Source organism: Cohnella pontilimi, assembly GCF_005049045.1.
GTDB lineage: Bacteria > Bacillota > Bacilli > Paenibacillales > Paenibacillaceae > Cohnella > Cohnella pontilimi.
The window spans coordinates 1-57,546 of the sequence record NZ_SUPK01000013.1 but is presented as its reverse complement, the minus strand read 5'-3'; the positions used below and the strand labels follow the sequence as shown (position 1 = coordinate 57,546).

Here is a 57,546-nt window from a genome sequence, read left to right as displayed (position 1 = left end):
AGACTGGAAAGGAACGGCCGGGAAGTCGTCGTCACGCGCGAGCCTGGGGGAAGTCCGATCGCCGAAGCGATCCGGGAAGTGATTTTACATGTCGACAACACGGCGATGGATCCGTTGACCGAAGCGCTCTTGTACGCCGCTTCCCGCAGACAGCATTTAGCCGAGAAAGTGCTGCCGGCGCTCGCGAGAGGAGCCGTCGTTGTCTGCGATCGGTTTGTCGACAGCAGCCTGGTCTATCAAGGCTACGCGCGCGGACTCGGAATCGACTCGGTATGGGAGATCAACCGTTTTGCCACGGAAGGAAGGATGCCGGACCTTACCTTGTATCTCGATTTGGATCCCCAAATCGGTTTGTCCCGCATCGAAGCGAGCGGCAGGCGGCAGCCGGACCGGCTGGATCTCGAAGGACTGGACTTTCACACACGTGTACGGGAAGGCTATCGCCAAGTAGCCGCCATGTTTCCGGAAAGGATCGTCATGCTGGATGCCTCCGGGGACCCCGGGCCGTTGAAAGAACAAGTCTGGAAGCTCGTGTCGGCAAGGCTGGAAAGCAGATAAAAAAAGGATTTTCGGATAGGCGTGTCCAATTTTAATTAGAGTGAGAGATACCGACCCTGACTTTATTTCAAGGAGGGCCATTGCGATGAAAATGCTCATTGCGGTTATACAGGACAAAGACAGCAGCCGGTTGTCGAACGCGCTGATCAAGGAAGGATTTCGCGCGACGAAACTCGCCAGCACCGGCGGCTTCCTGCGTGCCGGCAACACCACGTTCCTGATCGGGATCGAGGACGACCGGGTCCAACATGCTCTTGATGTTATTCGAGCCAACTGTAAAGTAAGGGATCAGCTCGTGACACCGGTGTCTCCGGTGAGCGGCGCAGCCGATTCGTACATTCCTTTTCCGGTCGAAGTGCAGGTCGGCGGTGCCGCCGTATTCGTGCTTCCCGTGGAACGCTTCGAACATTTCTAACAGAGACCGGGCGGTGAACGGCCTTGAAAATTCAGCCGGGGTTTTACCCGATCAACAAGACCTTGCAGAGAGGCGATACGACCGCCCGGCCTGCATCGTCGCAAAGCTTCTCGGATATGATGCAGCAGCAGGAAGAAGAGAGAACGCAGGAAGAACTTCAGCGCAAGCTGGAGGATATCCGCCAGCAGGGGGACCGGCTGAGCCGGTCCATGACCGTCCGCGAGTTAAAGCTGTACCGTCATATGGTCAAAGGCTTTCTCGAAGATACCGTCCGCCGCGGAATCGGCCTGAAGGAAACGAAGGGCTGGGACCGCCGCGGACGCGGCAAGCGGTACAAGCTTCTCGAAGAAGTGGACGAGCTGCTGCTCGGCATGGGCGAGGAGCTGCTACAAACCGAGGCCGGACGCCTGGATCTTCTGCAGAAGGTCGGAGAGATCCGGGGCCTGCTCATTAATTTCGTATTTTAACTTCGACTGATACCGGGGCGTTAATGTCAGTCGTGGACCTATAGAGGAGTGCGCAACATGCGGATAAGCGAGATTCCCGGCCAGGAAAGGGCCAAGTCGCTGCTGCGGCAGGCGCTTCGTTCCGGCAGAATCGCCCACGCCTATTTGTTTGCAGGTCCGGGAGGCTCCGGCCGGCACGAGATGGCGATGGCATTCGGCCAAGCGCTGCTGTGCGAACGCGGAGGAGACGACGCTTGCGGTGAATGTTTGGCTTGCCGCAAAGTCAGCCACGGGAATCATCCCGATTTGCACGTGGTATCGCCGGACGGGACCAGCGTCAAAATCGAACAAATCCGGGAGCTGCAGCGAGAGCTTTCCTATCGCAGCGCCGGATCCGGCTATAAAGTTTATATTATTGAAGCGGTAGAGTCGATGACCGTGCAAGCCGGCAACAGTTTGCTGAAATTTTTGGAGGAACCGCCTTCTCCCGTCGTGGCGATCTTAATCGCGCCAGGGGCACAGTCGGTTCTTCCAACCATTTTATCGAGAACGCAGCTTGTCCCTTTCGTACCGGGAGACCGGACGGCGATGGAAGAAGCGTTAATCGCGGAAGGAAAGCCTCCTCTACTCGCCAGAGCGGCGGTAAATCTGGCATCGGGCTTGGCTGCCGCACGGGCTCTGACAGAGGAGAATTGGTTTGCAGAAATCCGAAACGTAGTGATACAATTAGGCAGAGAGAATCCGACCCGGTTTCCTGGAAGTTTGCTTACGGCACAACAGCAGATTTTCAAGACGGACCTCTCGGAGCATGTCGATACGCTGCTGCAATTGTTGGCATTATGGTATAGAGATATGATTTACTCCGTGACCGGGCGTCACAAGCAGATGGTATTTTCCGATCAAGCGGACTGGATCTCACAGCACGCTTGGACCCGGACGACAGAGGCTTGGACCTCGGCTATGGAATCGGCGCTCTCGGCGGCGAGACGCGTCAAAGCACACGTTGCTCCACAGTTAGCGCTGGAGCAATTTCTGGTGAACGTGCGGGAGGGGTAGCTTTGTACGAGGTTGTCGGCGTCCGCTTTAAGAAAGCGGGCAAGATCTATTATTTCGACCCCGCCGAGCATCCGGTCACCCAGGATCAGCATGTCATCGTGGAAACGGCTCGCGGCGTGGAATACGGCAAAATCGTCATCGGCCCGAAGACGGTCGGCGAATCGGATGTCGTACTTCCGCTCAAGAAAGTGATCCGTGTCGCGGGTGACATAGATGCCCGGGCGGTGGAAGAAAACCGCAGTGCGGCGAAGAACGCTTTTGAAGTCGGACTGCAGAAAATTAAGGACCACGGACTGAAAATGAAGCTCGTGGACGTCGAATACACGTTTGACCGCAACAAGATCATTTTTTACTTCACGGCGGAAGGACGCGTAGATTTTCGAGAGTTGGTCAAGGACCTGGCCGGCGTGTTTCGGACAAGAATCGAACTGCGCCAGATCGGCGTCCGGGACGAGGCGAAGATGCTCGGAGGAATCGGACCTTGCGGCCGCGTGCTGTGCTGTTCCACCTGGCTGGGAGACTTCGAGCCGGTATCGATCAAGATGGCCAAAGACCAGAACCTTTCGCTCAACCCTACGAAGATTTCAGGTCTTTGCGGCCGCTTGATGTGCTGCTTGAAGTTTGAGCATGACAACTACGAAAGCACGAAGGAAGAACTGCCGGCGGTGGGCCGCCATGTGGTGACTTCGATGGGAGACGGCAAAGTGGTCGGCCTGAATACCGCCAGCCGAACCGTTCATGTCCAACTGTTCGACCTCGGCAAAGTGAAAGAACTGCCGTTTGACGACGTCGTCCTCAAATGACCGGTAACCTACAACTTGAGGCTTGAGGTGGAAGGTTGTTCATGAAAGATATTTTCCTGCGTGTGAGCGAACTGGAATCCAATATCGGCACCATGCATTCCGACCTCGGTGATTTAAAGCTGAAGATCAAGGAATTGCTGGAAGAGAATCAGCGTCTTCGGATCGAGAATCAACAGCTTCGCAAAATATTGAAGCGGGAGACCGATCCCGGCAGCAACGGCGAATTGGCGGAAGAACCGGCCGCCCTGCGCAAAGAAAAGCCGCCGTCCGTACCGGGCATCGGGGAGGGTTACGATAACCTGGCCCGCCTGTATCACGAAGGGTTTCATATTTGTAATGTGTATTACGGTCATCTGCGTATGGAAGGCGATTGCTTGTTCTGTTTGTCTTTCCTGAGCAAATAATGCACAGATTCGCGACGCTTGAAGAACATGCCGTCTATTCCTTCGGGAATGGCGGCTTTTTTGTTGGAGAGAGCCGTCGGGTGGCGGTTTAATCCGAAATCGAGTAAGCTAATGGGCATGAAGGTTAAAGGACGAACGGTCGGAAAAAAAGGAGCGGGCATAGGTGGCGGACAGCAAGGCGACTAACACGGAGGAGCAGGCAAAAGACGTCCTCCTATCCGGCGAGCGGCTGGATCATCTGCTGACGCGGGATTTACAAATCATTCAGAGTCCGGAAGTGTTCAGCTTCTCGCTGGATGCGGTGCTGCTCGCCCGGTTTGCGGGAGTGCCGCCCAAAGGGCGGATCCTCGACTTGTGCACGGGCAACGGTGTGATTCCACTGCTGCTGTCCACTCGAACCGAGGCACGCATCGAAGCGGTTGAAATCCAGCCGCGGCTTGCGGATATGGCAAGGAGAAGTGTGGCGCTTAATGGCTTATCGGATAAAATCACGATCCATGAAGATGATCTGCGCAGCTGGGTGCCGCAGCATAGCGGCACGGAGGGGATATTCGACGCGGTGACGGTGAATCCGCCCTATTTGCCCATGCATAGCGGAGAGCATAAAGGGAACCCGCATTTGGCGATGGCCAGACACGAGTTGGGCTGTACGCTGGAGGATGTGGTCGCGGCCTGTTCCAAAGCGGTACGCGCCGGCGGACGGGTGTCGATGGTTCACCGGCCTACACGGCTGGCGGATATTATCGTGGGGATGAGGCGTTACCGGCTCGAGCCGAAGCGCATTCGATTCGTGCACCCGAAGCCTGCGGCGGAGGCCAACATGGTGTTGATTGAAGGGACGAAGTATGGCAAGCCGGAAGTGCGGATGCTCCCTCCCCTCATCGTATATGAGGACAGCGGTTCTTATACGCAGGAGCTGTTGGATGTATTCTATGGAAGGAAAGCCGAGCTTACGGATACCAAACTTCAGTCGGATGAGGAGGGCCGGGCATGATCGAAGAAGAGAACATCCGCGATGAGGCGCAGGTTCAACGCAGCTTCGCTTCCCGGGAACGGCCGGGGACTTTATACTTGGTGGCGACACCGATCGGCAATCTCGAGGACATGACCTTCCGGGCCATTCGGACGCTGAAGGAAGCGGATTTAATCGCGGCGGAAGATACCCGGCAAACGCGCAAGCTGCTCACGCATTTTGAAATCCAGAACCGGCTCGTCAGCTATCACGAGCACAACCGGGAGGCAAGCGGAGCGGAGCTGATCCGTTTGCTCGAGGAAGGAAAGCACATTGCGCTGGTGAGCGATGCAGGCATGCCCGCGATTTCCGACCCCGGAGCGGAGTTAGCTGCTGAAGCCGCCTCCCGCGGGATACCGGTGGTGCCGATTCCGGGCGCCAACGCAGCACTCTCCGCTTTGATCATCTCCGGATTGCCGACGGACCGGTTTCTGTTCGCGGGTTTTCCGCCGCGGGACCGCAAAGGACTCGCTGATTTTTTCGACCGGCTGGAGAGCGAGCCGGGTACTTTAATCTTATACGAGTCTCCGCACCGGATCCGTAAGACGCTTGCGTATTTAGCGGAGCGATGGAGCGGCAGGAGAATGGCGCTAGTCCGCGAATTGACCAAACGTTACGAAGAAGTGTGGCGCGGGACGATTCGTGCGTGTCTGGCGTATGCGGAGGAACAGCCGCCGATCGGGGAATGCTGCCTGATTATAGAAGGCAAGGGGGCGGGAGGACAACCCTCTGTCGAATCCGGCGAACAATCGGGCGCTTGGTGGGCGCCGCTTACGATCACCCAGCATGTCGGGCATTATGCCGAACAATCCGGGGGCAACCGCAAGGAGGCAATGAAACTCGCCGCCAAAGACCGAGGGATCTCCAGACGCGATGTTTATCAAGCGATATTGGAGCAAGGAGAGGCTGATAATCCTGAGTCATGATCGTCCCGCCAGATAAAAAAAGTTCCTCCCGCGTGAATCGCTCGGGAGGATGCAAGGAGTTATAAAAAGGTTAGAATTAACAATTAGTAAGTGTTGTTTCTATTATAACTGATTTCTTTTAATTTGTCACAGGTGAAGGCAAATCCTTCAAACATTCTCTGCAAACAATTTTTCCTTTGAAATACGTCACGTTCTCTGCATTGCCGCAAAAAATGCAAGCCGGTTCGTATTTTTTGAGCATGATGCGCTCTCCGTCCACATAGATCTCAAGCGCGTCTTTCTCTCCGATGCCGAGCGTCCGGCGCAGTTCGATCGGAATGACCACCCGGCCCAATTCGTCAACTTTACGTACGATGCCTGTAGATTTCATCATTTGGAAATACCCCTCTCAGAAGGTTAAAATAATACCGAACATTGGTTTCACCTGGTTTAGGCTTGTCCAGTGTCGTCAGCATTCGACAAAGTTCTTGTTTTTCCACGCCACTTATCGTACCAACGTTTCCCAAAAAAGTCAACCAAAAAAGAGTCCGAGACAAAGCGAAAGAACTCGTCTATCCCCATGAATAGAGGAGAAGTCACGGAATGGACACATCCTCGCAGGGCGGACTTTACTAGGAGACAGCTTAACGACAATTTTCGACACATAAAATAGAAGTTTGTCGAATGAAAGCGAATGAGAGGTGATGACACATGCTGCGCGGATTGTCGGAAGAAAAAGTGTTTAAAGATCCGGTGCATCATTCTGTATTCATTCAAGACCCGACGATTTGGAAATTGATCGATACGCCGGAGTTTCAAAGGCTTCGCCGGATCCGCCAACTTGGTACTTCGTACATGACTTTCCATGGCGCGGAGCATAGCCGGTTTTCTCATTCGCTGGGTGTATACGAGATTACGCGCAAAATCATTTCGCAGTTCGAACGCAACGGGTATCCCGACTGGCCGCAGGAAGAAAGGCTGGTCAGCTTGTGCGCGGCTTTGCTGCACGATGTCGGCCATGGGCCGTTTTCGCATTCCTTGGAGCAAGTGTTCGGCACCCATCACGAAAAATGGACATGCGAAATCCTTCTCGGCGATACCGGCATTAACCGAGTGCTGCGCGAAGCCGATCCGTCCTTGCCGGAGCGGGTTTCTTCCGTCATCTGCAAAACCTACGGGCAGCCCATCGTCGTCAGTCTCGTGTCCAGCCAAATGGACGCGGACCGGATGGATTACCTGCTCCGGGATTCTTATTTTACGGGGGTACATTACGGTACCTTCGACTTGGACCGGATTCTGCGCGTTCTTCGCCCCTATAAGGGAAAAATCGTGGTGAAAGAAACGGGCATGCACGCCGTCGAGGCCTATTTGATGTCCCGGTATCAAATGTACTGGCAGGTCTACTTCCATCCCGTGACGAGAAGCTCCGAAATCGTGCTTCGGTCCATTTTCAAAAGAGCCCGTATCTTGTACCGATCGGATTACCGTTTCGAATTTTTGCTGCCGCCGCTTCGCAGGCTGTTCGATGGCGAGTTGACGGTCGGGGATTATTTGGAGCTGGATGAAGCGATGGTCCAAACGAGTTTTGGCCGCTGGACGGGGGAGAAAGATCCGATTTTGTCGGATTTATGTAAAAGATTCCTGAACCGGCAGCTCTATAAATATATCCCCATGGAGCATCGTGACGAAACAACGCTGTCGGAATTCAGGCGGCAATGGCGCGAAATCGGCCTGGATCCGGATTATTATCTGGAAGTGGACACCCCCACCGATTTACCTTATGACGTGTATGATACGGACAGCGATCAAGGCGGACCGGAAAAGCCGCCCATCCTGCTTCTCGATGACAAAGAGCGATTGACCGAGATTTCTGAGAAGTCCGAAATTATCCGCTCGATCGCCAAAGTGCAAAGAGGCAAATATCACATCTATTATCCCGAGGAGCTTGTGCAGGAGCACGCGGACAGGCTTTCTCCGGACATTCGAAAACTACTGTATTTATAATAGAAGGGAGACAACTTACGACATGCTGATCGACACCCATGCACACCTGGACTCGCCCAAATTCGACAGCGATCGCGAAGACGTCATTGACCGCGCTCAAGCGTCAGGAGTGGACACGATCGTAAACATAGGATTTAACCGGGAGACGATTCCGACGACGATGGCGCTCGCCGAGAAGTACCCGTTTATTTACGCAGCCGTCGGATGGCATCCTACGGATGCGGTCGATATGAAGATGGAGGAAGACTTGGCCTGGATCGAGGAGCTGTGCAGCCATCCGAAAGTCGTGGCCATCGGAGAAATCGGATTGGACTATTATTGGGATACCGCGCCGAAAGAAGTGCAGCATGCGGTGTTCCGGGAACAAATTCGTCTCGCCCGCAAAGTACGCAAACCGATCGTCATTCACAACCGGGATGCCCACGAAGACGTCGTTCGACTGCTTCGCGAGGAGGATGCAAGGGATGTAGGCGGCATTATGCACTGCTTCTCCGGCAGTTGGGAAACGGCGAAAATGTGTCTGGATATGGGGTTTTACATTTCGTTCGGAGGTCCGGTTACTTTCAAAAACGCCCGCGTGCCCAAAGAGGTGCTTTCACGTGTTCCGGATGACCGTTTGCTGCTGGAAACGGATTGCCCTTATTTGGCTCCTCATCCGCATCGTGGAAAACGAAACGAGTCGGCCTACGTGAATTTGGTCGCAGAATCGGCTGCCGAAATCAAAAATATTTCCGTGGAAGAAATTTGCGAGTTGACCAGCCGAAATGCACGCCGCTGTTTATCTTTACGTTAACCGGACGTAAAAAAAAGGACATCTTTGGATGCCGAATTTCCCGTTTAGGCTGAAAAAACGGATATAACGGCGATTTCGTTCAAAAGTAGCGGGGTTTTCGGCCGAAAATGGGCATTTACACCTGTTGACCCTTCTTTACACGTTCGGCGCGTTATGGGTATTATCTAACACAGAGTTTCATATGTCATTCCTTTTCCAGAAACGCTGAATCTTCCGTTAGGAAGAGCGGGGGACCCAACGCAAGGGGCGTCGATGACGTCAGCAGCGGTCCGAGCAATCTTGGGGTGAATTTCGCGCAGGCGGCACAATGAAGCCGTACGGCGAATAGGGCAACTCTCTTTGCCCGAATCCGACAGCTAACCTCGCAAGCGTATGAGAGAGAGGTCAACCTGGTGTTTTCTATTGCCTTTTGCGCTCAAAAGGTAAGCCACGAACAGGCCCTCTGTCGGTGGCTTTTTTTAATGTGCAAAAATGGGGTAATAGTGACATTAAGGCCTGTTTTCTGGTCTGGGCGGTACCGCGTTCGCGCCGAATTTGCCGCTAACGCCGAGCGCTGGTGTCGTTATCAAAAAAGATTAGTCGCGTCAGACTCATCATGCATCACAGTCGACGGCGGGGCTATGAAGGAGGAGCGAGAAAATGGGGATTTTTCCTGCAGGGGAAACCCATGATCCACGACCGACCGGCAAGCTTATCGCAGCGAAATGGAAGCATGAGCATTTGCGTGTGATCCTGATCGGCGCAATTCTCTCTTTTGCTGTCATCACTATGTATACTTCGCTGCTGAACGGTGCGTCAGCGAAAAGCGTCACCGTTGTGGACGACGGAAAATTCGCCGTCTACCAAACCCGGAGTTCCGACGTATCCGGATTTTTGGAAGAGCAGAACATTAATGTCGGACCCTATGACCGTTTGTCTTTATCGCTGGCTGACCCTCTACATAAAAGAGGACACATCGTGATCGAACGGGCCAAGCAAATTTCCATCCAGGCGGACGGCACACAACAAGTGAAATATACAACGGAGCAAACCGTGGGCAGCGCCCTCAAGGCGTTCGGCGTTCAGGTAGGCGCTCAGGACCGTGTCGTACCGGCGCTCGACTCGCCACTGCTGGAAGGTATCAAAGTGAGCGTAATTCGGGTGCGCACCGAGAACACGGAGACCAAGGAGCCGATCCGGTTCGCGGTTGTCGAGCGGAAAGACGCCGACCTTGCGGTCGGAAAGAAGAAAGTGATCACCGCGGGCAAACCCGGTGTCCTTGTCAAAAAAGTCGTCAAAGTGTATGAAAACGGTAAACTGGTTCGGCAGCAAGTGTTGAATCAGGCCGTCGCTCAGCCGGCTGTGCAGCAAGTCGTTGCGGTCGGTACCAAGAAGAAGCCGAAAGTGACGACGTTGGCCTATAACGCTTCGACGGAAGGCAATGTGCTGAAATTAAACGGCAATACCGTCAAAGTGAAGCATGTGCTGAATAATGTGACGCTTACCGCTTATTCGGCCGGTGTTGCCTCTACAGGCAAATCCAAGGGGCATCCGGAATACGGGATCACCCGATCCGGCACAAGAGTCCAGGAAGGCCGCACGATCGCGGTCGATCCGAAGGTCATTCCGCTGGGCTGGTGGGTGTATATCGAAGGAATAGGCCTTCGCCGTGCGGAAGATACCGGCAGTGCCATCAAAGGCAAAAAGATCGATGTGTATTACGACAGTGAGGCGTACGCCGACCGCTTCGGCTTGAAGCGGGGTTATACGGTATATGTGATTGGTCCTGTTAAACCGACGGCCAGCTGAGCCGAAAGGTTGCAGAACTACGTACCAATGCGGCAATGGTACTCATACTTTACCACAGGTTCGCTTTTCCAATCGGGGAGGCGAACCTGTTTTTTTGGTAAATTTTTCTTGACTTGCTGCGGCAGCCAAAGTTGTTTACGCTGAAACAAAGTAAGCAAAGGCGGAATGGACAGGCATGATCCGAGAAATGATTGTGGTGGAAGGCAAAGAGGATACGGCTGCCGTACGGAGAGCGGTGGGCGCCGACACGATCGAAACCGGGGGATCGGCGGTCGACGAAAATGTACTGAGACGAATCGAGCTGGCGCAGGACAGGCGGGGCGTCATTATTTTCACGGATCCGGATTCGCCGGGCGAACGGATACGCAAAATTGTGGCGGAGCGGGTTCCGGGCGCCAAGCATGCCTTTTTGACGCGCGGCGAGGCGAGGGGGCGGGACGGCATTGGCGTCGAGCATGCGTCCGACGAGGCGATACGCCGCGCGCTCAACGCCGTCCGAAGTCCGGAGGAGAGCGGCTGCGGGGAGGAAGGCGTCCAAATCGCCTGGAGCGATTTGTTGGACGCGGGGCTGATCGTTCACGCGAATGCCGTTCGCCGGCGGGAAAGAATGGGCGAGCTGCTCGGCATCGGCTATGCGAACGGTAAGCAGTTTTATAAGCGATGCATCATGTTTCGCATTACGCCGGCCGAATTTGCCGCCTCGCTTCAACAGCTGGAGAGGGAAGGGTTGTAGATCAGATGAAAACACCTCAGGAGAACGGCAAGCCGGGCGGCATACAGCCGGCGATCGCGGCGGCCGGCCGAACGAAAGATATTATTCGCAGACACGGATTCACGTTCAAAAAAAGTCTCGGACAAAATTTCCTCATCGACAGCAACATCCTGGATAAAATCATCGCGGCGGCTGGGCTCGACAAGGCACGCGGCGCACTGGAAATCGGTCCCGGCATCGGAGCGCTTACCGAGCGTCTTGCTCAGGCGTCGGGCAAAGTCGTGGCACTCGAAATCGATAACCGCCTTATTCCGATCCTGCGGGAAGCACTCTCCTCCTATGACAACGTAAACGTCATCCATGCGGATGTGCTGAAAACAGATCTCCACCGATTATGGGAAGAGCAGTTTGCGGAAAGTGCGGGAGTGAGCGTGGTCGCGAACCTGCCCTACTACGTAACGACCCCGATCATCATGAAGCTGCTCGAGCAGCGGCTCCCGGTGGAAAATATCGTGGTCATGGTACAAAAAGAAGTCGCGGAACGAATGGCGGCCAAACCGGGCGGCAAGGAATATGGCAGCCTCAGTATCGCCGTTCAATATTACTGCGCGCCGGAGCTGGTCTGTACCGTGCCCTCAGGCGCTTTCATGCCGGCGCCAAACGTCGATTCCGCGGTGATCCGACTCACGAGACGAAGCGAACCGGCCGTATCGGTACCCGATGAAGGTCGCTTCTTTCAAGTTGTGCACGCGGCATTCGCGCAGCGGCGCAAGACGTTGGCCAACAATCTCTCGTCGTTGTCCGGCAAAGAGCGGAAGGGCGAATTGTCCGCTTTGCTGGAAAGCTGCGGAGTGAAACCGGAGCGCCGGGCCGAGACGCTGTCGTTGGAAGAATTCGCGAGAATCGACGCCGCGCTTGCGGCAGCCGGCATGAACAGTTGATCGCGATTGCAGAAGATAAGCCGAACATAAGGGACGCGCACCGTAGCGTACTCCTGCCCATAGGATAGACGAAGAGGTGATTTGCCTATGAAGCAGGGGGACCTGGTCATCCGTAAATCCTACGGCGGGGACATGTTGTTTCGCATTGCAGCATTTGCAGGCCGTGAAGCGGTACTTCGCGGGATGGAATATCGATTGCTGGCCGACGCTCCTGTCGCGGATCTTCAAACGGTGCGGAATCCGGACGAGCTCGGCCAAACCAAGCAGGTCCGGATCCAAGCCAACGAGTCGCTCCGCCGTTTGCGGGAGGAGCTCATCCGGCAGACGGAACGTGCAGGCGCCTCCCCGGTAACCTCCGAAAGGAACCAGTCGTATTTTGAGCTGCCGGGGAAAGTGCTGCATGTGGATGGGGACGCGAACTACTTGAAAAAAAGCATGCAGGTGTACGGTCAGCTTCGAGTGCCTGCCGAAGGCATACATTGTCACGAATCGCAAATGCCGGAGCTTCTTCTCCGGCTTCTTCCGCAAGTGCGGCCGGACATCGTGGTCATCACCGGTCACGATGGTGTGCTGAAACAAAGAGAAGGCTGGCAGCACCTGGGGAATTATAAAAACTCGCTCAATTTCGTGCATGCCGTTCATGTGGCCAGAGAATACGAACGCAATCGGGACTCGCTCGTGGTGATCGCCGGTGCTTGCCAGTCCCATTTTGAAGCTTTGCTGTATGCGGGGGCCAACTTCGCAAGCTCTCCGGGGCGAATCATGATCCATGCCTTGGATCCTGTTTATGTTGCGGTGCGCACGGCCTTTACCTCTTTCCGGGAAACGATCAACATGTCGGATGTGATCTCCCATACGATTAGCGGTATGGAGGGTGTCGGCGGCATTGAGACGATGGGCAGATACCGGGTGGGAATTCCAAATTTGAAGAAATCGCCACAAAATGTGAACATTGTGTGACAGTTGTTTTGGCTGATTTCCAAAAAGCCGTCAAAATCAAGGAAATTCACCGTTGACAAAAATTTGGAGCGGCTGATATAATATTTCGCTCATTTGACAAGACACCTCTTTTTAGTTATAATTTACAGGGAAAGAGGTGGTAGTGGATCATGGCCAAAAATGCGCTTCTGGAAATTAAGCGAAGCCTGGAGCCTCACGTCGGTTCCAAAATCATGCTCCGCGCCAACGGTGGACGACGCAAGACCATCGAACGCACGGGCGTATTGGAAGAAATCTACCCATCGGTTTTCATCGTGAAGCTGGACCAAGAGCAGCATGCTTTTAAGCGGGTTTCCTACAGCTACGCCGACATTCTGACCGAATCCGTCGAAGTCATGCTGTGTAACGAGGAAGGCCAGGTCCGGATCAGCTACTCGCATTGACGAGATTTGTATGCACGGGCAGTTTCGCGCGCCATACCGGCAGCGAAGCTGCCCGTTTTGCATGGCGCGGATTTTGCGCGGGCAAACTAAAGGCGGGAACGCCGTACCGGCATTCCCCTCGAAGGGAGGGCATAGCCGATGAGCCGGAGAAGAAGCGTCATGTCCGAGCAATTCAAGGCCGAGCTTGCCAAAGACCTCGGGTTCTATGACACCGTCCAACGCGAAGGCTGGGGCGGTATTCGCGCCAAGGATGCCGGGAACTTGGTGAAGCGGGCGATCGAGCTTGCACAGCGGTCGATGACACAGCCGCCGCAAGCGTAGTCCGGCGCCAGCGGAATTGGACAGAGAAGGACGGGCCGCACGCTTCGGCGGGAGCCCGTTCTTCTTTTTGCTGAAGGTCTTTGTTATAATATGTAAAGCTTTTTCTCCGAGTGGTGATGAGATGACGACGAAAATATATGAAAAGGCGCCAGCCAAGATCAACTTGCTGCTGGACGTGATCCGCAAACGGGACGACGGCTACCACGAAGTGGAAATGATCATGACCATGGTGGATTTGGCCGACCGGCTCGAGATGGAAGAGCTTCCCCGGGATCAAATCATACTGTCCAGCCAGGCGGGCTTCATTCCGCTGGACGAGAAGAACCTGGCGTTCCAGGCAGCCCGGCTGATCAAGGAGCGGTATGGCGTAACGCGCGGGGTGTATTTGCATTTGGACAAGCGCATTCCGGTGGCGGCCGGTCTCGCGGGAGGCAGCAGCGACGCGGCAGCCGCGCTTCGCGGGTTGAACCGGCTGTGGCAATTAGGTTTGTCCACGGCCGAGCTTGAATCGCTGGGTGCCGAGCTCGGTTCGGATGTCCCGTTCTGCGTCCGCGGCGGCACCGCAATCGCCCGCGGTCGTGGAGAACGGTTGGAGACGATTGCGTCACCGCCGGCTTGCTGGGTCGTGCTGGCCAAACCTCCGATTAACGTGTCTACGGCGGACGTATACGGCAGGCTGAGGGCCAATGAGCTGACCCGGCATCCGTCGATTCCGAGAATGGTGGAAGCCATCCGCGGCCAGTCGTTCGCCGATGTGTGCGCATCGCTCGGCAACGTGCTGGAAACGGTGACCCTGAACAGGTACCCGGAAGTCCGCCAAATCAAAGAATGCATGGTGAAGCTCGGCGTGGACGGCGTGCTCATGTCGGGAAGCGGGCCAACCGTTTTTGGCCTCGTATCCAAAGAATCCAAACTCGCCAGAATTTACAACGGGCTTCGGGGTTTTTGCAAAGAGGTGTATGTCGTCAGAATGCTTACTTAAAGCGGGGCTCACGGGGTCATCAGTTGCCGAAAGCCGTATAAAACGTTATGATGACGGTAAAAATATTCGGATTTTGACGGGAGAGAAATGCGTGAAGAAGCTGAAACGCAGCGCGCGTCTGGTAGAAATGACCCAATATTTGCTGGCCCGTCCCCATACGTTAATTTCCCTTACGGCTTTCGCGGAGAGATACCAATCCGCCAAATCGTCGATCAGCGAAGATTTAGCCATCATTAAAGAAGTCTTCGAAGAGCAGGGCGTCGGCGAACTGCATACGCTGGCCGGAGCCGCCGGCGGAGTCCGGTTCACCCCCAAATGCCGCAAAGATCAGGCGCTGGAGCAAATCAACGCGATATGCCGTCAGCTGGAAGAGCCGGATCGGTTGCTGCCGGGCGGTTACTTGTACATGACGGATCTGATCGGCGAGCCCGGACTGATGCAGGAAGTCGGGCGCATGTTCGCAAGCGCTTTCTCCGACTCACGCATCGATGTGATCGTGACGGTAGAGACGAAAGGTATTCCTCTCGCCTACGCTACCGCCCAATTTTTGAACTTGCCGGTGGTCGTCGTCCGCCGCGATCATAAAGTGACGGAAGGTTCCGCGGTGAGCATCAATTACGTCTCAGGCTCAAGCAAGCGGATTCAGACGATGTCGCTCGCCAGACGCGCTCTCAAGGAAGAATCGCGCGTACTCATCATCGACGATTTCATGAAAGCCGGGGGAACCATACAAGGGATGGTGGATCTGCTCCGTGAATTCCGGGCGGAGGTCGCCGGCGTCGGCGTATTGGTCGAATCCGGAGAGGTCGAATATGAGGAACGTTTGCTGCATGACTACGTATCATTGGCCCGCTTAACCGAAGTGGACCTGAGAACCCGCCGCATTACCGTTCAACCGGGCAATTACTTTCAGTCATAGACTTAGGAGGCAGCCTAAATGAACCTGAAAATCGTAACCACAACGTCCGCTCCCGCCGCGATCGGCCCTTATGCACAGGCGGTGCGGGTCGGTAATTTGTTGTATACCTCCGGCCAAATTCCGCTGACCCCCGCGGGAGAGCTGGTTGCAGGCGGAATTACGGAGCAGACGAACCAAGTGTTAGATAATTTGAAAGCGGTATTAGCCGCCGAAGGCGCGAGTCTGAAAGACGTGGTGAAAACGACTGTTTTTTTGAAGGATATGAATCAATTTGCCGAGTTCAATTCGGTGTACGCTTCACACTTCGGAGACCATACACCCGCCCGTTCAACCGTAGAAGTGGCAAGGCTTCCGAGGGATGTATTTGTCGAAATCGAGCTTATAGCGGCGATAACTGTCGAAACTGGAAGTATTTAAAAAATTATTTCTAGTTTTCCAGCGTTTTTACCAGTTTAAAGAAGGATTTGCCGTTGTTTTGTGGAATATTACACCAAGTCTTCTCAGAGACAAAGGTGGTGAACACAAAATGCAAATTACAGATGTGAGACTTCGTCGCGTCAATTCAGAGGGTCGTATGAAAGCGATTGCTTCGATAACCATTGACAACGAATTCGTCGTTCACGATATCCGCGTGATCGACGGTAACAATGGTATGTTCGTGGCTATGCCGAGCAAGCGGACTCCGGACGGAGAATTCCGCGATATCGCTCACCCTATCTCCTCCGGTACGCGGGAGAAAATCCAGGCCGCCGTTCTGGCGGAATACGAGCGCGCCGCTCAAGACGAAGAAGTAATGGTTGAAGGGGCATAATAAAGCCGCCGCGGGAAGAGGGCCTGGTTGGGCTCTCTTTTCATTTGTGCAATAATCATCTAAACTAAATTGTTGTAGAGGAAAGACGAAGCAACGGAAGGCAGGACGATCCGATGAAGAAGATGGCGATTGTGCTTGCGGCCGGACAAGGCAAGCGAATGAAATCGAAACTATATAAAGTTCTTCACCCTGTATGCGGAAGGCCGATGGTCGGCCATGTGGTCGACGCGGTGCGGAAAGCGGAATGCGATCGCGTCGTCGTGGTGGTCGGCCACGGCGCCGAAGCGGTTCAGGAGACACTTGGCGATTCGGTGGAATATGCGCTGCAAGCCGAGCAGCTCGGTACAGGCCATGCAGTGGCACAGGCCGAAAGTCTGCTGGGAGCGGAGGAGGGGATTACAGTCGTCATCGCCGGAGATACGCCGCTCATTTCCGCGGAGACGCTGCGGCAGCTTCTCTCCATTCACGAGCGGGAAGGCGCGGCCGCTACGGTCTTAACGGCCAAATTGGCGGATCCGACCGGCTACGGGCGCGTCGTCCGCGGTCCGGACGGCAGCGTGCTTCGCGTTGTGGAACATAAAGACTGTTCACCGGAAGAAGCGGCCATTACCGAGATCAATACGGCCACCTACTGCTTCGACAACCGAAAAATGTTTGAGGCGCTGCGCGGCGTGACCAATAATAACGCGCAAGGAGAGTATTATTTGCCGGACGTCATCGGAATCTTGAAACGGCAAGGAGACCGAGTGGCCGCTTGTCTGCTGGCAGACCCGGACGAAGCGACCGGGGTGAACGACCGGATCGCAATGAGTGCGGCAGAGAAGCTGATGCGGCGTCGGATTAACGCGCAGCATCAGGCGAATGGAGTGACGCTGATCGATCCGGAAACCACCTATATCGAAACCGGTGTCACCATCGGACAAGATACCGTCATATATCCCGGCACGACGCTTCGGGGCAGCACCTCAATCGGTTCCGACTGTGTGGTCGGGCCGGCTGCCGATTTGACCGACTCGATCGTAGGCGCCGGTACGACCATCCGTCAAACCGTTGCCGAAGGCGCTGAGCTGGGCGAAGAATGTATCGTGGGACCGTTCGCGTATTTGCGTCCAGGTACAAAGCTCGGACGGCATGTCAAGGTGGGCGATTTCGTGGAGCTGAAAAACGCTTCGGTCGGCGACAACAGCAAAGTGCCCCACCTCAGCTACCTGGGAGACGCGGTCGTCGGATCGGGCGTCAACGTAGGATGCGGCGCGATTACGGCCAATTACGACGGGTATAATAAATTTGTGACAGAGATCGGCGATAATGTGTTCGTGGGCAGCAACGTCAACCTGATCGCTCCGGTCAAAATTGGAAGCGGCGCGTTTATTGTGGCGGGCTCTACCATTACGCACAATGTGAACGATAACGATCTGGCGATAGCCCGGCCGCGGCAGGAAAATAAGCCGGGATACGCGGACAAGATTCGGGCTCGCGCTCGCAGCAAGAAAGAGAAGAACAACGAGAACGGCAACGCGTAAAATTACGGGTCGGAGAGCGTCCGCTCGAACGACAGGAAAGCGGGTATTTTCCGATGGCCTATCATGACGGCACTTTAAAACTATTTTCAGGCAGTTCGAATCCGGAGCTGGCCAAGGCCATTGCTAAGCATATCGGCGTGGAGCTGGGCACTGTCCATCTGCGCCGGTTCAGCGACGGAGAAATCCACATCCAGCTCGATGAAAGCGTGCGCGGCGCCAACGTATTTGTCATCCAGTCTACGTGTGCGCCGGTGAACGAAAATTTGATGGAGCTTTTGGTCATGGTGGACGCGCTCAAACGGGCATCCGCCAAATCGATCAACGTCGTCATTCCGTACTACGGATATGCGCGGCAAGATCGCAAAGCGCGTTCACGCGATCCGATTACCGCCAAGCTGGTGGCCAATCTCATTGAGACCGCCGGGGCACACCGGGTCATTGCCATGGACTTGCACGCGATGCAAATTCAAGGTTTTTTTGACATTCCGGTGGACCACTTGTTGGGTGTTCCGATTTTGGGCGACTATTTTTATGAGAAGGATCTGGAAAACCCGGTCGTCGTATCACCCGACCACGGCGGCGTGGTCCGGGCGCGCAGGCTGGCCGATACACTCAACGCGCCGCTCGCCATTATCGACAAGAGAAGGCCAGAGCCGAACGTGGTCGAAGTGATGAATATTATCGGAGACGTAGCCGGGCGGACCGCGATTCTGGTGGATGACATCATCGACACGGCCGGCACGATCGCGCTGGCGGCCACAGCGCTGAAGGAAGCCGGCGCCAAGGAGCTTTATGCCTGCTGTACGCATCCGGTTTTGTCGGGTCCGGCCATGGAAAGGCTGCAAAACTCCCATCTCAAAGAAGTGGTGGTCACCGACACGATCCCTCTTCGCGATTTAAAAGGATGTACCAAAATTCGCGTTCTCTCCGTAGCGCCGCTGATCGGGGAGGCCATTACTCGCATTCATGAGCAGAAGTCGATCAGCAAGCTGTTCGAGCCTCATGTTTAAGCTGCTTGTCTGGCGGGTAACAATAGGGTATGCCTGTGCCTAATGGGTGCAAGTTAGACGGGTGAATTAGGCGGTATGTGCCGACCCGCTAAGGAGGTATTCCCTATGAGTCAAAAACTGCAAGCCGAGAAACGTGAAACGACCAGCCGCGGCCAGTTGCAAAGCATTCGCCGTCAAGGCAAAGTGCCGGGCATCGTTTACGGTCAAGGTGTGAAGGAATCTACGCCGATCACGGTGGATGCGAAGGATGTACAGGCGCTGCTTCGAAACAATCCGCGTGCCGTGCTGGAATTGGAAGTGCCGGGTATCGGCAAAAAGAACGTGATGCTGACGGACGTGCAAAGAGATGCACTTAGTCGTGAAGTGCTTCATATCGACTTTCACAAAATTAATATGAACCAGAGCGTGACCGTGCCTGTACGCATAGAAGTGTCGGGAAAATCTGCCGGCGAGAAGGAAGGCGGCCTGCTGCAGCTCGTTCTTCATGAGGTGGAGATCGAGTGTCTGCCTAAGAACTTGCCGGAGGCCATCACCATTGATGTGACCGCGCTGCAGATTGGGGACAATCTTACCGTTGGGGATATTCGGCTTCCTGACGGCGTTCGAGCGGCGCTCGATGCGGATACGGTAGTAATCGCGGTACTTGCTCCGCAAAAAGAGCGTACGGAAGACGAAGTCGAGGCGATGGACGACGCTTCCGAAGAAGCGGCCAGCCAGGCCAATACCGGGGCCAAAGTGGAAGAGTAACCTCGAAAAATCAAAACAGAGCCGCGCCTTTTGCGCGGCTCTTTTCGGTGTTCGGGACTGGGGTCAGTATCCCGGACGGGAGACGAATGTGAACTGCCGGCGGCTGTAGAAAATATTGTTGACCTTCACGAATTCTTTGCCATAATATTCGATGAACCCGATGTCGCTATGCTGACGACCGAAGTAGATTTGGACCGGCACTTCGGATACCATGTGGTCGGCAAAGTGACGGTCGTGGAAAATCATTTGACCGTTTAAGTACATGAAGTTCACCTTCTTTCGTTTTTAGGTTCCTTAACAGCTAGGACACATAACGAGGTCAAATCGTTGCATGCAAATGAGAAAAATTTAAGTCGCAGCTGCAAGTGGAGGTCGATGACAATCATGCGCTGGATCGTCGGACTGGGAAACCCCGGACCCGCTTACGAGATGACTCGGCACAACGCGGGTTTTCTCGTTGTGGACGAACTCGCCCGAAGATGGAATGCCGGCTCTTTTCAAAACAAATGCAAGGCGCTTGTGGCGGAAGCCCGTGTACAGAACGTCCGGGTGGCGCTCGTAAAGCCGATGACATACATGAACTTGTCCGGGGAGTCCGTACGGGCTTTCATGGATTATTTTAAGGCCCAGCTGGAGGACGCCATTGTCGTATACGACGACATGGACACCGAAGTCGGCAGAATCCGGCTGCGTTACCAAGGCAGTGCGGGAGGGCATAACGGGATCAAGTCGATCATCCAGCACACCGGCACGCAGACGTTCAACCGGGTACGGATGGGCATTTCCCGGCCGAAGCCGGGCATGGTGATTTCCGATTACGTGCTCTCTACATTCGCCAAGTCGGAAGCGGCCGATCTCAAACGGATGATTGAGGAAGCGGCGGATGCGATCGAGTTTTCGCTGACGCACTCGTTCGATCAGACGATGGCCAAGTTTAATGGCCGATCCTCAGATTAAGGATGCCTTTCCGCTTAAAATCGAGATTCGGCGGGTATACTGAATGAGGCGCGGCAAGAAGCCGCAGATCCCCATTCAGGAGGCCTCCATATGGCTGTAAACTATGAATGCCGACACTGCCATATGCCGCTGGGACGTTTCGAGAGCGGGCAAGTCCCCGAATACCGGTTGGGCCTGCAATTCTTGACCCCCGAAGAGCGAAAGCGTATAATGACGTATAATTCAAACGGGGACGTGACCGTAAAGGTTGTTTGCGAATACTGCGGCCAAACGCTGGAATCGCATCCCGAGCTGGCGCTGCTCAGCAATCCGCTGCAATGAAGCTTGCGCCGCACACGAAACCACATCGTGAGGAGGCCTTGGCATGTGCCGGGGCTTCTTTTTCTGGTTAATGTTACATTATTCCGAACCATGCAGATCTCTCCGAAAAGCAAGCCGAATAAGCTACGAGCTATGCCTCCTTTTCGGAGAGGATTGAAAGGGGAAACGCCATGAACCCGCTGCTCCAAAGGATCGTCACGGACTCCGATCTGGTGAGCGTCATGAACGGAATCCGCGGCGGCATGAAGGAACAGCTTGTCGCGGGTTTGTCGGGCTCGGCCCGGCAGGTCATGATCGCCGCCTTGTACCGGGAAATCGGGCGGCCGATGCTCGTCGTGACGCACAATATGTTCGCGGCGCAAAAAATGACAGACGATTTGCAAGAATGTCTGTCGCAAGAAGAAGTACTGCTGTATCCCGCCAACGAACTCATAGCCGCGGAGACGGCGATCTCCAGTCCGGAGACGTCCGCCCGCCGCCTGGACGTGCTGCTGAAGCTGGCTGAAGGCTTCCGCGGCATTGTTGTCGTGCCTTTCGCCGGTGTCAGGCGTTTCCAGCCCGACCGTAACACGATGGCCGAAGCGCGAATCGATCTGCGTGTCGGAGACACCCTTCCCATGGAAGGGTTTTTGCGCGATATGGTGGCGCTGGGGTATGAACGTGTCGACCGCGTGGAACAAAAAGGTCATTTCAGCGTGCGGGGCGGCATTGTCGACTTTTTTCCGTTGGCTTCCTCCATGGCCTACCGGGTGGAATGGTTCGACGACGAGCTGGATTCGATCCGGACGTTCGACCCTACAGATCAGCGGTCGATCGACAAGCTCAACGAATACACGGTGCGTCCGTGCCGCGAATTGATCGCCAATACGGCCAGGTTCATGAATGCCGCTCAGCATGCCGAGTCTCTTTTGGAGAAGCAATTGGAAAAGATGAGCGACCGACAGGCCAAAGAACGGCTTTCCGCTGAAATTTCCCGGGAAATCGAGCTTTTGCGACAAAACGTATATTTTGCTGAAATCTACAAATATATTTCGCTGCTGTATCCCGAAAGACAAACGCTGCTGGACTACATTTCGAAAGATACGCTGCTCATGCTGGACGAACCGAGCAGGCTCGGCGAAACGGCCCGTCAGCTGGAGCGGGATGAGGCGGAGTGGAGCACGCACTTGCTGCAGCAAGGCAAGTCGCTGCCCGGCTTCGCGCTGGCCGTTGGGGCGGAGCAAGCCCTTTATCCCAAAGGGTTTCAGACGGTGTATCTCTCTTTGTTCGTCCGGCAGATTCCGCATACCCAACCGCAAAACATCGTCAACTTCGTCTGCCGGTCGATGCAAAACTTCCACGGACAAATGAATGTGCTGAAAGCCGAGATGGAACGCTGGCGCAAAAACGGCGCCAAAATTGTGATGCTGGCAGGCGGACATGAGCGTGCCGACCGGATGCGGCGGGTGCTGGAGGATTACCAGATCGAGCCGCCCGAAATTATACATGGCAATTTGCAGAATGGTTTTGAACTGCCTTCCGTGCATTTGGTTGTCATCACAGAAGGCGAAATGTTCACCCAGAAACAGCGCAAGGCGCGCAGAGTCGACCGCCATCTGGACAATGCGGAGCGCATCAAAAGCTATACGGAATTAAAGGTCGGCGATTACGTCGTCCATCAAAACCACGGCATTGGCAAATACCTCGGCATCGGCACGATGGAAGTTGCCGGTATTCATAAAGATTACTTGCACATTACGTACGCCGGCAACGATCGGCTGTCTGTTCCGGTGGAGCAGTTCGATCTGATCCAAAAATATGTCGGCGCGGAAGAGAAGGAGCCGAAGCTCAGCAAGCTCGGCGGCGCGGATTGGAACCGGGTGAAGTCGAAGGTTCGTTCTTCCGTCAAGGATATCGCCGACGATCTCATCAAGCTGTATGCGGCGCGTCAAGAAACCAAAGGCTTCGGATTTGGGGAGGATACTCCTTACCAGCAGGAGTTTGAGGCGATGTTTCCGTATGAGGAAACGCCCGACCAGCTCCGGGCGATACGCGAAATCAAAGCCGACATGCAGCTGTCGCGCCCGATGGACCGGCTTCTGTGCGGCGATGTAGGCTACGGGAAAACGGAAGTAGCGGTGCGGGCCGCTTTTAAAGCCGCCATCGAAGGAAAGCAGGTGGCCGTGCTCGTCCCGACGACCATCCTGGCTCAGCAGCATTATGAAACGTTCCGCGAACGGTTTTCCGGCTATCCGTTTCAGATCAAGGTGCTCAGCCGTTTCCGCACACGCAAGGAACAGAACGAGACGATCAAAGGACTGCGCGCGGGAACGGTGGATGTCGTCATCGGCACGCACCGCCTCCTGTCGCAAGACGTCATTTTTAAAGACTTGGGTCTGCTCATCGTGGACGAAGAACAGCGTTTCGGCGTGACTCATAAAGAGAAATTGAAGAAGCTCAAGACGAATGTGGACGTGCTCACCTTAACCGCGACGCCGATCCCGCGGACGCTTCACATGTCCATGCTCGGCGTACGGGATTTGTCCGTGATCGAGACACCGCCGGAAAATCGTTTCCCTGTGCAGACCTATGTGGTGGAGTACAGTCCGACGCTTGTCCGAGAAGCGATCGAACGGGAGCTGGCGCGCGGCGGCCAAGTCTACTATTTATTCAACCGCGTACAAGGCATTTACCAGATGGCGGAGCAGATCAGCGCGCTCGTGCCGGACGCCCGCGTGGCCGTGGGCCACGGACAAATGTCCGAGCAGGAGCTGGAACGGACGATTCTCGATTTTCTGGACGGCGAATCCGATGTGCTGGTCAGTACGAGTATTATTGAAACGGGCGTGGACATTCCGAACGTGAATACGTTGATCGTTCACGATGCCGACAAGATGGGGCTTTCCCAACTTTATCAGCTCAGGGGGCGCGTCGGCCGCTCGAACCGGATTGCGTATGCGTATTTCACCTATCAGCGGGACAAGGTGTTGACCGAGGTCGCAGAAAAGCGTCTTCAATCGATCAAGGAATTTACCGAGCTCGGTTCCGGGTTCAAAATCGCCATGCGCGATTTGGCGATTCGCGGAGCGGGCAATTTGCTGGGCGCGGAACAGCACGGCTTTATCGCTTCCGTAGGCTTCGATTTGTATTCTCAAATGCTATCGGAAGAAATCAACAAGCTCAAAAGTGAACGATACGGCGCTGAAGCGGTGCCGGTACAGCCGGTCCATACCCAGCTGGATCTGGGTGTCGATGCCTACCTTCCGCCAGACTACATTTACGACAGCATCCAGAAAATCGAAATTTATAAAAAAGTGGCGGCTTCTTCTACATTGGAAGACGTGGCGGACTTGTTCGAAGAATTAACCGACCGATTCGGCGATCCTCCGAAGGCGGTATTGAATTTGCTCACGGTGGCGAGGCTGCGGGTTTACGGCCGCCAATACGGGATCGAATCGATCGTTAACCGCGGAGAGGAAATCACAATCAAGTTCGAAGACCGCCGCAGCGCCGAGGTCGAACCGGTCAAATTGAAGGCGATGGAAGCGAATTTCAAAGGGCGGCTCACCGTAACGATATCCGCGCAGCAGCAGCAAGTGCGGCTGAAGGTAAGAGGCTTGGACGACGACGCTTTGTTGGCGCTGGCAGAGGAATTTCTGGTACAATACAGGGAAGTCCTAAAATCGAAGGGAGAACTTCAAGATGTTACACCCTAAACGCACACCGATTCGCCGGGTGCTCGTGTTAGCGCTCGCGGCGGTGATGCTGGCCGCACTGGTTTCGGCCTGCGGCAAAAAAGCGGAACCCAAGAACGCCACGGACCAGCTCCCGGGCGCCGGTCAAGGTCAAGTCGTCGCGACCTACAAAGGCGGAGAAATCAGCCAAGGGGAGTTTGACAAATATACTTCTTTCTTGACCGTAACCGACCCGCAGACGGCGATGTATTTGCAAATCCCGCAATTCAAAGAACCGTTCTTGAAACAATATGTTTTATATAAGGTCTTGTCTACCCGTACCACGGATACACAGAAAAAGTCGGCCGACGACGAGGCGGCGAAGTTTGAAACGCAGGTTAACGATGCCATCAAACAGCAGCCGAGCTTGAAAGATCAGCTGGAACAACAAAAAATCACAGTCGCTGAGATGAAGAAATTCGTCAAAGCGCTGGCTTCCGCCAACCAAGTCGTTCAGGCTAAACAAACGGAAGTCAGCGGTGCGGTGAAAGATACCGACTTGAAGGCCGTTTTTGATAAAAATCCTTCGGACTATAACGTCGCAACCGTACGCCATATTCTAATCACCACCTCCGACCCGCAAACCGGCGAAGAAAAGCGTTCCGACGCGGACGCCTTGAAGCTGGCCAAAGAGGTGAAGGACAAGCTCGAAAAAGGCGGAGACTGGAACGAAATCGCCAAGCAATACTCCGAAGATCCCGGTTCCAAGGATAACGGCGGCTTGTACGAAAAGCAGGTCGTGAAAGGATGGGTGACGGAATTCAAAAACGCCGCCAACACGCAGCCCATCGGTAAAATCGGCGATCCCGTGAAAGTAAGCTATGGCTATCATGTGATCATGGTTGCAAGCCGGGACGTCGCGGCGTTTGATAAGTTGTCTGCGGAGACGAAAGACGAGCTGAAGCAGGAAGTTGTGGACGAAAAAATCAAGACGTATCTGGAAGGCGAACAGAACAGCCTGGATATTAAAGTCACCCTGCCGGCCGAACCGTCGCCGTCGCCATCCGCATCGCCTACGGCATCCGCACCGGCTTCGCCGTCGGCAACGGCATCTCCCACGGCTACTACAAGCAAGTAAACAAGCGGCTCATCGGCTGCCCCCGTTCTCTGGGGGCGGCTTTTTATTTTTCAAAAGCACTTCGTTGGTTTAAGGGTAATAACAGGAAGAGCAGTTGGCTGTTTTCTCCAGCGGTGGGCAAGCGCATAAGAAAATGGGAGGGGTTGAATACTACAGCTACGAATCCGTGAAACCTTCCTCCGAGCGCAAAAGCCTTCGCGATACAGGCCGGTCAGGGATCCGAGCCGGCGCAGCAGCCAATGGTGAAAACAACGATGAAAGTGGGGCAACTGGACCATGAAAGCAACCGGGATTGTACGCCGCATCGATGACCTCGGCCGGGTCGTCATTCCGAAAGAAATCCGACGCACGCTCCGCATCCGGGAAGGAGACCCTCTGGAGATTTTCGTGGACCGGGACGGGGAAGTGATCCTGAAAAAGTATTCCCCTATCGGAGAGCTGGGCGACTTCGCCAAGGAATACGCCGAATCCTTATTTGAAAGCACGGGTCATATCACCATGATTTCCGACCGCGACACTGTCATCGCGTTGGCCGGCGCTTCCAAGAAAGAGTACTTGGACAAGCCCATCGGCGGAACGTTGGAAAGCTGCATGGAGAACCGCAAAATTATGCTGGAGACCGGCGGCGGTAAATACGAGATCATGAGGGACGGCGAAACGTTCAGCTCGTTCGTGGCGGCTCCTATTGTGGCCGGAGGCGATCCGATCGGAACAGTCGTGCTTCTCAGCAAAGAAGACGGCGTGACGATGGGTGAAATGGAGAGCAAAATGGTGGAGACTGCGGCCGGATTTCTGGCTAAACAGATGGAGCAGTAAGCGTGATATCTTGATTAGCTCACGATCCCAAGAAGGATAGCTTCCCGGACGGTATAAGGTGCCGTGCCGGGGAGCTTTTTTGCAGGTTGGATACCCTGCCGCGCCGATATTCGTCCCGGAATCCGTATTCGTATATAATGCATACATGGAGATTCTCCAGGCTTGAAGAGGGAGAATGGGGAGAAGGAATGCATGAGAAAGGAACGATACGGCCAGCGGGAGCAAGGACAGGCGATTCTGAAAGGAGCCGCGCTGCTCGGAGGAGCGGCGCTCGTCTCTAAGCTGATCGGCACGCTGCAGAAAATCCCGCTGCAAAACTTCGGAGGAGACGAAGTATTCGGATTATATAGCGCCGTTTACGCGTTCGCGGTGTTGTGGCTGACGCTGGCCGCGGCAGGTTTGCCGACCGCGGTGAGCGCGCTCGTCGCGGAGCGTGAGGCGGAGGGCGACGAGTTGGGTGCGCAGCGAATCGTACGTTGGTCGCTTGGTTTGCTTAGTGTTAGCGGACTGATCGCTTTCACGGCGCTTCAACTGGGAGCCGGCCTGTTCTCCGAGTGGATGGGAGTGCCGGAAGCGGCATCCGCCATTCGGACCAGCTCGATCGCGCTGCTGTTTGCACCTGCAGCAGCTGCGCTGCGGGGATACCGGCAAGGCCAGATGAGCATGCTCCGGCCGGCCGTGTCGCAGCTGATCGAGCAATCCGCGCGCGTTGCTTTTATGCTCATGATGCTCGGCATTGCAGTTGGAGCGGGCTGGAGCGGCCCGGCGACCGCGGCTGCCGTCCATGGAGGACTGGCCGCAGGAGCCGCAGCGGGTTTGATCGTGATGCTGTGGCCCGAGAAGTCTTCCGGCAAAGCAGGCGTCTGGATACGGCGGAAGGCAGCTGCGAGCACCTCAGGGAATACGACTACGAAACGAATGTTTTATTGGCAGGAGCCCAGGCTGGCTTTGGTGAAACGGATTGCCGGCATCGCTTTGCCCGTGGCGGCGGTTTCCGTGGTCGCTCCGTTGTTCGGGCTGATCGACGCGTTCACCATTCCCCGGCTGCTTCAGCGAGAAGGGGCGGACGCGGTGTCTGCGATCTCCCAATTCGGCGTATATAACCGCGGGATTGCGCTGCTTCAGCTGGTGCTCATGGCTGCCGCTGGCGCAGCCGCGGCGCTGGTGCCCGCGCTGACGACCGAGCGGGTGCGGGGCGATGATGCTGCGGCGGCCGAGCGGGCCGCGTTCACGCTGCGCCTCGCCTGGTGGTTCGGCGGCGCCGCGGCGGCAGGCTTGGCGCTGCTGGCCGTGCCGGTCGATATCGCGCTGTTCGCGGACGACAACGGCAGCGCGGTCATGGCTCTGCTTGCGCCGGCCGCGCTGTTCGGCGCGCTGCAGGCGGTGAGCGGCGCACTGCTGCAAGGGCGGGGAGACCTGCGGTCCCCCGCCGTGAACTTGGCCGCCGCTGCCGTGTTTAAGCTGGCGCTGAACGCCGCGCTCGTGCCGGCGTACGGCATTACCGGCGCGGCCGCCGCCATGGTTGCCGCGTACGCCTCAGCCGCGGTGCTGAACGCGCTGTCGCTGCGCTCGCGGCTTGCCGTGGCCGGACCAAGCCTGGCGATCGCTTGGCGCTCGGCTGCCGCGCTCGCTTTCATGGCCGCGGCCGTTGCGGCCACCGGGTTCGCGCTCGGCGCGCTCACGCACAGCCTGCCGCACCGCGCCGGAGCGCTGCTCACCGCGCTGCCCGGCGTTGCCGTGGGCTTAGCCGCTTTCGCCGCCGGCCTGATCGCCGCGGGCGCCGTCGGCCCGCAGCAATGGCGCGAGCTGCCCGGTCTTTCCGCGGCCTCGCGCGCGGACGTCTGGCTGCTGCGGCTTCACGCGGCGCTTCGCCGCCAGACGCCCTCATCCCCACATTCCAGGGAAGGATGATCGACCCATGACGCCAACTTCAAACTCAACACCATCCATTACCGTTGTCGGCCTCGGATCCGGCGGTGAAGATCAGCTGACACTCGGAGCGCTGAAGGCGCTGGAACAATCGCGGCTCCGTTACGTGCGTACAGCTGACCATCCCGCGGTATCCGACCTGAGCGGACGGGATATCGTGTTTGAATCTTTCGATTCCATCTATGAAGCACACGACGATTTCACCGAAGTGTACGATGCGATCGCTGAGCGTCTCTTGCAAATCGCCAAGGAATCGCAAGGAGAGCCGGTCGTCTATGCCGTACCGGGGCATCCGATGGTCGCGGAACGAACCGTCGTACTATTGCGCGAACGTGCGCCGAAGGAGGGCGTGGAAGTTCGCATTCTCGGCGGAGAAAGCTTTCTCGACCAAGTGTTCACTTCGCTCGGATTCGATCCGATCGAAGGATTTCAGCTGCTCGACGCATCCGAAGTGACGCGGGATTCGCTTCGCCCCCGCTTACATACCGTGATCGGACAAGTATACGATTCGTTCACCGCGTCGGACGTCAAGCTGGCGCTGATGAACGTATATCCCGACGATTATCCCGTCGTGGTCGGACAGGCGCTGGGCGTTCCCGGACAAGAACGCATCCTGAACGTTCCGCTGCATGAGCTTGATCGACTGGACGGTTACGGCAATTTGACGCTGGTTTTCGTGCGGGCGGACCGGGACGAAACACTTCGGCGCCGTTCTTTCGAACGGCTGCAGGAGATCGTGGAAATATTGCGGAGTCCGGAAGGCTGTCCTTGGGACCGCGAGCAGACACACCAATCGATCCGCAAAAATTTCATCGAAGAAACTTATGAAGCCATCGAAGCGCTCGATAACGACGACCCCGACAATATGAAAGAAGAATTCGGAGACGTGATGCTTCAGGTTCTTCTGCACAGTCAGATGGAACAAGAACTCGGAACGTTCGACATCTATGACGTGCTCGCCGAGCTGAACGATAAGCTCATTTTCCGCCACCCTCATGTATTCGGGGGAGATAATGCCCGGGATGCCGAGGAAGCACTGCGGAATTGGGAGCAGATGAAGGCCGAAGAGAAACGGCGCAAAGGCGCGGCGGAGCGCGCCTCCGTTTTGGACGGCATACCTAGAGACTTGCCCGCGCTGATGAAGGCCTACAAACTGCAGAAAAAAGCGGCGGCCGTCGGGTTCGATTGGCCGGATCTGTCCGGCGTGTTCGACAAAATCGAAGAGGAATTGGCGGAGCTGCGCAGCGCAGTGAAGGACGAGCCGGCCGACCGGCAGAAGGACGAGTTGGGAGATTTGCTTTTTGCGGTGGTGAACGCGGCCCGCTTTCTGAAAGCCGATCCGGAAGAAGCGCTTGCCGGCACCAATCGCAAATTCACCGAAAGGTTCCACTATATAGAAGAGAGACTGCGTATAAGCGGCAAAACTTTTGACGAAACTGATTTACTAGAAATGGAAGAGTGGTGGCAAAAAGCCAAAAATACCCACTTATGAAGCCGACATTCCGCTTTTTCGCCAACTTTCCCTTAAATTCTTCATAAATCGGGAAAAAATTTTGCAAGTTTTGCAGGATTTTTTTAGCAAGGGACAGAATACTCTTCTTGTGCTTTTCAAAAGAACGCTTCCCGACGGCCTTCAGGCCGCAACGGCAAGCGACCTAATCTCAAGAAAAACTGGGAGGATTACGAATCATGAACAAGACCGACCTGATTAACAACATTGCAAGCAAAAGCGGATTGACGAAGAAAGATGTCGAATCCGTACTGAACGGCTTCTTGACGGAAGTATCCGACGCCCTCGCTAAAGGCGACAAAGTTCAACTGATCGGCTTCGGCACTTTCGAAACCCGCAAGCGTTCCGGCCGTGTGGGCCGCAACCCGCAAACCGGCAAATCCATCACGATCCCGGCTTCTAAAGTTCCGGCATTCAAAGCAGGCAACAAACTGAAAGACGCTGTAAAGTAATTCATGCGTCTCGACAAATTTTTGAAGGTGTCGCGGCTTATTAAGCGCCGCACCGTCGCGAAGGACGTGTCCGATCAAGGGCGCGTCCTTCTCAACGGTAAAGAGGCCAAACCGGGCAGCGTCGTCAAGCCGGGTGACGAGCTCGAAATCCAGTTCGGCCAGCGAATCGTCACCGTGCGGATCGAGCGGCTTCTGGAGTCGGCGAAAAAAGAGGACACCGAATCGATGTATACCGTAGTCAAAGAGGAATTCCGCAAAAACGAAGATGGTCCCTCTTTCCCGTGATTTTGCGAGGAAATTAGGGTAATATAAAGCCAGAACCGCTATACGCCGCCTAAGGGCGGCATTTTTTGTGGAACGGAGGAAGGACCAGTGGTGCAAAACCGAACGTGGGAATTGTGGATCGGATCCTATGCGAAACCCGACGAAGCGGGCATTACGAGAGTGGAGATGGACGCAGCGACCGGAGAGTGGGTGAAAACCGCGGAATACGGCGGTATCGAGAACCCTTCTTTTCTCGCGATGAACCGAGACGGCTCGGTGCTGTACGCCGTGAGCGAGACGATGGAAACAGACGGACAGCCGGGCGGTCGCATGATCGCCTATCCGGTCGCCCCGGACATGCGTAAGCTTGAAGCGGGCTGGGAACGTCTCACCCATGGAGCCGCACCTTGCCATCTCATGCTGGATCCCGAGGAAAGATGGCTGGCCGTGGCCAACTATGCCGGAGCGGCTGTGACGTTATATCCGCTGCATACGGACGGCAAACCCGGCGAAGCGATGGTCCGCCTCCGGCACGCGGGATCGGGTCCGAACCCGCAGCGGCAGGAAGCGCCTCACCCCCACGCCGCCGTTTTCGGACCGGAAGGCGGGCAATATTTGTTCGTACCGGATCTTGGGTTGGACCATGTTATGATTTATAAACAGGGCGAAGGCGGTTCCGAATGGACCGGCCATGGCACGGCGCCATTGTCGCCCGGCGACGGCCCGCGGCATCTGGCGTTTCACCCGGATGGCCGGTCGGCGTATGTGGTAAATGAACTCAGCAATACCATTACACGTTTTTCCTATCCGGAGCCGGGAAAGCTGCAGCGCGAGGAGACCTTGTCTACGCTGCCTGCCGGCTTCACGGGAGAGAGTACGTGCGCCGAAGTTGCGGTTTCTCCAGACGGCCGATTTGTTTATGTGTCCAATCGCGGACATGATAGCATCGCCATTTTCCAAATCAACGCGTCTACGGGACAACTGGAGGCAGCCGGACATGTCTCGACCCGGGGCCGCAATCCGAGACATTTTACGCTGACGCCTGACGGTGAATGGCTGATTGCCGCTCATCAGGACACCAACAATCTCGTATTGTTTCGCTTGGATAAGCAATCCGGTTTGCCGATTTACCAGGGAGTGGAGCTTTCGGTGAACAAGCCGGTTTGCGTGCTGATACGCCTTCTTGAATAAACGCTGTCCAAAAGTATTGACGGTGACAAAGCAAGGTGTTACTATCAAGCACATATATTCCGATTTATTCTATCGGATTAATTTGAGACAGAGAGTGGGATTTTCTGAAATGAGAAAACAATTCACGGTTTTTGCGCTGGTGCTGTCATTCGTTTTGATCCTCTCAGCCTGCGGAAAAAGAGATAACAACGTCCAAGGGGCGGCTTCTTCCCCGGCGGCTTCCTCATCCGCGAGTGCGAGTGCATCCGCGTCGGGACAAACGCTGCTGGATTCCATCAAAGCCAGCGGCAAAATCCGGATCGGAACGGAAGGAACATACGCTCCGTTCACGTTCCACGATAAAGATGGGAAACTGACCGGCTTTGACGTGGAGCTGGCGCAAGAGGTGGCCAAGCGCCTCGGGGTTCAGCCTGAGTTTATTGAAACGAAGTGGGACGGCATGTTCGCCGGTCTTGACGCCAAACGCTTCGACATGGTGGCCAACGAGGTATCCATCCGTGACGACCGCAAAGAAAAATACGATTTTTCCTCGCCTTACATCGTATCCAAAGCGGTTTTGATCGTTCATCAAGACAATAACGACATTAAGCAGCTTTCGGATTTGAAAGGCAAAAAAGCCGGCCAGTCGTTGACGAGCAATTTGACAGACATTGCAAAATCCAATGGCGCAAAAATTGTTCAAACCGACGGCTTCAACCAAGCGATCGAACTGTTGCTTTCTAAACGGATTGACGCTACCATCAATGACGGGCTTTCCTTCTTAGATTTCAAGAAACAGAAGCCGGATGCGCCGATTAAAGTGGTGGCTGAAACAGCTGATGCTTCTCAAAGCGCATTCTTGTTCAATAAAGGCAACCAGGAACTCGTCGACGCGGTAAACAAAGCGCTGGATGAGATGAAAAGCGACGGCACTTACCTGCAAATCTCCGAGAAATATTTCGGTGCAGACGTCTCCAAATAAAGGACGATTTCTATGACCGATAAACAGATACAAATATTTATGGACTCCTTGCTACCGTTGCTCAAAGCAGCGGTAGCTTTTACCATTCCCCTGGCCATCATCTCATTTGTGCTCGGGTTGCTTGTTGCGCTTCTCACGGCACTGGCCAGGTTGTCGAGTTTCAAACCGCTCGTCTGGCTTGCTCAATTTTATGTTTGGATCATTCGCGGAACGCCTTTGCTCGTTCAATTGTTCATCATATTTTACGGGCTCCCCAAGGTGGGAATTATCATCGACCCGTTCCCGGCGGCTGTGATCGGATTTACCCTTAGTGTCGGAGCCTACGGTTCGGAGACAATCCGAGCTGCAATCTTGTCGATTCCGAAAGGTCAGTGGGAGGCTTGTTACTCCCTTGGCATGACGTATTGGCAGGCGTTGAAACGGGCTGTGCTGCCGCAGGCGGCGCGAGTCGCAACGCCTACGCTCGCGAGTTCTTTCATCAGCTTGGTGAAAGATACTTCCCTTGCCGCTACGATTACAGTGACAGAGATGTTCCAAGTATCGCAGCAGATCACCGCTGCGCAATACGAACCGTTGTTGCTTTATTCGGAAGCCGCACTGATCTATCTAGTGATCAGCTCGGTACTTTCTTATGGACAAGCGCGCTTGGAAAAGCATTTCGATCGGTATACGGCCAGATAGGAGGGATTACGACTTGCTGGAGATGAAAAAACTCAAAAAGTCGTTCGGTGATATTGAGGTGCTTCGGGATATCGACCTTCGACTGGAAAAAGGCAAAGTGTTGGTCATTGTCGGTCCTTCCGGATCGGGCAAAACCACCTTGTTGCGATGCATCAACCTTCTTGAGACACCAACGGAGGGAGAAATGACGGTCGGCGATCTTCAATTGACATTCTCGCCGGGCACCAAACTTCGTAAAATCGATATTCTCGAGCTCAGGCAGCGGACGGGAATGGTGTTTCAAAGCTATAATCTTTTCCCGCATCGCACCGCTGTGGAGAACGTGATGGAAGGCTTGATTACAGTAAAGAAGGCGGATAAGCACGAATCGCGAAGCCTCGCAATGGAGATGCTTCGCAAAGTGGGCTTGGAAGAGAAAGCCGAAGCATACCCGTATCAACTGTCCGGAGGTCAACAGCAGCGTGTCGGCATTGCTCGCGCGATCGCTATGGATCCGGATTTACTACTGTTTGATGAGCCTACATCGGCGCTCGACCCTGAGCTCGTAGGGGAAGTACTCAATGTGATGAAAGCTCTAGCCGCTGAAGGACGGACAATGGTGGTGGTTACGCATGAGATGAAGTTCGCGGCAGACGTGGCTGATACCGTCGTATTCATGGACAATGGGCGAATTGTGGAGCGTGGAACCCCGGATGAAGTGTTCCGGCAATCTGCCAATGAGCGTACAAAGGCATTTTTATCCCGCGTAAGCGGAACCGAACCGCCTGTACAAGCAACGTTCTAAACCGGTTCGTCCCCCCATAAGGTAGATAGTGAGGGAGGGACGTGCCATGGAACACGGCAAAGCCAAGCACCATGAAATCCGGATGCTGAACCGCAAAACGCTGGAAATTACCGGCGTGGGCAACGTCGAGAGCTTCGACAACGAAGAATTTCTTCTGGTCACGGAATGCGGTTTTCTGGCGGTTCGCGGGCAGAATCTGCATATGAAAAATTTAAGCCTGGAGCAAGGCCTCGTTGCCATTGAGGGGACGGTAAATTCCCTTGTCTATCTCGACGCCGGCAGCGCGGGCAAATCGAAGGGCTTATTCGGGAAGTTGTTCAAGTGAACGCGGCTTCCCAATGGACGACCATCGGCTGGATGATCGTGTGCGGCGTGGCCATGGGAACGGTGTTCGATTTTTACCGGGTGGCGGCACGGCGTTTCCGGATTCCTCGATGGCTGCTTCCGGTGCTGGATCTGGCGTTCTGGTCGGCGGCCACGATTGGCGTCTTTTCCGTATTGCTCGACAGCAATCATGGCGAAGTTCGGATGTACGTCTTCCTCGGGCTTGGCATCGGCGTTACCGGCTATTTCGGTCTGATCAGCGGCTGGATGGTCAAGCTGGCTGCGTGGATTTACAATACCGGGACCCGGATCATCCTCCTGTTGGCCAAGGGTGTCCGTGTCCTGCTGATCGTTCCTCTCCTATGGGTTGTCCGGTTGTTGGCCAAGCTTCTGGATATTTTGTTCGTGATCACGGCGGCTCTGCTGTTGTGGACATTCCGGCTGTTGCTGAAGCCTTTGAAACGGCCGGGCCGTTGGGCTTGGGGGCGAATGCTTCCTGTCCGGAGAAAAGCACGGGAGATATGGGAAGCGGCGGTACGTTTCAAAAACAAATTGAAGGCGGCGTGGGACTTTTTTCGAAAAAAAACATAGTCAGAGGTGTTTCGACACCGTTCGAAGCGGGTAATAGAAGGAATTGAATCGGAAGAATTATATTTCCGGCGTCCCAAAATATGCTATAATGATCGCGACCCGCAGACTTTGCAGTTTTGGCATGTCAGGGAGAAAGCGCATTCTGGAGAAAGGAGGCATCGGACATGTCATCCCGTACAGCCGCAAGCACACCCGCAGCCATCGGAGCCCGCAGAAGATTGAAGCTATTGATGTTCGTCATGATCATTTTCATGAGCTGGGCTGCGTATACGTTGGTCGACCAATATACGCATCTGAACACGGCGTACAGTCAAATGCGGGAAAGCGGCAAGAAGCTGACCGATGCCGAAGCCAAGAGTGACGCCCTCAAGCAGGAGATCTCCCGCTTGAACGATCCCGAGTATATTGGCCAAATCGCTCGCAGAGACCAGGGAATGGGAATGCCTGGCGAGCAACCGATTCAATTTGAGAAATCCGCGCCGTAAAGCCGCTCAGGCCGCTTGGCACGGGGCATGCGTCTGTTGCCTTGCTTTCCGCGGTCGGTTATAATCGGCATACCGGACACACTAGGTTCGGGAACATTCAGGTTCAGGGAGGAACATCGGTTTTTATGGCCATCGAAGTGGGCACCAAATTGGAGGGCAAAGTGACCGGCATCACGCATTTCGGAGCGTTCGTGGACCTCGCGGGAGGCGTCACGGGTCTCGTCCACATTTCCGAGGTTGCCGACAGCTATGTGAAAGACATCCACGAGCATCTGAAGATCAATGACGTGGTAACGGTCAAGGTCATCAACGTTGACCAGAATGGCAAGATAGGATTGTCCATTCGACAGGCTGTAGACAAACCGCCGGAACAGCAGCAACAGCACCGTGGACCTCGCGGCGGCGGCGATCGCGGCGGCGGCCGGGGCGGATTTAGAGCCGGCGGCGGCGGACGTGCGACGTTCGAAGACAAGGTGAGCCGTTTCCTCAAGGACAGCGAGGAACGTATTTCCACCTTGAAGAAGAGCACCGAATCCAAACGAGGCGGCCGGGGCGGACGCCGGTCGTAATATACACAAAAGAGCATTGAACCGGATCATGGGATCCGGTTTTTTTGCATTTTCATTTCATTTGCTTTACCAATATCCCCTTCGCTCAGCGACCCGTTCCGCAACTGAGCGAAGGGGATATCGACAAAGGGAAATTTTGAACAATATACCCACCATGCCACCTGACATTTGCTTCCATTCGAGGTCATCCGGCAACGATGCGCGGATGGCGTCTGTTTACAGAATCGGCAATGCCGTCGGAAGTCCCCGAGTTAGATCAAGATGTCACCCGACGACCAAGGGAACGTACTTTCCGGTTAGGGAGAAATCTTCACGCCCGCCGCGGGTTTGTCCGACTCTCGAAAACCGTCCCGCGAGAGTGCCGGAACTGTCGGAAAAAACTTTTGCAGCTCCTACGCCTTCTGACAAACTTTCGCCCTGGCACCCCTCTATAATTAGAGGCACATTCACTTGGAGAAAGGGTGTTCAAAATGGACAAGTCGTCCGTCGTACCGTTCGTGCCGAGGCATGGAAGCTATCATCCCGGTTCCTCTTCGTCTCCCGCCAGAAAGCGCTGGTTCGTGAGGAGCCGAAAGGTGAAAGCTTCCGGTACGTCTCCGCAGCGTCTCGCGCGGTGGGGTCAAGCTTTTCGGCAAAAGCAGTGGGTGTTGTTGACGGTGTTGATGGGCTTTCTGCTCGGCAGGGCAGAGTTGTTGGAACATTTGGCACCCTTTGCGGCCGCTTTTTTCGGCGTCATCATGTACATAAGACGGGATATGGCTTTCTGGGCGGCAGCGGCTCTGATCAGCGGCAGCTTCTGGGCGGCGGATCCGGCACCCGCGGTGATTGCCGGCGAAATCGGAGTGCTCTATTTGCTGGTCCGGGGACTGGAGCTTTACGAAAAGGCGGACTTGTCACATGCACCGGTCGTGGTGTTTGCCTCCAGTTTGCTTGTCCGAATGTTCGAGACCGTTCTGGAAGATAATCCGGATTGGCTGCCTTATGTATGGACGGCGGTGGAAGCCGCGATGGCATTCGTGCTCACCATGCTGTTCGTTCATGCCTTGCCCGTGCTGAACCGGACCAAAAAAACGGTTCAGCTGCGCCACGAGGAATGGATCGGCGTGCTGATCCTCGCGGCTTGCCTGATTACGGGCTTGGCCGGCTGGACGGTGTATGGAGTGGAGACGTCGGCGGTGTTCACCCGCTATGTCGTGCTGTTAGCCGCGTTCGTCGGCGGAGTGTCGCTGGGCACTTCCGCAGGCGTGGTGGCCGGAATCATGCTCTCTTTATCCGATCTCGGCGCCATGGGAGAAATCGGCTTGCTCGCTTTCGGCGGCCTCATGGCGGGGTTGATGCGGGAAGGAGGCAAGGCCGGCTCCATGTTGGGACTATTGCTGGGCACATCCGTGCTGGGGATGTACGCGCCGGATTCCGGAGCGATGCTGGCGTCCACGTGGGCCACGCTGGCTGCCGCGGCGTTCTTTTTCCTCACTCCCAGAAAAGCGACCGATGCTATATCAAAATATGTACCGGGCACCCCCCATTATGCCCAAAATCAGCGCGAGTATGCGAAAAAAGTTCGCGATCTTACCGCCGAGAGGGTATCCCGGTTTTCCGAAGTGTTCCGGCAGCTGTCGGGGAGCTTTCGCCAAATGACGCAGGCCGGCAATCCGGATCAAGGCAGCCGGGATTTCGATCATTTCGTAGGCGCGGTCCATGAGAAAGCGTGCGCCGGCTGCCATAAGCGAGGCGCCTGCTGGGACGCTCAATTTTTCCAAACCTACAAGCTTATGACCGACATGCTGAGCGCGGTAGAGAAAGAGCCGGACATGCTGCCGTCGCAGATACCCAAACCTTGGACGCGAATATGTGTAAAGACACCTCTCGTGCTGGATATCCTCAAACGGGAGTACGATCTATACCGGCATGATCTGCATTGGAGAAGGCAGCTGCAGGACAGCCGGTATTTGGTGGCGGATCAACTGTCGGGCGTCTCGCAGGTCATGGACGATCTGGTACGGGAAATCCGGCGGGAAGCCCAGCAAATGGAGCGCCAGGAGGAAGAAATCCGCGACGCAATCGACAGGCTGGGGCTGGCCGTTCAGAGTATAGATATCATGAGCCTGGAGGAGGGAAGAGTCGAGATCGAAATGGTACACGCCTTCAAGGCGGGGTACGACGAATGCCGGAAAATGATCGCGCCGCTCCTTTCCGAAATACTTGGAGAAACGGTATGCGTAAGGCAGGAACGCGGCGGTGATCCGGCGGTACATTTAACGACCGTGACATTCTCTTCGGCGAAAGCGTTCGAAGTCGAGACCGGTGTGGCCGGAGCGGCGAAGGACGGCGATCTGATGTCCGGCGACAGTTTTACGATGACCGAATTGTATAACGGTAAATTCGCGGTGGCGATCAGCGACGGAATGGGCAACGGGGTTCGCGCGCGGATGGAGAGCAGCGCCGCGCTCACGATGCTGGAGCAGATGTTGCAATCGGGCATCGACGAACGGCTGGCGGTTAAATCCGTTAACTCGATCTTGCTGCTTCGGTCGCCGGACGAGATGTTCGCGACGGTCGATCTCGCATTAATCGATTTATTTTCGGCGCATGCGACCATGCTCAAAATCGGCTCTACTCCGAGCTTTATTAAACGAGGGAGGGAGATTATCCCGATTGCGGCCAACAACTTGCCGATCGGGATTTTGCAGGAAATCGAGATCGATTTGTTAAGGGTGCAGCTGCAGCCCGGCGATACCCTGATTATGATGACGGACGGCGTGCTGGACGCACCCGGTCACGCGATGAATAAGGAGATGTGGATGAAGAGGGTGCTTCAGGAAATTGAAACGGATGACCCGCAGGAGCTGGCGGACGAGCTGCTCAGCATTGCGCTTCGTCAGAACCCGACGGGCGGCATTCGGGACGACATGACCGTTGTGGTCACTCGGGTGATTCGTTATCAGCCCGAATGGGCGGCATTCCGCTTCCCCGGCATGGGCCGGGTGGAGCGTCCAAGGACGGTGAGCTGAACCGGAAACGTGGTACCGATCGGAAATTCCCCGTTAGTCCTCTTTGATGCCTCTATACCTCTTCAATTTGCCTCTTTCACGAAGAGCCCCGCCCGGGGCTCTTTCGCCTTTTTCCGAACCTCCGCTTCGCTCCGGCAGGATTAAATCTTTCTCTATCTGGCGAAACTGCTGATAGAGTAGGGAGGAGTGAGAGCGGTGAAACAAATTCTTCTGATAACCGACGGCTGTTCCAACGTCGGCGAAAGTCCGGTATCTGCGGCGGCGTTGGCGTTTGCGGAAGGCATTACCGTCAATGTCGCCGGCGTGATAGATGAAGGCGCCATTGGAGAGCAGGGAGCGGTCGAAATCGCCGAAATTGCCAAAGCCGGCGGCGGCATGAGCCGCATCGTGACGACCCATCAACTGTCACATACCGTGCAAATGATGACGCGGCAAACGGTCGCGGGCACGATCCGGCACGCGGTGAACCAAGAGCTCAAACAGCTGTTCGGTCTTGATTCAGTCGGTGCGCTGCCGCCGCCCAAACGGGCTGAAGTGGTCCGGGTGATGGACGAGCTGGAAGAAACGTCCGAGCTGCGCGTCGCTTTGCTGATCGACGCGAGCGCCAGCATGAAGCCAAAGCTGCACGCGGTGGAGGACGCCGTTCGCGATCTTGCGCTGAGCCTTCAGTCGAGGAATGGGAGAAGCGCGGTGGCGGTGTTTCATTTTCCGGGCGATTTCGGGCATTTGCCATGCGTGCTGGATTGCGGTTGGACGACGGAAGCGGGCAAACTCCATTCTATGTTCACCCGGATCCGGATGAAAGGGACGACGCCCACGGGACCGGCCCTGTTGCAGGTAGTTGATTTTATAAGGGAAACATGTGGTATTATCAAGTCAGAACTTCTGGAACCTCCGCATATCGAGCGGGGCGATAACGAAGAGGTGCGGAGTGACTACGTCGTCTGAGAAAGTGCAACTGCCACCCGGCACTCTCGTGAAGGGCAAGTGGAACGGAAAAAAATATCGGCTTGAACGATTACTTGGTATCGGAGCGAACGGGCAGGTGTATTTGGCCTCCCTCGGGCGCTCCGTTTGCGCGCTTAAATTTAGCGACGAAGCTGCCGAATTGCAAGGAGAAGCCAACGTCCTCGCTTCGCTCGATCATACCGGAAAGAAACGCGGGCGGGTCCCGTTTTTGCTTGATGTGGACGATTTTACGCTGGATGGGCGCGATCTGCCGTTTTACGCGATGAGGTATGTGCCGGGTACGCCGGTCAGCGCTTATTTGAAACGCCACGGTTCTCAGTGGATGGGCGTCGTCGGCTACCGGCTGCTGGAGCGGCTGGCCGAGCTGCATGAAGCCGGATGGGTGTTTTCCGACATCAAAACAGATAATGTACTAGTACATGACTACGGAGCGGTCGAGCTCGTCGATTTCGGAGGGGCGACCGCGGCGGGCCGAAGCGTGCGGCAATTTACCGAGATTTACGACCGGGGATATTGGTCGGCCGGCAGCCGAACCGCCGACCCCGCTTATGATTGGTTCGCTTTCGCCATGTTATGGCTGCATGCCCTCGACGGCAAGCGGCTGCTGCAGCTCACCCGAGCATTGCTGCCGCAAAATCGTCATCCCGGCGAATTGATGAAGCTGGTGCGAAGCCATCCGCGGCTTCGGACGATGGAAGGCTGGATGGAGAAGGCGTTCCGCGGCGGTTTCCAGGATACCAGAGAAGCTTTGCTCGAATGGCGGCAGGCGATCCGCAGCTCGGAACGAACCGCGAAGTCGTCCGAATCTCATGTGCCGGGCTGGATGGCGGGGCTGCTTGCGGGTTCGGTTGTGCTGTGCGCCGCGGTGGCGGCCGTGTGGTTTCTCCAATAATCGCGAAAGGGACGGGCTGCGGATGGAAAGCCGAGACGAATTGTTGATCTGCGTCAAAAAGGAAGCGGAGGCGGCAGGCTGGGGGAAGCCGGACCATGTTGTCGTGGCCGCGGTCTCCGGCGGACCGGACTCGATGGCGCTACTGCATCTGCTCCTGTGTATCGCCGCCGAACGTCCTTTCCGGCTCGTAGCCGCTCATGTCAATCATCGTTTCCGGGGGGCGGAAGCCCAGGCGGAGGCCGAACTGGTCGCCGGAACGGCGGCGAAGTGGGGCGTGCCCTTGGAATCGGCGGCGATCGACGTGCCGTCTTATATAGAAGAAACCGGAATGAACGCGCAAGCGGCCGCCCGGGAGAAACGCTACGAGTTTCTGCGAACGGTGGCGGAACGTCACGGAGCTACGCATCTGATGTTCGGCCACCATGCCGACGACCAGGCGGAAACGGTATTGATGCGGGTGCTTCGGGGAACCGGTATCGGAGGTTTGGCGGGAATTCCCTACCGGCGCAAAGAGGGAAATTTGGAACTGCTCCGGCCGCTTCTGCGTATACCCAAATGGGAGCTTCAAGCGTATTGCGAGAGAAACGGGATTCCATTCGCGATCGACAGCAGCAATTTAAGCCGGAAGTATTTTAGAAACGCCGTCCGTCTCGATTTATTGCCGATGCTGGAGAGCTACAATCCGCGGCTGAAGGAGTCGCTGATTCGGCTGGCGGAAATGGCGGAGGCCGACGACGATTACCTGGAGGCGGAGACCGCCCGCGTTCTCGCCCGGATGTCGGTGCGTGCCGGACAAGGCTTCCGGCTGGAGCGAAGCGGGTTCCGCGGCCTGCACGTCGCTTTACAACGCAGATTGATTAAACTAATATTAAGTTATTCTGTGAGCCCTTCTCATTTCCGAGAGTTCCGGCAAATCGAAGAGATTCTGCAGGCTGCGGCGGATGACCGCCCTTCCGTAACGCGGATCGACATCGGAAACGGCTGGAGATTCGTCCGGGAATACGATGAGCTGTATATCGGACCTGAGCCGCCGAACCGGACCGGATTTCGATATGAAGTGACCGAACCGGAGTCCGCACTATCGATGCACGCGGGCGATTCCGGGACTGTTTTCGAATTTCAACGTCTGGAAGGAGCCGTTTCCTCGCCGCCGGACAATCGGTGGGAGGCTTTTTTTGACGCATCGAAGCTCGTGTGGCCATTGTCCGTCCGAAGCCGGGAGCCCGGCGACCGCATGGAACCATGTGGACTAAACGGCTCCAAAAAAGTGCAAGATATGTTCGTCGATGCCAAAGTGCCGCGCTCCAAGCGGGGCCAATGGCCGCTGGTCGCGGACGCGCAAGGCCGGATTTTGTGGATTCCCGGACTTAGGCGTTCCCGCATCGCGCTCGTGGGAGCGGACACGAGGAGCACAATCCGAATTGCGGTCCGCGAAACGGATGCCGATCCACGAACAAGGACATGAATGGAGCAATGCCATCATACCGTTTATTAATCCGACTGGGAGGTCCCCTCTTTGTTAAACGACATTCAAGAAGTGTTTTATTCGGAAGAACAAATTCAGGGTAAAGTGAAGGAGCTGGGAGCCGCGGTCAGCCGGGATTATGAAGAGCGCAACCCGCTCGTGATCTGCGTGCTTAAAGGCGCCTTTATTTTTATGGCCGATCTCGTCAAAAACATCACCGTGCCGATCGAACTCGATTTCATGGCGGTGTCCAGCTACGGCAACTCCACCCGCTCATCCGGCGAAGTGAAAATTATTAAGGACCTGGACACCTCCGTGGAAGGGCGAAACGTCATCATCGTCGAGGATATTATCGACAGCGGCCTCACGCTCAGCTATCTGATCGATGTGCTCGAGCGCCGCAACGCGCGGTCTGTTAAGGTAGTCGCATTGTTCGACAAACCGGCGCGCCGCACGGTCGAGTTGAATGCCGATTACACCGGCTTCGTCATCCCGGACGCGTTCATCGTCGGATACGGTCTCGATTACGCTGAGAAGTACCGCAATCTTCCATTCGTCGGCGTGCTGAAACCTGAAGTTTACTCCGGCAGCTGAAGCCGTGCAGGGACGCGGGTTGCGCCGCCGCGTTCTATTGTGATGCTAAGACAGGCTATGGTAAAATGATGTAAGTGTGTCGAGAGGAGGCCAGGGATGAACCGAATCATCCGCAACACAGGCTTTTATTTGCTTATATTTTTGGTGACCGTCGGAATTGTCCAGTTTTTCATCAGCAAAAACGAGACCACCGATGAGTTGAGCTATAAACAACTTGTCCAAGTCGTCGAACAAGGTAACGTCTCCAGCCTCACGATGCAAATTCAGAACGGGACCTATCTGGTTACCGGTAAATATAAGAAGCCGAATGATCAGAAAAACAGTACTTTCACCGCACGTGCGCCTCTGGCGGATTATGTGGCGAAACAGTTCGAAGATTTGAGCAAGACCAAAGGCTATGATCTTCAAATGAAGAGGATGCCGGGCGAGAACTTCTGGCTCACTTTCCTCACCTCGATCATTCCGTTCGTGATCATGTTCATCCTGTTCTTCTTCCTGATCAATCAGGCGCAGGGCGGCGGCGGCAAAGTCATGAATTTCGGCAAAAGCCGCGCGCGTCTCTATAATGAAGAGAAGAAACGCGTCACCTTCGAAGACGTGGCCGGCGCCGATGAAGAGAAGCAGGAGCTCGTGGAAGTCGTCGAATTCCTGAAAGATCCGCGCAAATTCGCCGCGCTTGGCGCCCGCATCCCGAAAGGGGTTCTCCTCGTGGGTCCTCCGGGTACGGGTAAAACGCTTCTGGCGCGCGCTGTGGCAGGCGAAGCGGGCGTTCCGTTTTTCAGCATCTCGGGCTCCGACTTCGTCGAAATGTTCGTCGGTGTGGGCGCATCCCGCGTGCGGGATTTGTTCGAAAACGCGAAGAAGAATGCTCCGTGCATCATCTTCATAGACGAGATCGACGCCGTCGGCCGTCAACGGGGCGCAGGCCTCGGCGGCGGACATGACGAGCGAGAACAGACGCTCAACCAATTGCTCGTCGAGATGGACGGGTTCGGCGCGAACGAAGGAATTATCATCGTGGCCGCAACGAACCGTCCCGACATTCTGGATCCTGCGCTGCTTCGCCCGGGCCGGTTCGACCGTCAGATCACGGTCGATCGTCCGGACGTCAAAGGCCGGGAAGCGGTGCTCAAGGTACATGCCCGCAACAAGCCGCTGAGCAAAGACGTGAAGCTGGACACGATCGCCAAGCGGACGACCGGATTCACCGGCGCGGACCTCGAGAACCTGCTGAACGAAGCCGCTCTCCTCGCGGCTCGCCGCAACAAGAAAGATATCGCCATGCGGGAAGTGGATGAGGCGATCGACCGCGTCATTGTCGGCACCGAGAAGAAAAGCCGCGTGATCAGCGACCGGGAGAAGCGGATCGTCGCTTACCATGAAGCGGGTCACACGATCGTCGGATACTTCCTCGAGAATGCCGATATGGTGCACAAGGTTACGATCATCCCGCGCGGACGTGCGGGCGGCTACGTGATTATGCTGCCGAAGGAAGACCGCATGCTCGTCACGAAGCAGGAGCTGCTTGATAAAATTACCGGCTTGCTTGGCGGACGCGTGTCCGAAGAGCTGTTCATCGGCGAAATCGGCACCGGCGCTTACAGCGACTTTAAACAGGCGACCGGAATCGCACGCAGCATGATCATGGAGTACGGCATGAGCGAACGGCTCGGGCCGATGCAGTTCGGCAACGTGCAAGGCCAAGTGTTCCTTGGCCGCGACCTCGGACATGAGCAGAACTATTCCGACGCGATTGCCTACGAGATCGATCAAGAGATGCAGCGAATCATTCAATCGTGTTACGACCGCGCGAAACAGCTCCTCACGGAGAAGAGCGATGAAGTTCACAAAATCGCGCAAACGCTGCTCGAAGAAGAGACGCTGGATCTCGACCAGATCAAGAATCTCATCGAAACGGGAACGCTCGACGGTAACGGAGGCGACGGCTCGAACAGCGGAAGCGAAGAGCCGAAGAGCGATCCGATCATCGACACGCTTGGCAGCGGGGTTCGTGTCCGCATCCAGACGCGGGAAGACGATCCGACCGCCACGCAAACGCCGGACCCCAGTGACGATCCGGAAGAAGGCAACCGATAAGCGTGACCAAAACCGCAACTCGCAGCTTCGATGCTGCGGTTTGCGGTTTTTTTGAGAAAACGATCGAAATGAAAAGCAGCAAAAAAGGGGGAGCACCCGTGATTTTGGTCGTGGATGTCGGGAATACCAACATTGTGCTCGGATTGTATGAGGACCGGACGCTGAACCATCATTGGCGGCTCAGCACGAACCGCTCCACCACGGTGGACGAATACGGCGTTATGATCATGAACTTGTTTCAGCTGGCCCAAGTTCATGCGAATCAGATCGAAGGCGTCATTTTGTCCAGCGTCGTACCGCCGTTAATGAACATTTTGGAGAGGTTGTTCGTCCAATATGTAGGCAAAGAAGCGCTGGTCGTCGGACCCGGGATCAAAACCGGCTTGAACATCCGGTACGAAAACCCGAAAGAAGTAGGCGCGGACCGCATCGTCAATGCTGTGGCCGGCATTGAGAAGTACGGCTCCCCGCTCATCATCGTCGACTTCGGAACGGCCACCACCTTCGACTACATCGACGAAAACGGCGCCTATTTGGGTGGAGCGATCGTTCCGGGCATCGGGATTTCGGCGGAGGCCCTGTACCAGCGGGCGGCCAAGCTGCCGCGGATCGAATTGGCCAAACCGCGCACCGTGATCGGGCGCAATACGGTAGCGGCCATGCAAGCCGGCATTATTTACGGCTATGCGGGACAGGTGGATGGGATCGTACGCCGGATCCGCGAAGAATTCCGCGTGAATCCCCGCGTCATCGCGACCGGCGGGCTGGCCGAATTGATCGCGGGAGAGTCCGAGGCGATCGAGACGGTCGACCCGCTGCTTACGCTGGAAGGACTTCGCATCGTTTACGAAAGGAACGGGTAAAAGGAGTTACCCGCTTACAGAAGGGAGCAGCACGACAACGATGAAAGACGAATTGATACGCGGTACGGCGTGGAACGCCGGAATCCGGGTGTTTGCCGCACGTACGACCAACCTCGTGGCGGAGCTTCAGCGCCGGCATGATACATATCCGACAGCAACGGCCGCGCTCGGCAGATCCGCCACGGCGGGCGCCATGATGGGCGTCATGTTGAAGGACGGAGCAAGGTTGACGATTCAAGTGAAGGGAGACGGTCCGCTCGGCCAAATCGTGATCGATTCCAATTCCGAAGCGGAGGTGCGGGGTTACGTGGATCACCCGCATACCCATCTCCCGAGCAACCCACAAGGGAAGCTCGATGTAGCCGGCGCGGTCGGCCGGAACGGATATGTGAATGTGATTAAAGATTTGGGGCTGAAAGAACCGTACCGCGGCAGCGTTCCGATTATATCCGGAGAACTGGCCGAGGATTTTACTTATTATTTCGCGGAATCAGAGCAAGTGCCTTCCGCCGTAGGGCTTGGCGTGCTGGTGGACGTGGACAACTCCGTGCTGCACGCCGGCGGATTTATTGTACAGGTCATGCCCGGAATGCCGGATGATCAGCTTGAGCGGCTGGAACAGGCTGTATCCGGCATGCCCCATATCACTGCCCTGCTGGACCGCGGGGAAACGCCCGAAAGCATTTTGCGTTTCTTGGTCGGGGACGACCTGACGATTCACGAAAGAGTGGAGCCTATATTCCGGTGCAAATGCTCCCGGGAACGGGTTGCCAATACGCTGCTTACGCTCGGGGCGGAGGAACTGCGCAGCTTGATCGATCAAGACGGGAAAGCGGATGTGCTTTGCCATTTTTGCAACGAGACTTACGCATTCTCCGCCGAGGATCTGGAAGACCTTCATCGGCAGGCTTCGGAGGTGCGGCGGAGGGGAGACTGAACGATGGGGAAAATTGTTTTGCCGCTGCGCCGGCTGCTGCTCGTGACGATTGTGATGCCTGTCGTCTTGACCGGCTGTTCTCCCGCGTCCGATGACAATAAGGAGATCTCGCCGGCCACCCCGTCCGCGGGCTCCAAGGGCGAAGTCTCCGCCGATACTGTCGGCGTTGTCGACGGGAAATCGATCAGCCGAGCGGAATTGACGCAGCGTCTTCTGTCCTCCTATGGCAGCGACACGCTTCGGGAGATCATGCTCCATGAAGCGGTAAACCGGGAAGCGGCAAAACTCGGATTGACGGTAAGCGCGCAGGAGCTGGAACAGGAACTGAAAAGCATGATGGAAGGGTATGAAGGAGAAGCCCAATTTTATGCCGTTATGCAAAAGCAGCTCGGTTTGGACAAGGAAGCGGTTCGAGAAGACGCGAAATACCGGCTGTTGGTGGAAAAGCTGGCCACTCGGGACGTTCAGATTACGGAACAGCAAATCGCCGGATATTATAAGCAACATGAGGGGGATTACTCCTCTCGCCGGCAGTTTGAGCTGGCCTGGATCGTGACTTCCTCTAAAGCCGAAGCGAATGACGTACTGTCGCAGCTCGAACAAGGTACGGATTTCGGTACATTGGCCGGCGAGTACTCCACAGACGAGATGACGGCGGAAACCGGCGGTTATTTGGGCTGGGTCGACGAAAACGACTCGTTTCAAGATCCGCGCGTTTTACAAGCTGCCTCGCAGTTGAATGTGGGAGAAATTGCGGGACCGGTCAAAATCGATGCCGGATATGCAGTGGTTCAGTTAAAAGGCACGCAGACAACGGACGGTCAGCCGCTCTCTGCCGTGCGGGAAGAGATTCGCAGACAGCTGGCCATGCAGCAAGCGGTTCCGATTCGCGAACTCGAACGGCGTCTTCTGAGCAAATACGGCGCCAAAGTATTGGATCCTCGGCTTTCCTCAGCGGTGGACCGGTAACGCATGCGAACCGGCCGACGGGGACAGCGGCGGCTATTGACATTCCATTAGCGGGTTGATAAGATGAAAGCATAATGAAAGCCGACTGATTTAGTCGGATTAATGCACCGATGCGGCAGAGCCGTACCTTTATATTGGAGGGAATGTCATGGCGAAGATTGTGCAGAGCATTACCGAATTGATCGGAGATACGCCGCTGGTTCGTTTGAACCGTCTCGTACCGGCCGGAAGCGCGGAGATTTATGTGAAATTGGAATACCAGAATCCCGGCGCGAGCGTGAAAGACCGGATCGCGATCAGCATGGTTGAAGAAGCCGAGAAACGCGGCGACATCAAACCGGGCGTCACGACGATCGTAGAACCGACAAGCGGGAACACCGGCATCGGATTGGCGATGGTCGCAGCCGCGAAAGGGTACCGCGCCATTCTCGTCATGCCGGAGACGATGAGCTTGGAGCGCCGCAACCTGCTTCGCGCATACGGAGCGGAGCTCGTATTGACGCCGGGTTCCGAAGGCATGAACGGCGCCGTTAAGAAGGCGGAAGAGATTACGGCCCAGAACAACGACTATTTCATGCCGCAGCAATTTAAAAACCCGGACAACGTGAAAATTCACCGCGAAACGACCGGTCCGGAAATCGTCGAAGCGATCAACTCTTTGGACAGCAAGCTGGACGCGTTCATTGCCGGCATCGGTACCGGGGGAACGATCTCGGGCGCCGGCGAAGTGCTGAAGAAGAACTTCCCGAACATCAAAATTTACGCGGTTGAGCCGGCCGGTTCTCCGCTGCTGTCCGGCGGCAACCCTGGACCTCATAAAATCCAGGGCATCGGTGCCAACTTTATTCCGGAAATATTGAATCGCCAAGTTTACGACGGGGTCATTACCGTCGAGAACGACGAGGCGTTCGAAGTGGCTCGTGCCGCAGCGAAGCAGGAAGGCATCCTGTGCGGTATTTCGTCCGGCGCCGCCATCCACGCCGCTCTGAAAGTGGCCAAAGAGCTGGGTGAAGGCAAACGCGTCGTGGCCATCGTGCCGTCTAACGGCGAACGTTACCTGAGCACGCCGTTGTTTAACTTCGACAACTGATAATCGGAGCAGGGTATGTAAGGGGGCTTCCGCAGCAATGCGGAGGCTTTTTTTTGGTAAAATGGAGTGTGACGTTGTCGGGATTTCGAACGGAGGTCGGCGGATTTTGGATTTGGTGAACGGGTCGCAATGGCATCGCTGGAACGGGGAGTACTCGATGTTGCCTTTCGTACGGAAGCTTGATGTCCCGGAAGGCGGATCCGGCTTACTGCCTGCATTGTGGGATGGATTATGGGCGGACGCTTCCGAGTACGCCTGCGTGTTGGAAAGCGGCAAAGGCGGTCGTTATACGATCGTCGGCGCTCGTCCGGTGTCGGTGCTGACAGGGCGAGGTCCTCAGGTTCAGGTTATGGAAAATCGAGACGACCGATGGGTGCAACTATACGAGGCGCAAGGAGAACCGATTCACATGATGCGAGATTGGTTGAATCAGACGACGGCTCCGAAGCTCGCTGGAGTACCTGATTGCATAGGAGGGGTGCTCGGTTTTTGGTCGTACGATATGGCGCGGCATTTGGAGAAGATCCCGGAATCGGCGGTCGACGATCTCCAGTTGCCCGACTTCCTCTACCAACGATATACGCAGCTCTGGATTGCGGATCATCGGGAGAACGCCATTTATGCAGCCGTTCACACACCGATCTCCGGAAAGTTAGACACGCAACAATTGGAGAGGAAGTTTAGACAGGCGGAAGAGACCGCGGCCCAGATGGAGCAAAGCTGGATCCGCTGGCGCGAGACGGCGGATTCTCCGGAGCTGGCGGCCAAACGGAGGGCAATGCTTCGCCGAATCGAAGAACAGCCGATGAATCTCGACGTAGAGAAGGTTCCCGGACTCCAAACATCATTGGACAAACACGATTTTATGCAGGCCGTAGAGCGTGTCCGCGAATATATCGCGCAAGGTGACGTGTTCCAAGTGAACCTCTCTCTCCGGCAAAGCCGTCCGTCCGCCGCCGATCCCGAGGAACTGTATGAATGGCTGAGACTGGTGAATCCTTCTCCTTATATGGGTTGTCTCCGTACCCCTGAATTTTCGCTGGTCAGCGCTTCCCCCGAGCTGTTGGTTAAAATGGACGGCGGACGGCTCACCACCCGCCCGATTGCCGGAACCCGCAGACGCGGACGCACGCCGGACGAGGATCGGGCGATGGAAGACGAGCTGCTCACGAATGAAAAGGAACGCGCGGAACACGTCATGCTGGTGGATCTGGAACGCAACGACCTCGGAAGGGTGGCGGCTTACGGTTCCGTGAAAGTGCCGGAGCTCCTCACCGTGGAAAAATACTCTCATGTCATGCATCTCGTCTCCCAAGTCGAGGCTCGGCTTGCTTCGGGCAAAGATGCGCTGGACGTCATGGCTGCCGTATTTCCGGGCGGAACGATTACCGGGGCTCCGAAAATTCGTACGATGGAGATCATCGAAGAGCTGGAGCCCGTGCGGCGGGGAGCCTATACGGGAGCGATGGGATGGATTGACTACTCGGGGGATATGGAATTTAATATAGTTATTCGCACAATTCTGTGGAGAGACGGATTGTGCCATATCCAGGCAGGGGCAGGGATCGTCATCGATTCCGACCCGGAGCGGGAATTTTACGAATGCCTGAACAAAGCCAAAGCGCTGTGGACGGCGGAGGCCTATGCAAGGGGGACCCCAAATGATTCTGGTGATCGATAACTACGATTCCTTTACGTATAATTTGGTGCAGTATTTGGGAGAGCTCGGCGAGGAAGTGGTCGTGCGCAGGAACGACGAGATCGAGCTCGAAGGCATCGCTGAGCTGGCGCCGGATCATATTCTCATTTCACCCGGTCCGTGCACACCTAACGAGGCGGGGATCAGTCTGGCCCTGATCGAACGGTTCAAGGGAAAAATTCCGATTATGGGCGTTTGCCTCGGACATCAATCTATCGGACAAGCGTTCGGCGGTGAAGTGGTACGGGCTGAGAAACTGATGCACGGCAAAACGTCGGAAATTCGGCATGACGGGCGTACCCTTTTCGAGGGACTTCCATCACCGTTCACTGCAACCCGTTACCATTCCCTCATCGTAAAGAGGGACACGCTGCCGGACTCCTTGGAAGTAACGGCTGAGTCCGAGGATGGCGAAATTATGGGGCTGCGGCATAAACAGTACAATGTGGAAGGCGTGCAGTTTCACCCGGAATCCATCATGACCGAGGACGGTTTGCGGATTCTCCGCAACTTTCTCGCCAGCAAGAGTGGCGTGAGGGCATGAAGGTTTTGCTGAACGGACAAGTGAAAGAATCCAGCGAGGCCGTGATCTCGGTGTTTGATCACGGCTTTTTATACGGGATGGGGCTTTTCGAGACATTCCGTACCTATCAAGGGAAGCCGTGGCTTTTGGAACGGCACGCGGATCGTTTAGCTGACGGCTGCCGGATGCTCGGTATCCAGTTTGATCCCGATACGAACCGCCTTCGGGAAGGTGTAACCCGTTTGCTCACGGCAAACGGGCTTTCCGATGCTTATATCCGTTGGTCGGTTTCCGCGGGTTCCGGGCCGATCGGATTGCCCGTGGAACCCTATGACGCTCCTATGGAAATCGTATATGCCAAGCCGCTCGCGGCGGATGAGCCGGACAGCCGGCCGGGCAAGACGCTTCGCAGGCTGAGCGTTCGCCGGAGCACGCCGGAAGGCGGCGTCCGGTTAAAATCTTTCCATTATATGAACAATATTGTTGCGAAACGGGAACTGACGTCGGACGGTGTCGGTCCTGGCACGGAAGGGCTTTTTCTGGACAACGGCGGATCCGTGTGCGAAGGAATCGTGGGCAACGTGTTTTGGTTCAACGGTGACGTCCTATGCACACCTTCATTAGAGACCGGCGCACTGCCCGGCATTACCCGGGCGTTCGTCATGGAGCTGGCGGCGTCGGGCGGTTGGCAAGTATCGGAGGGGCGTTTCAGCTGGAACGATCTCGCGGCTGCGGAGGAAATCTTTTTGACGGGCTCGGTCCAGGAAGTGGTGCCGGTCATCGGTCTGGAGGAGGAAGGCGGCCGTCCTGTCCGGAATCTGGACGTCGGCTCCCGGACCCTGCAGCTGATGAAAGGGTATCGGAATTGCGCAGAGAGGGGCGAATCGGGTGGAACCTGCATTTTATAATCGAACTTACACCTTTCACGACGGTTTGCGACTGGAGCTGGGTCGGAGAACGTTGATCATGGGTATTTTGAATGTGACGCCCGATTCGTTCTCGGACGGAGGACGCTACGAAGCCGTGGAAGCCGCCGTCGAAAAAGCGCGGGAGATGGCGGCAGAAGGAGCGGATATTCTCGATATCGGGGGCGAATCGACCCGGCCGGGACATGAAGCGGTGTCGACCGAGGAAGAGCTGATGCGGATTCTGCCCGTCATTCATGCGGTCCGCGAGGCGGTGAAGCTGCCGATCAGCCTGGATACTTACAAAGCGGAAACGGCGAGGCAGGCCATGGAAGCCGGCGCGCATATTTTGAACGATATTTGGGGATTCAAGCAGGATCCCGGGATGGCTGCCGTTGCCGCCGATTATGGTTGTCCGGTTATTTTGATGCATAACAGGGAGCAGCGCGATTACGCGGATTTCGTGCCGGATGTACTGGGAGATTTGAAGGCTTCCGTGGCCAGGGCACGAGCGGCCGGAGTAGCGGAGGAGAACATCTGGCTCGATCCGGGCATCGGATTCGCGAAAGATTATGATGAAAATGTCGAACTCATGGGACAGTTGGACCGGATCGTCCGGCTGGGCTATCCCGTACTGCTGGGCACATCGCGCAAAACCTTCATCCGCCGCACCCTGGACGTGACGGTGGACGACGCGTTGGAGGGAACGGCGGCGACCGTGTCGCTCGGCATTGCGCAAGGATGCCAGATCGTTCGGGTTCACGACGTCAAACAGATGAAACGGGTCGCGGCCATGACCGATGCGATCGTTTACCGTCAGGCCGGAAGGAGCGGACGATAATGGACCGGATGCTGCTGCGGCGTATGCAGTTTTACGGCTATCATGGAGTTTTTGCGGAAGAGAATAAACTGGGACAAAAGTTCATCGTGGATCTGGATCTGCGGTTGGATTTGAGCCGGGCCTCGCACTCGGACAACGTAGAAGATACCGTCAATTATGCCGAAATCCACGCGTTGGTGAAGAGGATTGTCGAAGGCCCTCCCGTGAAGCTGATCGAAGCGCTGGCGGAAAACATTGCGTCGGGCATACTCGGTACGTATACTATTATCAGCGAAGCCACGGTTTCCGTGACGAAGCCGAACCCGCCTTTTGATATCACGTTCGACGGTGTGACGGTGGAGCTTAGGAGACAAAGGGACGACCAAGGAAATGTCGTACCCGTAAAGGATTGACGTGATTGAAGGAAGCGTATGTGGCGTTAGGTGCGAATCTCGGCGAACGCGAGAGGTCTTTGGCAGAGGCGATCGATCGATTGCGGTTGACGCCAGGTATCGAAGTAAGAAGAATTTCTGCCGTATATGAGACGGAACCGGTCGGTTATACCGACCAGCCGGCTTTTCTGAATATGGCGGCAGCGATTAGGACGGATTTGGCGCCTGTCGAACTGCTCCGGAAGCTGCTGCAGATCGAGAAAGAGATGGGCCGAGTGCGGGATGTCCGCTGGGGACCGAGAACGATCGATTTGGACTTGCTGTTGTATGAAGACGTTACGATGCAGACGGATGTTCTGACGCTCCCGCATCCCCGCATGGGAGAGCGGGCGTTCGTGCTGGTGCCGCTTCGCGACGTTTGGCCGAACGGTTTGAAGTTTCCGTGGCAGACGGTGTTGGAAGCTCTGCGACCGGACGAAACAGGAATTCGACAATGGGGCACTTTGGACGAGTCCCGGTAAAGGAGTTGAGAACCATGCTGAAAATCGGCAACATTCCGATGGATAACAATGTCGTGCTGGCTCCGATGGCGGGCGTATGCAATCCGGCCTTCCGGCTGATCGCCAAGGAATTTGGCTGCGGACTGGTATGCGCGGAAATGGTGAGCGACAAGGCGATCATGCACGGCAACCAGCGCACTTTGGAAATGCTGTATGTGGATGAAAGAGAAAAACCGCTGAGCCTGCAGATTTTTGGAGGCGACAAGGAGTCTCTGGTGGCCGCGGTGAAATATGTAGATGAGAACACCAATGCGGACATCATCGATATCAATATGGGATGCCCGGTTCCGAAGGTGACCAAATGTGATGCCGGAGCTCGTTGGCTGCTGGATCCGAAAAAGATATACGATATGGTTTCTTATGCGGTGGAAGCGGCGAAAAAGCCGGTGACCGTGAAAATGCGAATCGGCTGGGATGACCAGCATATTTACGCGGTGGAGAACGCGCAAGCTGTCGAACGTGCGGGAGGGGCGGCGGTCAGCGTGCATGGACGTACCCGGGAGCAATTGTATACGGGCAAAGCGAACTGGGATATTATAAGGGACGTTAAACAGGCCGTGTCGATTCCCGTCATCGGCAACGGCGACGTGTTTTCACCCGAAGACGCCAAGCGGCTACTCGAACATACCGGCTGCGACGGCGTCATGATCGGCCGCGGCGCACTCGGAAATCCGTGGATGCTGTATCGTACGGTCCATTACCTTACGCGCGGCGAAATCCTGCCGGAGCCTAGACCGAGCGAGAAGATCCGCATCGCCTTGCTGCACCTCGATCGGCTGGTCAACCTGAAAGGCGAGGCGCAAGCGGTGCGTGAAATGCGCAAGCATCTCGCTTGGTATTTGAAAGGGCTGCCGGGATCCGCACAAGTCAAAGATTCCCTGATGGACATGACGGAGCGGGATGCCGTTGCGGCAGCTCTTGAAGAGTATGTTCACAAGGTGGAGGCCGAGATGGACCGCGAAGCGACGGACGGCACCGAGTCCGGAGAACTGCTGGTTCACTAAAAACGTGCGGTTTTGTAGGCATTTCCGCGAATTGACATTTTCCGGGGGTTGAAATATAATCAGAACCAATATTCGCAAGGTCGGGCGCGAATGGGATCAAGTTCCAGCCTTTTAGCTGTCATGTCCAAGCGGAAAGACCATATATTGGAGTAACCCAATTAAGCAGGCAATAGACCATTCCACGATTGGAGATCGGTGAAATGAGCGATAAGGAAGTCCTTTTAACCCCCGATGGGCTCAAGAGGCTGGAAGAGGAGCTTGAGAACCTGAAATCGGTGAAACGCCGCGAGGTGGCGGAGCGCATCAAGATCGCGATCGGATACGGCGATATTAGCGAGAACTCCGAATACGAGGATGCCAAGAACGAACAGGCCTTTATCGAAGGACGCATCATCACGCTGGAGAAGATGCTTCGCAACGCTCGCATCATCAACAATGACGAAATCAACCTCGATACGGTAGGCATCGGCTCCACCGTCATCGTGAAAGACCTGGAATTCGGCGACACCGTTCATTATACGATTGTAGGAACGGCCGAATCGGACCCGCTGCAGAACAAGATTTCCAACGAGAGCCCTGTCGGGAAAGCGATTATCGGTAAAAAGAAAGGCACCACCGTTGAAGTGAACGTTCCCGCGGGCATCATTAAATACAAAATCGTCGATATCAAGAAGTGATGGCGGTCTTGCCCCGGCAAGCGCAGACAGCGAAAAAGCTTCCTCCGGAAGCTTTTTTGGCTGTTAATAAGCAAGTGAAGGAGAACGGAAGTTATGGAACATACAGATGTAAACGAATCGGCCGAGCTCAGCGAATTGCTGCAAATTCGGCGCAATAAACTGGACGAGCTGCGGGATCTCGGTGTCGACCCCTTCGGTACGAAGTTCAACCGCGAGAATCATGCCGGAGACGTGTTGGCCGCATACGGAGAGCTTTCTCAAGAAGAATTGGAAGCACGTGCGATCGAAGTCAGCCTGGCCGGTCGCATTATGCAGAAACGCGGGATGGGTAAGGCAGCATTTGCGCATATTCAGGATCTGAGCGGCAGGATTCAAATCTATGTGCGTCAAGATACGGTGCCCGGCAACCAGTTCGCGGCGTTCGATCTGCTCGACATTGGAGACTTGGTCGGAGTGCGCGGCGTGGTCTTCAAGACCAAGACCGGAGAAACCTCGGTGAAGGTGCGCGAGCTGGCCGTATTGACCAAGTCGCTGCTTCCTCTGCCGGATAAGTTCCATGGCCTTAAGGATGTGGAGACCCGGTATCGGCAGCGTTATGTGGATTTGATCGTGAACCCGGATGTGCAAAAGACGTTCCTCACTCGATCCCGGATCATCCAGTCGATGCGCCGTTATTTGGATGACCGCGGTTATCTCGAGGTGGAGACGCCGACGCTGCACGCCATTGCGGGAGGCGCAACTGCGCGGCCGTTTATCACGCATCACAACGCGCTCGATATGCAGCTTTATATGCGAATTGCCATTGAGCTTCACTTAAAACGGCTCATCGTCGGCGGACTGGAAAAAGTGTACGAAATCGGCCGGGTGTACCGGAACGAAGGGATTTCTACGCGTCATAACCCCGAGTTCACGATGATCGAGCTTTACGAAGCGTATGCCGATTACGAAGATATCATGCGGTTGACTGAGAATTTGATTGCGCATATCGCGCAAGATGTTCTCGGCACGACGAAGATTACGTATCAAGGCCAGGAAGTCGATCTTGCGCCGCCGTGGCGCCGGGTATCCATGACAGACCTGATTCGGGAAGCCGTAGGGATCGACTTCACCGCACAGATGTCGGACGAGGATGCGCATCGATTGGCCAAAGAACATAAGGTCCCTGTAGAGCCGCATATGTCGTTCGGCCACATCGTGAACGCGTTTTTCGAGACGTTCGTGGAGCATACGCTCATTCAGCCGACGTTTGTGACCGGCCATCCGGTTGCAATCTCGCCGCTGGCGAAGAAGAACGACAAAGATCCCCGGTTCACGGACCGCTTCGAGCTGTTCATTGTAGCGCGGGAGCACGCCAACGCCTTCACCGAGCTGAACGACCCGATCGATCAGCGTCAGCGGTTTGAAGCACAACTGGCGGAGAAAGCCGCGGGCAACGACGAGGCGCACGAAATGGATGAGGATTTCATCCGCTCGCTGGAGTACGGCATGCCGCCGACAGGCGGTCTCGGAATCGGCGTTGACCGGTTGGTTATGCTGCTCACCGATTCGCCGTCCATTCGGGATGTGCTGCTCTTCCCGCATATGCGCGAGCGCGGGAACGATTGAATTCGTTTGTTGCGTTGGAAGTAAGCCGTCTGCCCGCCAGGGCAGGCGGCTTTATCGTTTGCGCCAACTATATCGGAAATACATGCGTAAATACGTCGGAATTGCCTGAAACAACCAGCTGAAAAAGGGTTGCATTGGGCTAGCCAGCGTGATATATTATTTAAGCCGCTTCTGACGCGGTACGAAATAAAGATTGCTCCTTGAAAACTGAACATCGAGCGTAATACGGACCCTGTCGTTTCATTTGAGACGATGGACAACGATTTAAAATTGAGCCATCATGGCTCTCTAATAAAGTTTTACCTTTATGGAGAGT

61 protein-coding genes and 1 riboswitch (1 of these 62 only partly in view) are annotated in these 57,546 nt (G+C 55.7%); of the genes, 59 read left to right on the top strand and 2 right to left on the bottom strand.

Annotated features, from left to right (window positions below; translation table 11 throughout):
* The 8 genes from tmk to rsmI all read left to right on the top strand — a co-directional run.
* On the top strand, window positions 1–558 hold the 3' portion of the coding sequence (gene tmk, locus E5161_RS20100; protein WP_136779668.1) for a dTMP kinase. Its footprint begins 78 nt before the window's first position; only the last 558 of its 636 coding nucleotides appear in the window; the start codon falls outside the window, past its left edge; the stop codon is at window positions 556–558.
* Between the two features lie 85 nt (window positions 559–643).
* Window positions 644–973: a cyclic-di-AMP receptor gene (locus E5161_RS20095; protein WP_136779667.1), complete on the top strand. Its 330-nt coding sequence runs from the start codon at window positions 644–646 to the stop codon at window positions 971–973.
* Between the two features lie 23 nt (window positions 974–996).
* Entirely contained in the window at window positions 997–1,440 is a 444-nt protein-coding gene (locus E5161_RS20090; protein ID WP_136779666.1) for a YaaR family protein, read from the top strand.
* Between the two features lie 57 nt (window positions 1,441–1,497).
* Window positions 1,498–2,475: a DNA polymerase III subunit delta' gene (gene holB, locus E5161_RS20085; RefSeq protein WP_136779665.1), complete on the top strand. Its 978-nt coding sequence runs from the start codon at window positions 1,498–1,500 to the stop codon at window positions 2,473–2,475.
* A gap of 2 nt (window positions 2,476–2,477) precedes the next feature.
* Window positions 2,478–3,278, top strand: a complete 801-nt coding sequence (locus E5161_RS20080; RefSeq protein WP_136779664.1) for a PSP1 domain-containing protein — start codon at window positions 2,478–2,480, stop codon at window positions 3,276–3,278.
* Between the two features lie 41 nt (window positions 3,279–3,319).
* On the top strand, window positions 3,320–3,682 hold the full coding sequence (gene yabA / locus E5161_RS20075) for a DNA replication initiation control protein YabA (protein WP_425456550.1): 363 nt from the start codon (window positions 3,320–3,322) through the stop codon (window positions 3,680–3,682).
* 163 nt (window positions 3,683–3,845) lie between these two features.
* Window positions 3,846–4,676 (top strand): tRNA1(Val) (adenine(37)-N6)-methyltransferase, encoded by an 831-nt coding sequence (locus E5161_RS20070; RefSeq protein ID WP_136779662.1) that lies wholly within the window; start codon window positions 3,846–3,848, stop codon window positions 4,674–4,676.
* Window positions 4,673–5,620, top strand: a complete 948-nt coding sequence (gene rsmI, locus E5161_RS20065) for a 16S rRNA (cytidine(1402)-2'-O)-methyltransferase (protein ID WP_136779661.1) — start codon at window positions 4,673–4,675, stop codon at window positions 5,618–5,620. The genes E5161_RS20070 and rsmI overlap by 4 nt, the downstream gene beginning before the upstream one ends.
* 118 nt (window positions 5,621–5,738) lie before the next feature.
* Here the strand turns inward: rsmI and E5161_RS20060 are convergent, their stop codons facing one another.
* Complete coding sequence (locus E5161_RS20060; protein WP_027086730.1) at window positions 5,739–5,993, bottom strand: AbrB/MazE/SpoVT family DNA-binding domain-containing protein; 255 nt, start codon at window positions 5,991–5,993, stop codon at window positions 5,739–5,741.
* Window positions 5,994–6,310: 317 nt separating this feature from the next.
* Here E5161_RS20060 and E5161_RS20055 point away from each other — a divergent pair, with 317 nt between their 5' ends.
* From E5161_RS20055 to E5161_RS19985, 15 genes are all read left to right on the top strand, one after another.
* Entirely contained in the window at window positions 6,311–7,603 is a 1,293-nt protein-coding gene (locus E5161_RS20055) for an HD domain-containing protein (protein WP_136779660.1), read from the top strand.
* A gap of 22 nt (window positions 7,604–7,625) precedes the next feature.
* Complete coding sequence (locus E5161_RS20050; protein WP_136779659.1) at window positions 7,626–8,396, top strand: TatD family hydrolase; 771 nt, start codon at window positions 7,626–7,628, stop codon at window positions 8,394–8,396.
* Between the two features lie 192 nt (window positions 8,397–8,588).
* Window positions 8,589–8,782, top strand: a riboswitch (cyclic di-AMP (ydaO/yuaA leader).
* Between the two features lie 253 nt (window positions 8,783–9,035).
* Window positions 9,036–10,184, top strand: a complete 1,149-nt coding sequence (locus E5161_RS20045) for a resuscitation-promoting factor (protein WP_136779658.1) — start codon at window positions 9,036–9,038, stop codon at window positions 10,182–10,184.
* 175 nt (window positions 10,185–10,359) lie between these two features.
* The gene (gene rnmV, locus E5161_RS20040) at window positions 10,360–10,917 is read left to right on the top strand and encodes a ribonuclease M5 (protein WP_136779657.1); all 558 of its coding nucleotides are present in this window, start codon (window positions 10,360–10,362) and stop codon (window positions 10,915–10,917) included.
* Window positions 10,918–10,922: 5 nt separating this feature from the next.
* A complete protein-coding gene (rsmA, locus tag E5161_RS20035) occupies window positions 10,923–11,837 on the top strand; it encodes a 16S rRNA (adenine(1518)-N(6)/adenine(1519)-N(6))-dimethyltransferase RsmA (protein WP_136779656.1) in 915 nt (304 codons plus the stop codon).
* 87 nt (window positions 11,838–11,924) lie between these two features.
* A complete protein-coding gene (gene yabG / locus E5161_RS20030) occupies window positions 11,925–12,797 on the top strand; it encodes a sporulation peptidase YabG (RefSeq protein ID WP_136779655.1) in 873 nt (290 codons plus the stop codon).
* Window positions 12,798–12,946: 149 nt separating this feature from the next.
* Entirely contained in the window at window positions 12,947–13,219 is a 273-nt protein-coding gene (gene veg, locus E5161_RS20025; RefSeq protein ID WP_123042679.1) for a biofilm formation stimulator Veg, read from the top strand.
* Between the two features lie 138 nt (window positions 13,220–13,357).
* On the top strand, window positions 13,358–13,540 hold the full coding sequence (locus E5161_RS20020; RefSeq protein WP_136779654.1) for a protein sspF: 183 nt from the start codon (window positions 13,358–13,360) through the stop codon (window positions 13,538–13,540).
* 121 nt (window positions 13,541–13,661) lie between these two features.
* Window positions 13,662–14,522 (top strand): 4-(cytidine 5'-diphospho)-2-C-methyl-D-erythritol kinase, encoded by an 861-nt coding sequence (gene ispE, locus E5161_RS20015; RefSeq protein WP_136779653.1) that lies wholly within the window; start codon window positions 13,662–13,664, stop codon window positions 14,520–14,522.
* A 91-nt stretch (window positions 14,523–14,613) separates the two neighbouring features.
* A complete protein-coding gene (gene purR / locus E5161_RS20010) occupies window positions 14,614–15,441 on the top strand; it encodes a pur operon repressor (protein WP_136779652.1) in 828 nt (275 codons plus the stop codon).
* A gap of 18 nt (window positions 15,442–15,459) precedes the next feature.
* Window positions 15,460–15,858 carry a RidA family protein gene (locus E5161_RS20005; RefSeq protein WP_169306777.1) on the top strand — a complete coding sequence of 133 codons (399 nt, stop codon included), beginning with the start codon at window positions 15,460–15,462 and terminating at the stop codon, window positions 15,856–15,858.
* 109 nt (window positions 15,859–15,967) lie between these two features.
* On the top strand, window positions 15,968–16,252 hold the full coding sequence (spoVG, locus tag E5161_RS20000; protein WP_035119511.1) for a septation regulator SpoVG: 285 nt from the start codon (window positions 15,968–15,970) through the stop codon (window positions 16,250–16,252).
* 113 nt (window positions 16,253–16,365) lie between these two features.
* Window positions 16,366–17,775, top strand: coding sequence for a bifunctional UDP-N-acetylglucosamine diphosphorylase/glucosamine-1-phosphate N-acetyltransferase GlmU (glmU, locus tag E5161_RS19995; protein WP_136779651.1), 1,410 nt, complete (start codon window positions 16,366–16,368; stop codon window positions 17,773–17,775).
* A gap of 53 nt (window positions 17,776–17,828) precedes the next feature.
* Entirely contained in the window at window positions 17,829–18,785 is a 957-nt protein-coding gene (locus E5161_RS19990; RefSeq protein WP_136779650.1) for a ribose-phosphate diphosphokinase, read from the top strand.
* Window positions 18,786–18,890: 105 nt separating this feature from the next.
* Window positions 18,891–19,532: a 50S ribosomal protein L25 gene (locus tag E5161_RS19985; RefSeq protein ID WP_169306776.1), complete on the top strand. Its 642-nt coding sequence runs from the start codon at window positions 18,891–18,893 to the stop codon at window positions 19,530–19,532.
* Window positions 19,533–19,595: 63 nt separating this feature from the next.
* Here E5161_RS19985 and E5161_RS19980 read toward each other — a convergent pair whose 3' ends face one another.
* Window positions 19,596–19,796, bottom strand: coding sequence for a hypothetical protein (locus E5161_RS19980; protein ID WP_136779648.1), 201 nt, complete (start codon window positions 19,794–19,796; stop codon window positions 19,596–19,598).
* 120 nt (window positions 19,797–19,916) lie between these two features.
* On the opposite strand from E5161_RS19980, the gene pth reads away from it, so the two are divergent.
* The 36 genes from pth to lysS all read left to right on the top strand — a co-directional run bounded on the left by pth (window position 19,917) and on the right by lysS (window position 57,230).
* Complete coding sequence (gene pth, locus E5161_RS19975; protein WP_136779647.1) at window positions 19,917–20,489, top strand: aminoacyl-tRNA hydrolase; 573 nt, start codon at window positions 19,917–19,919, stop codon at window positions 20,487–20,489.
* A 90-nt stretch (window positions 20,490–20,579) separates the two neighbouring features.
* A complete protein-coding gene (locus tag E5161_RS19970; protein ID WP_136779646.1) occupies window positions 20,580–20,810 on the top strand; it encodes an anti-sigma-F factor Fin in 231 nt (76 codons plus the stop codon).
* 170 nt (window positions 20,811–20,980) lie between these two features.
* The gene (gene mfd, locus E5161_RS19965; RefSeq protein WP_136779645.1) at window positions 20,981–24,505 is read left to right on the top strand and encodes a transcription-repair coupling factor; all 3,525 of its coding nucleotides are present in this window, start codon (window positions 20,981–20,983) and stop codon (window positions 24,503–24,505) included.
* The gene (locus E5161_RS19960; protein ID WP_136779644.1) at window positions 24,492–25,601 is read left to right on the top strand and encodes a peptidylprolyl isomerase; all 1,110 of its coding nucleotides are present in this window, start codon (window positions 24,492–24,494) and stop codon (window positions 25,599–25,601) included. Before mfd ends, E5161_RS19960 begins: the two co-directional genes overlap by 14 nt.
* 276 nt (window positions 25,602–25,877) lie before the next feature.
* Window positions 25,878–26,417: a stage V sporulation protein T gene (spoVT, locus tag E5161_RS19955; RefSeq protein WP_136779643.1), complete on the top strand. Its 540-nt coding sequence runs from the start codon at window positions 25,878–25,880 to the stop codon at window positions 26,415–26,417.
* 192 nt (window positions 26,418–26,609) lie between these two features.
* Window positions 26,610–28,328, top strand: a complete 1,719-nt coding sequence (locus tag E5161_RS19950; RefSeq protein WP_136779642.1) for an oligosaccharide flippase family protein — start codon at window positions 26,610–26,612, stop codon at window positions 28,326–28,328.
* Between the two features lie 7 nt (window positions 28,329–28,335).
* Complete coding sequence (gene yabN, locus E5161_RS19945; protein WP_136779641.1) at window positions 28,336–29,838, top strand: bifunctional methyltransferase/pyrophosphohydrolase YabN; 1,503 nt, start codon at window positions 28,336–28,338, stop codon at window positions 29,836–29,838.
* 197 nt (window positions 29,839–30,035) lie between these two features.
* Window positions 30,036–30,308, top strand: coding sequence for an HU family DNA-binding protein (locus E5161_RS19940; protein ID WP_136779640.1), 273 nt, complete (start codon window positions 30,036–30,038; stop codon window positions 30,306–30,308).
* A gap of 3 nt (window positions 30,309–30,311) precedes the next feature.
* A complete protein-coding gene (locus tag E5161_RS19935) occupies window positions 30,312–30,593 on the top strand; it encodes an RNA-binding S4 domain-containing protein (protein ID WP_136779639.1) in 282 nt (93 codons plus the stop codon).
* Between the two features lie 90 nt (window positions 30,594–30,683).
* Window positions 30,684–31,763 carry a lactonase family protein gene (locus tag E5161_RS19930; RefSeq protein ID WP_211246767.1) on the top strand — a complete coding sequence of 360 codons (1,080 nt, stop codon included), beginning with the start codon at window positions 30,684–30,686 and terminating at the stop codon, window positions 31,761–31,763.
* 109 nt (window positions 31,764–31,872) lie between these two features.
* Window positions 31,873–32,724, top strand: a complete 852-nt coding sequence (locus E5161_RS19925) for an amino acid ABC transporter substrate-binding protein (RefSeq protein ID WP_136779637.1) — start codon at window positions 31,873–31,875, stop codon at window positions 32,722–32,724.
* Between the two features lie 12 nt (window positions 32,725–32,736).
* Entirely contained in the window at window positions 32,737–33,405 is a 669-nt protein-coding gene (locus E5161_RS19920) for an ABC transporter permease subunit (RefSeq protein ID WP_136779636.1), read from the top strand.
* Window positions 33,406–33,418: 13 nt separating this feature from the next.
* Entirely contained in the window at window positions 33,419–34,189 is a 771-nt protein-coding gene (locus E5161_RS19915) for an amino acid ABC transporter ATP-binding protein (protein ID WP_136779635.1), read from the top strand.
* A gap of 46 nt (window positions 34,190–34,235) precedes the next feature.
* On the top strand, window positions 34,236–34,514 hold the full coding sequence (gene yabP, locus E5161_RS19910) for a sporulation protein YabP (RefSeq protein WP_136779634.1): 279 nt from the start codon (window positions 34,236–34,238) through the stop codon (window positions 34,512–34,514).
* Window positions 34,511–35,104, top strand: a complete 594-nt coding sequence (yabQ, locus tag E5161_RS19905; protein ID WP_136779633.1) for a spore cortex biosynthesis protein YabQ — start codon at window positions 34,511–34,513, stop codon at window positions 35,102–35,104. The genes yabP and yabQ overlap by 4 nt, the downstream gene beginning before the upstream one ends.
* Before the next feature lie 164 nt (window positions 35,105–35,268).
* Window positions 35,269–35,589: an FtsB family cell division protein gene (locus E5161_RS19900; protein WP_136779632.1), complete on the top strand. Its 321-nt coding sequence runs from the start codon at window positions 35,269–35,271 to the stop codon at window positions 35,587–35,589.
* A 125-nt stretch (window positions 35,590–35,714) separates the two neighbouring features.
* Window positions 35,715–36,158, top strand: a complete 444-nt coding sequence (locus E5161_RS19895) for a S1 domain-containing RNA-binding protein (RefSeq protein WP_136779631.1) — start codon at window positions 35,715–35,717, stop codon at window positions 36,156–36,158.
* A gap of 470 nt (window positions 36,159–36,628) precedes the next feature.
* Window positions 36,629–39,169 (top strand): stage II sporulation protein E, encoded by a 2,541-nt coding sequence (gene spoIIE, locus E5161_RS19890; protein ID WP_136779630.1) that lies wholly within the window; start codon window positions 36,629–36,631, stop codon window positions 39,167–39,169.
* A gap of 195 nt (window positions 39,170–39,364) precedes the next feature.
* On the top strand, window positions 39,365–40,117 hold the full coding sequence (locus tag E5161_RS19885; protein ID WP_136779629.1) for a vWA domain-containing protein: 753 nt from the start codon (window positions 39,365–39,367) through the stop codon (window positions 40,115–40,117).
* Window positions 40,101–41,030, top strand: a complete 930-nt coding sequence (locus E5161_RS19880; protein ID WP_246042467.1) for a serine/threonine protein kinase — start codon at window positions 40,101–40,103, stop codon at window positions 41,028–41,030. The genes E5161_RS19885 and E5161_RS19880 overlap by 17 nt, the downstream gene beginning before the upstream one ends.
* Window positions 41,031–41,052: 22 nt before the next feature.
* Entirely contained in the window at window positions 41,053–42,495 is a 1,443-nt protein-coding gene (gene tilS, locus E5161_RS19875) for a tRNA lysidine(34) synthetase TilS (RefSeq protein ID WP_136779628.1), read from the top strand.
* Window positions 42,496–42,546: 51 nt separating this feature from the next.
* A complete protein-coding gene (gene hpt / locus E5161_RS19870) occupies window positions 42,547–43,089 on the top strand; it encodes a hypoxanthine phosphoribosyltransferase (RefSeq protein ID WP_136779627.1) in 543 nt (180 codons plus the stop codon).
* A 96-nt stretch (window positions 43,090–43,185) separates the two neighbouring features.
* A complete protein-coding gene (gene ftsH / locus E5161_RS19865; RefSeq protein ID WP_136779626.1) occupies window positions 43,186–45,186 on the top strand; it encodes an ATP-dependent zinc metalloprotease FtsH in 2,001 nt (666 codons plus the stop codon).
* Between the two features lie 98 nt (window positions 45,187–45,284).
* Complete coding sequence (locus E5161_RS19860; RefSeq protein WP_136779674.1) at window positions 45,285–46,049, top strand: type III pantothenate kinase; 765 nt, start codon at window positions 45,285–45,287, stop codon at window positions 46,047–46,049.
* Window positions 46,050–46,089: 40 nt separating this feature from the next.
* Window positions 46,090–46,986 (top strand): Hsp33 family molecular chaperone HslO, encoded by an 897-nt coding sequence (gene hslO / locus E5161_RS19855; protein WP_136779625.1) that lies wholly within the window; start codon window positions 46,090–46,092, stop codon window positions 46,984–46,986.
* A 3-nt stretch (window positions 46,987–46,989) separates the two neighbouring features.
* The gene (locus E5161_RS19850) at window positions 46,990–47,955 is read left to right on the top strand and encodes a peptidylprolyl isomerase (RefSeq protein WP_136779624.1); all 966 of its coding nucleotides are present in this window, start codon (window positions 46,990–46,992) and stop codon (window positions 47,953–47,955) included.
* Window positions 47,956–48,103: 148 nt separating this feature from the next.
* Entirely contained in the window at window positions 48,104–49,045 is a 942-nt protein-coding gene (gene cysK, locus E5161_RS19845) for a cysteine synthase A (protein ID WP_136779623.1), read from the top strand.
* Between the two features lie 115 nt (window positions 49,046–49,160).
* The gene (locus tag E5161_RS19840; RefSeq protein ID WP_246042469.1) at window positions 49,161–50,726 is read left to right on the top strand and encodes an anthranilate synthase component I family protein; all 1,566 of its coding nucleotides are present in this window, start codon (window positions 49,161–49,163) and stop codon (window positions 50,724–50,726) included.
* Window positions 50,707–51,288 carry an aminodeoxychorismate/anthranilate synthase component II gene (gene pabA, locus E5161_RS19835; RefSeq protein ID WP_136779622.1) on the top strand — a complete coding sequence of 194 codons (582 nt, stop codon included), beginning with the start codon at window positions 50,707–50,709 and terminating at the stop codon, window positions 51,286–51,288. Before E5161_RS19840 ends, pabA begins: the two co-directional genes overlap by 20 nt.
* The gene (locus E5161_RS19830; RefSeq protein ID WP_136779621.1) at window positions 51,285–52,175 is read left to right on the top strand and encodes an aminotransferase class IV; all 891 of its coding nucleotides are present in this window, start codon (window positions 51,285–51,287) and stop codon (window positions 52,173–52,175) included. Before pabA ends, E5161_RS19830 begins: the two co-directional genes overlap by 4 nt.
* Window positions 52,156–53,013 (top strand): dihydropteroate synthase, encoded by an 858-nt coding sequence (gene folP, locus E5161_RS19825; RefSeq protein WP_425456549.1) that lies wholly within the window; start codon window positions 52,156–52,158, stop codon window positions 53,011–53,013. Before E5161_RS19830 ends, folP begins: the two co-directional genes overlap by 20 nt.
* Complete coding sequence (gene folB / locus E5161_RS19820) at window positions 53,013–53,405, top strand: dihydroneopterin aldolase (RefSeq protein WP_136779619.1); 393 nt, start codon at window positions 53,013–53,015, stop codon at window positions 53,403–53,405. Before folP ends, folB begins: the two co-directional genes overlap by 1 nt.
* Before the next feature lie 5 nt (window positions 53,406–53,410).
* On the top strand, window positions 53,411–53,905 hold the full coding sequence (folK, locus tag E5161_RS19815) for a 2-amino-4-hydroxy-6-hydroxymethyldihydropteridine diphosphokinase (protein WP_136779618.1): 495 nt from the start codon (window positions 53,411–53,413) through the stop codon (window positions 53,903–53,905).
* Window positions 53,906–53,919: 14 nt separating this feature from the next.
* Entirely contained in the window at window positions 53,920–54,948 is a 1,029-nt protein-coding gene (dusB, locus tag E5161_RS19810) for a tRNA dihydrouridine synthase DusB (protein WP_136779617.1), read from the top strand.
* A gap of 200 nt (window positions 54,949–55,148) precedes the next feature.
* Window positions 55,149–55,625, top strand: a complete 477-nt coding sequence (gene greA / locus E5161_RS19805; RefSeq protein WP_136779616.1) for a transcription elongation factor GreA — start codon at window positions 55,149–55,151, stop codon at window positions 55,623–55,625.
* A 93-nt stretch (window positions 55,626–55,718) separates the two neighbouring features.
* Entirely contained in the window at window positions 55,719–57,230 is a 1,512-nt protein-coding gene (gene lysS, locus E5161_RS19800; RefSeq protein ID WP_136779615.1) for a lysine--tRNA ligase, read from the top strand.
* Window positions 57,231–57,546 lie beyond the last annotated feature (316 nt).

What these genes read in the sequence shown, in the direction of transcription:
- spoVG (WP_035119511.1), top strand. Translation starts at nt 15,968, where the DNA reads ATGCAAATTACAGATGTGAGACTTCGTCGCGTCAATTCAGAGGGTCGT.
- E5161_RS20060 (WP_027086730.1), bottom strand. Translation starts at nt 5,993, where the DNA reads ATGATGAAATCTACAGGCATCGTACGTAAAGTTGACGAATTGGGCCGG.
- E5161_RS19950 (WP_136779642.1), top strand. Translation starts at nt 26,610, where the DNA reads ATGAGAAAGGAACGATACGGCCAGCGGGAGCAAGGACAGGCGATTCTG.
- rsmA (WP_136779656.1), top strand. Translation starts at nt 10,923, where the DNA reads ATGAAAACACCTCAGGAGAACGGCAAGCCGGGCGGCATACAGCCGGCG.
- yabA (WP_425456550.1), top strand. Translation starts at nt 3,320, where the DNA reads ATGAAAGATATTTTCCTGCGTGTGAGCGAACTGGAATCCAATATCGGC.
- E5161_RS19940 (WP_136779640.1), top strand. Translation starts at nt 30,036, where the DNA reads ATGAACAAGACCGACCTGATTAACAACATTGCAAGCAAAAGCGGATTG.
- cysK (WP_136779623.1), top strand. Translation starts at nt 48,104, where the DNA reads ATGGCGAAGATTGTGCAGAGCATTACCGAATTGATCGGAGATACGCCG.
- yabN (WP_136779641.1), top strand. Translation starts at nt 28,336, where the DNA reads ATGACGCCAACTTCAAACTCAACACCATCCATTACCGTTGTCGGCCTC.
- yabP (WP_136779634.1), top strand. Translation starts at nt 34,236, where the DNA reads ATGGAACACGGCAAAGCCAAGCACCATGAAATCCGGATGCTGAACCGC.
- E5161_RS20005 (WP_169306777.1), top strand. Translation starts at nt 15,460, where the DNA reads ATGAACCTGAAAATCGTAACCACAACGTCCGCTCCCGCCGCGATCGGC.
- E5161_RS20045 (WP_136779658.1), top strand. Translation starts at nt 9,036, where the DNA reads ATGGGGATTTTTCCTGCAGGGGAAACCCATGATCCACGACCGACCGGC.
- greA (WP_136779616.1), top strand. Translation starts at nt 55,149, where the DNA reads ATGAGCGATAAGGAAGTCCTTTTAACCCCCGATGGGCTCAAGAGGCTG.
- pth (WP_136779647.1), top strand. Translation starts at nt 19,917, where the DNA reads ATGCGCTGGATCGTCGGACTGGGAAACCCCGGACCCGCTTACGAGATG.
- E5161_RS20055 (WP_136779660.1), top strand. Translation starts at nt 6,311, where the DNA reads ATGCTGCGCGGATTGTCGGAAGAAAAAGTGTTTAAAGATCCGGTGCAT.
- E5161_RS20050 (WP_136779659.1), top strand. Translation starts at nt 7,626, where the DNA reads ATGCTGATCGACACCCATGCACACCTGGACTCGCCCAAATTCGACAGC.
- E5161_RS19960 (WP_136779644.1), top strand. Translation starts at nt 24,492, where the DNA reads ATGTTACACCCTAAACGCACACCGATTCGCCGGGTGCTCGTGTTAGCG.
- spoVT (WP_136779643.1), top strand. Translation starts at nt 25,878, where the DNA reads ATGAAAGCAACCGGGATTGTACGCCGCATCGATGACCTCGGCCGGGTC.
- veg (WP_123042679.1), top strand. Translation starts at nt 12,947, where the DNA reads ATGGCCAAAAATGCGCTTCTGGAAATTAAGCGAAGCCTGGAGCCTCAC.
- E5161_RS20020 (WP_136779654.1), top strand. Translation starts at nt 13,358, where the DNA reads ATGAGCCGGAGAAGAAGCGTCATGTCCGAGCAATTCAAGGCCGAGCTT.
- rsmI (WP_136779661.1), top strand. Translation starts at nt 4,673, where the DNA reads ATGATCGAAGAAGAGAACATCCGCGATGAGGCGCAGGTTCAACGCAGC.
- E5161_RS19830 (WP_136779621.1), top strand. Translation starts at nt 51,285, where the DNA reads ATGAAGGTTTTGCTGAACGGACAAGTGAAAGAATCCAGCGAGGCCGTG.
- E5161_RS19970 (WP_136779646.1), top strand. Translation starts at nt 20,580, where the DNA reads ATGGCTGTAAACTATGAATGCCGACACTGCCATATGCCGCTGGGACGT.
- glmU (WP_136779651.1), top strand. Translation starts at nt 16,366, where the DNA reads ATGAAGAAGATGGCGATTGTGCTTGCGGCCGGACAAGGCAAGCGAATG.
- mfd (WP_136779645.1), top strand. Translation starts at nt 20,981, where the DNA reads ATGAACCCGCTGCTCCAAAGGATCGTCACGGACTCCGATCTGGTGAGC.
- hslO (WP_136779625.1), top strand. Translation starts at nt 46,090, where the DNA reads ATGAAAGACGAATTGATACGCGGTACGGCGTGGAACGCCGGAATCCGG.
- tilS (WP_136779628.1), top strand. Translation starts at nt 41,053, where the DNA reads ATGGAAAGCCGAGACGAATTGTTGATCTGCGTCAAAAAGGAAGCGGAG.
- ispE (WP_136779653.1), top strand. Translation starts at nt 13,662, where the DNA reads ATGACGACGAAAATATATGAAAAGGCGCCAGCCAAGATCAACTTGCTG.
- lysS (WP_136779615.1), top strand. Translation starts at nt 55,719, where the DNA reads ATGGAACATACAGATGTAAACGAATCGGCCGAGCTCAGCGAATTGCTG.
- E5161_RS19900 (WP_136779632.1), top strand. Translation starts at nt 35,269, where the DNA reads ATGTCATCCCGTACAGCCGCAAGCACACCCGCAGCCATCGGAGCCCGC.
- spoIIE (WP_136779630.1), top strand. Translation starts at nt 36,629, where the DNA reads ATGGACAAGTCGTCCGTCGTACCGTTCGTGCCGAGGCATGGAAGCTAT.
- E5161_RS19920 (WP_136779636.1), top strand. Translation starts at nt 32,737, where the DNA reads ATGACCGATAAACAGATACAAATATTTATGGACTCCTTGCTACCGTTG.
- holB (WP_136779665.1), top strand. Translation starts at nt 1,498, where the DNA reads ATGCGGATAAGCGAGATTCCCGGCCAGGAAAGGGCCAAGTCGCTGCTG.
- pabA (WP_136779622.1), top strand. Translation starts at nt 50,707, where the DNA reads ATGATTCTGGTGATCGATAACTACGATTCCTTTACGTATAATTTGGTG.
- E5161_RS19850 (WP_136779624.1), top strand. Translation starts at nt 46,990, where the DNA reads ATGGGGAAAATTGTTTTGCCGCTGCGCCGGCTGCTGCTCGTGACGATT.
- rnmV (WP_136779657.1), top strand. Translation starts at nt 10,360, where the DNA reads ATGATCCGAGAAATGATTGTGGTGGAAGGCAAAGAGGATACGGCTGCC.
- E5161_RS19935 (WP_136779639.1), top strand. Translation starts at nt 30,312, where the DNA reads ATGCGTCTCGACAAATTTTTGAAGGTGTCGCGGCTTATTAAGCGCCGC.
- dusB (WP_136779617.1), top strand. Translation starts at nt 53,920, where the DNA reads ATGCTGAAAATCGGCAACATTCCGATGGATAACAATGTCGTGCTGGCT.
- E5161_RS19990 (WP_136779650.1), top strand. Translation starts at nt 17,829, where the DNA reads ATGGCCTATCATGACGGCACTTTAAAACTATTTTCAGGCAGTTCGAAT.
- E5161_RS19980 (WP_136779648.1), bottom strand. Translation starts at nt 19,796, where the DNA reads ATGTACTTAAACGGTCAAATGATTTTCCACGACCGTCACTTTGCCGAC.
- E5161_RS19985 (WP_169306776.1), top strand. Translation starts at nt 18,891, where the DNA reads ATGAGTCAAAAACTGCAAGCCGAGAAACGTGAAACGACCAGCCGCGGC.
- ftsH (WP_136779626.1), top strand. Translation starts at nt 43,186, where the DNA reads ATGAACCGAATCATCCGCAACACAGGCTTTTATTTGCTTATATTTTTG.
- yabG (WP_136779655.1), top strand. Translation starts at nt 11,925, where the DNA reads ATGAAGCAGGGGGACCTGGTCATCCGTAAATCCTACGGCGGGGACATG.
- E5161_RS20095 (WP_136779667.1), top strand. Translation starts at nt 644, where the DNA reads ATGAAAATGCTCATTGCGGTTATACAGGACAAAGACAGCAGCCGGTTG.
- E5161_RS19895 (WP_136779631.1), top strand. Translation starts at nt 35,715, where the DNA reads ATGGCCATCGAAGTGGGCACCAAATTGGAGGGCAAAGTGACCGGCATC.
- E5161_RS19925 (WP_136779637.1), top strand. Translation starts at nt 31,873, where the DNA reads ATGAGAAAACAATTCACGGTTTTTGCGCTGGTGCTGTCATTCGTTTTG.
- folB (WP_136779619.1), top strand. Translation starts at nt 53,013, where the DNA reads ATGGACCGGATGCTGCTGCGGCGTATGCAGTTTTACGGCTATCATGGA.